We start from the raw sequence: 56790 nt of genomic DNA on the forward strand, positions 1-56790 counted from the left end.
GAATACCGCCACGCTCTCGCCGCCGTGGGGTCGGGCCGCCGGGTCGGTGAAGAAGGCCGCGAGGTCGCGCGGGTCGATCTCCTCGGGCGTCGATCCCGCCCAGGAACCGACGTCGAGTGTCCGGAGCGCGTCGTCGACTTCCGGCCGCCCGCCCAGGAGCCGGGCAGTCTCGCGGGTCGCGGCCTCGGGTCCGCAAAGCGTCACCGGTCCGGCGACCGATGCGGCGAGCGCTTCGATGTCGCGCCGCCCGCGCTCGTCCAGCGGCGCATCACCGCCGAAGCGCACCGATCTGTTGGGACCGGCGCGCCCGGCGGTGATGATCTGCATGAGAACGTCCGGGCCCGTTCAGTTCTCGGCGGCGTCGACCGTCCGGCGCGCGGTCGGGTTCTTCGACCGCGCCATCGCGCCGAGGATCAGCGCGAAGGTCACCGTCAGCACCGTCCACAGGATGACCTGGTTGGTGATCGTGTACACGCGGAAGTCGGCGACCACATCCGCCGGGAATCCCGGGAACACGATCCGACCGGATTCGTCGCGCACCGGATCGGGCACCTCGCTGAACGACGGCAGGAACGCGATCGTGATACCGACCGCTGTCAGATACGCCGCGCCGCCCACGACCGCCGACACCAACCCGCCGATCCGCGGACGCAGCCACAGCGCGAGTACGACGGCTGCGATCGCCAGCACCAGCGACACGACGGTGATGGTCAGGAAGGCGCCGGTCCGATCCCCGATCGTGTCGTCGTCCCCTACGGCCGGCGGATTGGCCGGGTAGGCGAAGAACGGCACGCCGAAGACGGCCACGAAACCGATCGCACCGATCACTCCGGCGACCGCGCGGGCATCGGTGGCGGGATACCGGTTGCCGAGGTAGCTCCACAGCACGGTGAAGGCGACCGCGAAGAACGCCCCCATGCACAGCGCGAACACCAGGTTGCCGACGCCGGCGCCCAGGTTCTCCTGCATGGCGCGGGTGAAGACCTCACCGCCGTCGCCGTGGTGGTGGCCACCCGCCTCGGCGGCATGGGCCAGTGTCTCCTCGGCCTCTGAGCGGGCGCCCTCGTAGTCGACGGCCTTCGACACCACGGGTTCGATGTAGAACCGTGCGAAGACGAACGACAGGATGCCGGCGATCAGGCCCGACAGCAGGCCTGCGCCGATGAATCTCTTCTCCATGTGAACTTGTCCCTACCGATCGGGTCAGAACGACTCAGTGGCAGGGAAAGCCGAGGAAGTGGCGGGCGTCGTGCACGAACTCGTGCACGTGCGTGTCCTCGCCGAAGACGGAGACGACACCCTGGTCGTAGCCGAGGAAGTAGTAGGCGAGCCCGGCCAGCAGCACGGTGAGGCTCAGCCAGAGCGCCGCGCCGGCGACCGACAGATTCGGTACCGCGAGAGCGCGCGGTGCGGGTGTGACTGCTTCGGACGTACGGGGAGCTGTCATCGGGATGTCCTTTCGCCGATCTCGCGTCGGTGAGTGTGGTGGATCAGTTACTCGCCGGCACGGCATCCTGACTCATGTCTTCCCCAGGCACCGTCGAAATCCTCGACCGCGTCCGGTTCGTCGTTCACAGTGGCGCGACCGTTCCGGATTCTCACCGGATTCCCCGTACAGGCGTGAGATGACTGTATACCCCGACCTGTCACACATGTGAGACATAGTGGAGAGATGCCCCGCCCTTCGGTACTCGACCGCTTCACCGCCCCCACCCGGCGATGGTTCACCGGGGCGTTCACCAAGCCGACCGCGGCGCAGAAGGGCGCCTGGACCTCGATCGCCGACGGCGCGAACACGCTGGTCATCGCACCGACCGGCTCCGGCAAGACCCTGGCGGCGTTCCTCTGGGCCCTCGACCGGCTCGCCGCCGACACCGCTGCACGCCGTCCGGGCACGAAGGTCGTCTACATCTCGCCGCTGAAGGCGCTCGCCGTCGACGTGGAGCGCAACCTGCGCGCGCCGCTCACCGGCATCACCCGCGCCGCGCAGGAACTGAACCTGCCCGAACCGAACATCACGGTCGGCGTCCGCTCCGGCGACACCTCGGCGGCCGACCGCCGCGCCCTGGTGAAGACCCCGCCCGACATCCTGATCACCACCCCGGAGTCGCTCTACCTCATGCTGACCTCGGCGGCGCGGGAGAGTCTCACGAACGTCGAGGCGATCATCGTCGACGAGGTGCACGCGGTCGCCGCGACCAAACGCGGCACGCACCTGGCGCTGACCCTCGAGCGCCTCGACGAACTGCTCGAGAAACCCGCTCAGCGGATCGGCCTGTCGGCGACCGTGCGGCCACCCCAGGTCGTCGCCGGGTTCCTGTCCGGGTCGGCCCCGTGCCAGGTGGTCAAACCGAAGGCCGACAAGACCTTCGACCTCCGCGTCGACGTCCCGGTCGAGGACATGGCCAACATCCCGCCGGCCCCCGGTCCCGACGGCGCCGACCCGGCCGAACTCGACGATGCCTTCTCTCCCACCGCCGGTTCGCTGTGGCCGTACGTCGAGGCGTCGATCGTCGACCAGATCGAGGCCAACCGGGCGACGATCGTGTTCGCGAACTCGCGACGCCTCGCCGAGAAGCTGACCGCGCGGCTCAACGAGATCCACGCCGGGCGACAAGGCACAACCACCGAACCCAGGGCCAATCCGACGGTCGCGGGCGGGGCCCCGGCGTTCGTGATGGGCAGCGGGGCGAGCTCCGGCGCCGAAGCCGTTCTCGCGCGTGCCCACCACGGTTCGGTGAGCAAGGAGCACCGCGCCCAGATCGAAGACGACCTCAAGGCCGGTCGTCTCGCGTGCGTGGTGGCGACCAGTTCGCTGGAACTCGGCATCGACATGGGTGCGGTGGATATGGTGATCCAGGTCGAGGCACCGCCGTCGGTCGCGAGCGGTCTGCAACGTATCGGCCGCGCGGGCCACCAGGTGGGCGAGATCAGCCAGGGCATCCTCTACCCCAAACACCGCACCGACCTGCTGCACTGCACGGTCACCGTCGAGCGCATGCTCGACGGTGCGATCGAGGAGATCAAGGTTCCCCAGAATCCCCTGGACATCCTTGCCCAGCAGACCATCGCGGCCGCCGCCGTCGACGATCTCGAGGTCGACCACTGGTACGAGGTGGTCCGCCGGGCCGCTCCCTACAAAGATCTCGGACGCGGGGTCTTCGACGCGACGCTCGATCTCATCGCCGGACGGTTCCCTTCCGACGAGTTCGCCGAACTGCGCCCCCGGGTCAACTGGGATCGCGACGCGGGCGTGATCACGGGTCGCCGTGGTGCCCAACGACTCGCGGTGACCTCCGGTGGGTCGATCCCGGATCGCGGGCTGTTCGGCGTCTTCATGGTCTCGGCGCCGGGAGCGCAGCGAGCGGGCCGCATCGATACCGGTGAGAAGTCCACGCGCGTCGGTGAACTCGACGAGGAGATGGTCTACGAGTCGCGGGTCGGCGATGTGTTCGCGCTGGGCGCGACGAGCTGGCGGATCGAGGACATCACCCACGACCGTGTCCTGGTGTCGCCGGCGTTCGGCCAACCCGGCCGGCTGCCGTTCTGGATCGGCGACGCGATCGGGCGTCCCGCCGAACTCGGCGCGGCGATCGGGGCGTTCACCGGGTCCATCGCCGACCCCGGGAAGCTCGACACCCACGCCGAGCGCCTCGGGCTGACCGAGAACGCCCGCACCAACCTCGCCACCCTCATCGCCGAACAACGCGAGGCGACCGGACATGTCCCCACCGACCGGACACTCGTCGTCGAACGGTTCCGCGACGAACTCGGCGACTGGCGCGTCATCCTGCACTCCCCGTACGGTCTGCGGGTCCACGCACCGTGGGCGAGCGCCATCTCCCAGCGACTCCTCGCGACGCTCGGCATAGAAGGCGCCACCACCGCGTCCGACGACGGGATCATCCTCCGCCTCCCCGACACCGACGACGCGCCCCCGGGCGCCGATGTCTTCCTCCTCGACCCCGACGAGGTCGAACAGCTCGTCACCGACGGCCTCGCCGACTCGTCGATGTTCGCCTCGAGATTCCGCGAATGTGCCGCGCGTGCACTGCTTCTGCCCCGCCGCGATCCGGGACGCCGCGCACCGCTCTGGCAGCAGCGCCAGCGCAGCGCCCAATTGCTCTCGGTGGCATCCAAGTTCCCCGACTTCCCGATAGTCCTCGAGGCGGTGCGGGAGTGTCTGCAGGACGTATACGACCTCCCCGCCCTGCTCGATCTGCTCAGCCGCATCCGTTCGCGCCGGATCCGCGTCGTGGAGACCGAGACGCCGAGTCCGTCGCCGTTCGCGGCGTCGCTGCTGTTCGGCTACGTCGGCGCCTTCATGTACGCCGACGACGCACCACTCGCCGAACGCCGTGCCGCCGCACTGTCACTCGACACCAGCCTGCTGGCGCAACTGCTGGGCCGCGTCGACCTGCGCGAGTTGCTCGATCCCGGTGTCATCGCCGAGGTCATCGCCCGCCTACAACGGCTGTCCCCGGATCGACAGGCGCGCGACGCCGAAGACATCGTCGACCTGCTCCGCTGGCTCGGACCGCTGACCACCGAGGAGGTCGAGGCCCGGTACCGCGGCGAGACGCCGGTGGCCGAAGTGCTCGCCGAGCTGCACCGCAGCGGTCAGATCATCTCCGTCAACCACAACCGGCGTGCGCTCTGGGCCTCGATCGACGACACCGCACGGTTGCGCGACGCACTCGGAGTCCCTGCACCACTGGGCATTCCGGCCGCCTTCCTCGAACCGGTACCTGATCCGATCGGCGACCTCATCGGACGTTACGCCCGCACCCACGGGCCGTTCACCATCGCCGACGCGGCGGCGGCCCTGGGGATCGCGACGGCCGTCGTGCGCGACACCCTGGCCCGCCTCGCGGGCGAACGACGCGTCGTCGAAGGTGATTTCCTCCCGGAGACCAGACCGGCCGATCCGGCTCAGGGGACGGCGCCGACAACCCAGTGGTGCCACACCGACGTCCTCGGGCAGATCCGTCGTGGGTCGCTCGCCGCGAGCCGGGCCGAGGTCGCACCGGTCGGTACCGAGGTCCTCACCAGATTTCTCGTCGAGTGGCAGCACGGGTCACCCGGGACGCAGTTGCGCGGCGTGGACGGAGTGGCGACGGTCGTGGACCAGCTCGCCGGATATCCGCTCCCGGCGTCGGCCTGGGAGTCGCTGATCCTGCCCGCACGCGTCACCGACTACGCACCGTCCATGCTCGACGAGCTGCTGAGCAGTGGCGAGGTCGTCTGGTCGGGACACGGCCGCATCGGCAACGCCGACGGCTGGGTGGCCCTGCATCCGGCCGACGTCGCCGCGTTCACCCTCCCCGAGTCCGACACCATCGACACCACCACCGTCCACGACGCCATCACCACCGCCCTCGAACCCGGTGGTGCACTGCGGTTCCCACAGATCGCCGGCGACATCAGCACGGGTACGACGACGCCCGCCGCCGATGTCGAGAGCGCCCTGTGGGACCTGGTCTGGGCCGGTCAGGTCAGCAACGACACCTTCGCTCCGGTGCGCGCGCTGCTCCATCCCCGGCGAAGTCCGTCGACTCCACGGTCGGCACCCGCCCACCGCGCACGAGGCCGCGCCCCACGACTCCGCGCCGGACGCCTCTCCGCGCGCTACCTGACCGAGCACGCGTCCGGGCCACCGGTCGCGCCGACCGCGAGCGGTCGGTGGTTCGCACTGGACCGGCCCGAGATCGACCCGACGATCGCCACGCAGGCGCTGTGCGATCAATTGCTCACCCGGTACGGCGTGATCACCCGGGGCAGCGTCACCGCCGAAGAGGTGACCGGCGGATTCGCCCGGGTGTACAAGGCGCTCACCGTCTTCGAGGACAACGGCCAGGTTCGTCGCGGCTACTACGTCGACGGACTCGGCGGCGCACAGTTCGCCTCCCCGGCCACGGTCGACGAGTTGCGGCGACATGCCCTACCCGACCGCAAGTCCCCGCGCGAGGCCACCATCCTCGCCGCCACCGACCCGGCGAACCCGTTCGGTGCGGCGCTGGAGTGGCCGAGGTCCCGGGATACCGACGCCGGTCACCGACCGGGTCGCAAGCCCGGCGCGCTGGTGGTGCTGATCGACGGCGAGCTCGTGTGCTTCGTCGAACGCGGCGGCAAGACGCTCCTGACCTTCACCGACTCGATCCCTGCCCTGGAATCCGCTGCCGGAGCACTGGTGGCCCTGGTCCGTGCGGGCCGCATCTCCCGGTTGACGATCGACCAGATCGACTCGGAACCGGTGCGCGGCACAGACTTCGGGAAGGTCCTCGTCGAGGCCGGTTTCGCCACGACCCCGCGCGGCATCCGACTCCGGTACGGAACCCATGCCTGAGGGCGACACGGTCTTCGCCGCGGCCGCCCGGCTTCGTCAGGGCCTGGAAGGACGCACACTCATCTCGACGCAGTTCCGCATCCCGTCGCTGGCCACCTCCGACCTGTCGGGACGGACCGTCGTCGGGGTCAGGTCGAAGGGAAAGCATCTGCTCATCGACGTCGACGAGAGCGAACCCGGTGCAGGCGACGCGGTCAGCATTCATTCCCATCTGAAGATGGAGGGTGTCTGGCATGTGCATCGCCGGGGCCAGAAGTGGCGTCGCCCCGCGTACCAGGCGCGGGTGGTGCTGCGCACCGACGATCACGAAGCCGTCGGCTTCGATCTCGGCACCCTCGAACTCCTCGCCGACCCCGACGCCGCCCTCGCATATCTGGGGCCGGATCTGCTGGCCGACGACTTCGACCGCGCGGAGGCGATCCGCCGCCTCGGCGCCGACCCCGAGCAGACCATCGGCGCGGCGCTGCTCGACCAACGCCTGATGGCCGGCGTCGGCAACGTCTTCCGCAGCGAGATCTGTTATCTGCGTGGCGTTCTCCCGACCCGTCCGGTCGGAGACGTGGACCTCGGTCCGATGGTCGACCTCAGCCGGCGGCTGCTGTGGGCCAACCGGATGCGCTCGGCCCGGACCACCACCGGCAACACTTCACCGAACGCGCGCATGTGGGTGTACGGCCGCAACGGACAGCTGTGCCGCCGCTGCGCGACGATCATCAAACGCGGCGAACTCGCCTCGACCGGTGGCGAGCGATCCGTCTACTGGTGCCCACGCTGCCAGAGTTGATCGCGGTGTCAGACGGGGTAGCGTTCGGGTTCGGGTCCGAACTCGAAACGACGCGCGGTGATCTCCTCGACCGCGATCTCCACGTAGTTGTACTTGACCGTCGCGATCCACGGACGCAGCGGCAACCGGTCGGCGGCCTCGATCTCACTCAGTGCGGACAGAATCCGCGCCGAGCCCTTGGCCACCACACTCCACCCACCGGTGTCGGTGTGGGCGTCGGACTCGAACGCCACCCGGTTGTTCACGACCACCTCGGCGAGTTTGGTCCCCTCACCCGTACGCAAGGTGATCTTCCCGTCCGCCGCATAGTAGTTGACCGGGAAGATGTCGGGAGTGTCGTTGACGCTCAACGCTATCCGTCCCAGCTCCCCGGAGCCGAGCAACTCCCAGGCTTCTTCCGGAGCGAGTATCTGAACCGGCATCTCCATCATGATCAGTCCCTTCTTCCCCAGTTCGATGATCCTCTACGAGAGACGGTGGCGACAGAGGACAAAGTCTCCGAGTTCGCCGGGTGGCCGGCGGTCTCACTCGGGGACGGGCACCGGCTCCAGGATCTCCGACCGCGCCTCGGGTGCGGCCGCCCGCAGGGCGTCGGCCGAGTCGTCGTCGGGTTGCTGCTGCGAGGCCACCTCGGCCTCGACCCGGGCGATGTAGGTCGCGACCTCGAAGTCGCGCTGTTCGGTGGTCCAGCCCAGGATCGGGGCGAGCAGGTCGGCGACCTCGTCGGCACAGTCGACGCCGCGATGGGAGTACTCGATCGCGATACGGGTACGCCGCGCCAGCACGTCCTCGAGATGCCGTGCGGCCTCGGCGACCGCCGCGTAGACCACTTCGACGCGGAGATACTGCGGCGCCGCGCCCAGCGGTGCGAGCAGTGACCTGTCCTCGGACGCGTAGTAGAGAACGTCGTCGATCAGCGAGCCGTAACGGTTGAGCAGTCGTCGAATCCGGTACGGGTGGAGGCCGTACCGCTGTCCGAGATGCTCGCACTGGTTGATGAGCGCGAAGTACCCGTCGGCGCCGAGGAGCGGCACCCGCTCGGTGATCGACGGCGCTACGCGGGTGGGGATGAAGTCGTTGCAGGCTTCGACGGCGTCGGCGGCCATCACCCGGTAGGTGGTGTACTTGCCGCCCGCGATCGCCACCAATCCCGGCGCAACGGTGGCGACGGCGTGCTCGCGCGAGAGTTTCGACGTCTCGTCGTCCTCACCGGCCAGCAGCGGCCGCAGACCGGCGTACACGCCTTCTATGTCGTCGTGGGTCAGCTTGGTGACCAGCACCTCGTTGACACGCTCCAGGATGTAGTCGATGTCCGCACGGGTGGCGGCCGGATGTGCGAGGTCGAGGTTCCAGTCGGTGTCGGTGGTGCCGATGATCCAGTGGGTCTCCCACGGGATCACGAACAGCACCGAATTGGCGGTGCGCAGGATGATCGCGGTCTCGCTGACGATCCGGTCGCGCGGCACCACGATGTGCACGCCCTTCGACGCGCGCACCTTGAAGTGACCGCGCTGCTTGGACAACGCCTGGACCTCGTCGGTCCACACCCCGGCGGCGTTGATGACGCAGTGGGCGCGCACCTCGGTGACGTCGCCGCTCTCGGTGTCCCGCACGCGCACTCCGAGTACGCGGTCGGATTCGCGGAGAAAGCCGATCACCTGCGTCGAAGTGCGGATGACCGCGCCATAGTTGGCCGCGGTGCGGGCCACGGTGAGGCTGTGCCGGGCGTCGTCGACGACCGTGTCGTAATACCGGATTCCGCCGATGAGCGAGTTGCGCTTGAGTGCCGGAGCCACGCGCAGCGCGCCCGATCGTGTCACATGGCGCTGGCCCGGCACCGATTTGGCGCCGCCCATGCGGTCGTAGAGGAAGATTCCCGCCGCCACATACGGCCGCTCCCAGACCCGCTGAGTGAGCGGGTAGAGGAACGGGAGGGGTTTCACCAGGTGCGGGGCCAGCAAGCGCAGCGAGAGCTCGCGCTCCCTGAGGGCCTCACGGACGAGACCGAACTCGAGTTGTTCCAGGTAACGGAGGCCGCCGTGGAACATCTTCGACGACCTGCTCGAGGTCCCCGAGGCGATGTCGCGCGCCTCGACCAGCGCCACCCGCAGACCGCGTGTGGCGGCGTCGAGCGCGGCGCCGACCCCGACCACCCCGCCACCGATCACCACGATGTCGAACTGTTCGTCACCGAACCGCCGCCACGCCTCGGCGTGGTAGTGCGACCCCATGTCCGCCGGCCGGTCCGGGTTGAACTCGGTGTTCATGTTCGCCGAGCCTAATTGATTCCGGCCCACACCACAGCGTGCGACACTGACGGCGTGGGCAGTTCAGGCAATTATGTGGCGGCGATCGACCAGGGCACCACCTCGACCCGGGCGATGATCTTCGACCGCAAGGGACGCGTCGTCGGGGTGGAACAACTCGAACACGAACAGATCTTCCCGCGGGCCGGCTGGGTCGAACACGACGCCGCCGAGATCTGGCGCAACACCCGCCGAGTCGGCGCCGCCGCACTGGCCTCGGCCGACCTGACCGCCAAGGACATCGTCGCCTGCGGCATCACCAATCAGCGCGAGACCACGGTGATCTGGGACCGCGAGACCGGACGGCCGGTCCACAACGCCATCGTGTGGCAGGACACCCGCACCGCCGAGGTGTGCACCGAACTCGCCGGCGACGCCGGCGTCGACCGTTACCGCGAACGCACCGGCCTGCCACTGTCGACCTACTTCGCCGGACCGAAGATCCGCTGGCTGCTCGACAACGTCGATGGGCTTCGCGAGCGCGCCGAATCCGGCGAGTTGTGCTTCGGGACAATGGATTCCTGGATCGCGTGGAACATGACCGGCGGAGTCGACGGCGGGCAGCACGTCACCGACGTCACCAATGCCTCGCGCACCATGCTCATGGATCTGCGGACGCTGAGCTGGGATGAGGAGATCTGCGACGAGATGGGCATCCCGATCTCGATGCTGCCCGAGATCCGCAGCTCGTCCGGCGACTTCGGCGCGCTGCGAGGCAACGGACCACTCCCCGGCGTCCCGCTGACCGGCATCCTCGGCGACCAGCAGGCCGCCACCTTCGGCCAGGCCTGCCTGTCACCCGGCGAGGCCAAGAACACCTACGGGACCGGTAACTTTCTGCTGCTCAACACCGGAACCGAGCCGGTCTTCAGCGAGCACGGCCTGCTGACGACGGTCTGTTACCGCATCGGCGACGAGCCGGCGCGCTATGCGCTCGAGGGGTCCATCGCGGTGACCGGCTCGCTCATCCAGTGGCTGCGGGACAATCTCGGCCTGTTCCCGGTGTCGTCGGATGTGGAGAAGCTGGCCGCGGAGGTCGACGACAACGGCGGCGCCTACTTCGTACCCGCGTTCTCCGGCCTCTTCGCGCCACGCTGGCGCTCGGACGCCCGCGGTTTGATCGTCGGTCTGACACGCTTCGTCAACAAGGGCCACCTGGCCCGGGCTGCGTTGGAGGCCAGCGCCTTCCAGACCCGCGAGGTCATCGAGGCGATGCAGGCCGACGCCGGCATCGAGCTGTCCACGCTCAAGGTCGACGGCGGGATGGTGGTCAACGAACTGCTCATGCAGTTCCAGGCCGACATCCTCGACGTCCCGGTCGTCCGGCCCGTGGTCAACGAGACCACGGCACTGGGTGCGGCATACGCGGCCGGTCTGGCGGCGGGGTTCTGGGAGAGCGAGGACGACATCCGCGCGAACTGGGCCGAACACAAACGCTGGGAACCCGCCATGGCCGAAGAAGAGCGGGAACGCCTGTACGGCGAATGGAATCGCGCCGTCGAGCGCAGCTTCGATCTGGCGTGAATCAGGCGACGTAGTCGGCGAGAACCCCGACGACACCCGCGGTGCCCCCGAGCGCGGCGGCGGCTTCGTACGCAGCCTCCCGCAGAGCGGTGCGCGGTGCCTCCGCGGCCGTCGACACCGACATCGCGGCGAGGACGCAGTCAACAGCTCGGGCACGGCGGAAGCTGTCGAGTTGACGATCGGTGTCACCGCGTCGCTGGTGGGCGAACGAATCGAAATCGTGTTGTGCGGCAACCACCCTCAACGACGCCACGCCCGCCGGCTCGGCACTCCCCTGCTGGCGCCACTGGCGGATCACGTCGCGGACCTCGGGTGTCGACGCTCCGGTCACGTCCATGACGGTGGCTACCAGCAGATGCAGACACCGGATGATGTCCTCGTCGGGCACGGCGGAGGCGAGCCGGGCGACACCGCCGGGCAGCCTGTCCACCCGGCTCAGCATGTCCGGCCACGTGTCGTCGACGACGGTTCCTCGCCTCCGCCGGTACCCGCGTCGGCGGTACCGGGGTGCCGAACCGCCGGAGCGATCTCTTCACCCGGCGTCGGCTGCGGGGGTGCGACCTCCGGTGCGGCCGGGACCATGTGCGGAATCCAGTCGCCGATCACCGGCGGCCCGACGAGCGGCAGGTCGCCGACGATCTCCGCGCCGTGCTCTCGGTTGTTCAGGTAGGGCGCCGCCTTGTGCTTGTCGTCGTCCTCGGCGCCGGGCCGGCGGGCCGTGGGCGGCGCACCGGCGGGGCCCACCGGTGGTGCGATCCCCGCACGTGGTCCCGCAGCACTCGCGGCCGGCGGCGTCGACGTCGTCGGCGTGGCGACTCCGGGCGGCGACGGCGTCAGCGGTAGCGGCCCGCCCACCGGGGTGATCGGAACTCCGGCCGCGATCCCGGAACCCGCTCTGTCAGAACCGTTTCCGCGCTCGGCCCCAGATCGTCCGGCACCGGCGACACCGTGCGCGCCGACGCCGCCCGGTGTGCCTTGACCGCCGCGGAGCAGTCCGTCGGGGTCGTCGACATCCCGGCGGCCGGACGATCCCGACGGCGAGGAGGACGACGAGACCGGCGTGACCGGTGTGGGCCCACCTCCCGTCGGTCCCGGGCCCGGCCCACCGGTCGCGACCGGGACCGTGGCGCCACCGGAACGGCCGAAGTCTCCGGCGTCGACGGTGTTCGCCGCCTGACCGCGCGGCGTCTCGGATCCGGACCCCGGGCCGGCCGCGGACGACATGCCGCCGATCCCGCGCACCAGGTCGTCGGGCCCGGTGGGCTCCGGAAGCGCGTGCTGGACACGCTGCATCGGTGACGAGTACGTGCCCGACATGGTGCGGTCCGCCTCGAACCGCACCACCGGAGCGTCCTCGGGGTTGTCGCGGAGGTGCTGCTGCAGTTCTCGCAACCGCCCCTCCTGACCCCGTGTCGCACCGACGATCCCGACGGCGGTGCTCAGGGCCTCGCCGACCACGGTGGCCGTCTCCAGACTCCGTTGCATGGCGTCGGACAACGCCTTTCCCGCATCGAGGGCGGCATCGGAGGCGAGGCCGAGCAGCTCGTCGCCGAACATCGCCGCCATGCGATCCGACGCGCGGCGCACCGCCTCGATCGCCTTGAGGATCGTCTCGACGTCACCGGAGGCCCGGCCGGGATCCATGGTGCGGAGGGTGTCGATGATCTCGTCGATGCCCATGCCGGCCCAGTCGGTGCGTCCCCCGCCGAACGACGGCGCGTTCGACACACCCCGGTTGTTCTGCGCAAACGGGTCGGCAACGGGCCCTGTCACGACATCTCCCCCTACGTCGCGGTGCGCCCGGTTCCGGGCGGATTCGTACGACCCTACCGTGATCGCGCCGCCCGACGAGGTGTCAGTCCAGATCGTCGTGCCGGACGAGCTGACGCGCGGCTTCGGTGATCGAACCGGACAGCGACGGGTACACCGAGAACGTCTGCGCGAGATCGCCGACGGTCAGTTTGTTCTGCACCGCGAGGGCCAGCGGGAGGATGAGCTCGGAGGCGTTGGGCGCCACCGCGACACCACCGATCACCACGCCGGTGGCCGGACGGCAGAAGATCTTCACGAATCCGCGACGCAGCCCGCTCATCTTGGCGCGCGGATTGGTCGCCAGCGGCAGCATCACCGTGCGCGCGGGGTACTCGCCGGCGTCGATGGCCTTCTGCGAGACCCCGACGGTGGCGATCTCCGGACGCGTGAAGATCGCCGACGCAACGGTTTTCAGCTTGATCGGGCTGACGCCCTCGCCCAGGGCGTGGTACACGGCGATGCGACCCTGCATGGCGGCCACCGAGGCCAGCGGCAGCAAGCCGGTGCAGTCGCCGGCCGCGTAGATTCCGGGCACCGAGGTCCGCGACACCCGGTCCACCCGGATGTAGCCACCCTTGTCGACCTCGACCCCGGCACGCTCGAGTTCGAGGTTCGCGGTGTTGGGAATGGAGCCGACGGTCATCAGCACGTGACTGCCGGTGACGGTGGACCCGTCGGCGAGATGCGCGGTGACGGTGTCGCCGTCGCGGACGACCTTGTCGGCACGCGCGTGCTTGACGAGTTCGACGCCGCGCTCGGCGAGCGCATCCTCGAGCACCAGGGCGGCGTCCTCGTCCTCGTGCGGGAGCACGCGGTCACGACTCGACACCAGCGTCACCTTCACACCGAGTTCGGTGTAGGCGTGGACGAACTCCGCGCCGGTGACACCGGAACCGATGACGACGAGATGCTCGGGCAGTTCTTCGAGGTCGTAGAGCTGACGCCAGGTGAGGATGCGTTCGCCGTCGGGCTGCGCGTCGGGCAGGATGCGCGGCGACGCGCCGGTCGCGATCAGCACGACGTCACCGTCGTAGCGCTCGGTGCTGCCGTCGGCGAGGGTCGCGACGACGCAGTGGGTCGAGACGCCGACCTGCGTCTCGTCGAGAACGGCGGTACCGGAGACCAGTTTGACGCCCTCACTGAGGAGTCGCGACTTGATGTCGGCGGACTGGGCGAAGGCGAGGTCGCGCACGCGCTGATGGATCTGCGGGAGGGTGACCAGGGTGTCGTCGGTCTTGATGTTGATGCCGAGGTCGACGGCGCGACGCACCTCGGTACGGATACCGGTGGAGGCGATGAAGGTCTTCGACGGGACGCAGTCCCACAACACACAGGCGCCACCGATCCCGTCCGAATCGATCACCGTGATGTCGGCGCCGTACGCGGCCGCGGCGAGCGCCGCCTCATAACCCGCTGGTCCACCGCCGATGATGACGATCCTGGTCACTGTGCACTCCTGTCCTTCACCGGTCTCGTCGCGGCGGCCTTCGTGGGGCACCGTGCGCCCGGCGTGGTGTTGTCGAATGGGCGAACTGGTTGGTGCCGGACCGGCGGGCGTCCGACTGGCTGGTGTCCGACTGCTGATCCGACTGGGTCGAGCCTCGCGGGGTGGTGCGTCGCTCTGATGTGGCGGACCGTCACGTGGTGTCGCGCCACCTAACAACCTAGTCCTGATCGTCCCGCGGCACTCCTCGGGTGGCCCCGCATGCGGCGTACGCCACTACTCGCCTCCTGCCTGTCGCCTTCCGGACTCGCCGCCGACCCACTAGGCTCCACCCGTGCCGATTTACGCAGCCTACGGATCCAACATGCATCCCGAGCAGATGGCGGAACGCGCGCCGCACTCGCCGATGTCGGGTACCGGATGGCTACGCGGGTGGCGCCTGACCTTCGGTGGCGGCGACATCGGTTGGGAGGGTTCCCTGGCGACGGTCACCGAGGACCGCGATGACCCCGACGCCCGTGTCTTCGTCGTCCTGTACGACGTGACGACCGAAGACGAGGAACTCCTCGACCGGTGGGAGGGTTCCGAGCTCGGCATCCACCGCAAGATCCGCGCACGCGTCGACACCGCCGACGGCCCCGTGCTGGCCTGGCTGTATGTGCTCGACGCCTACGAGGGCGGACTCCCCTCGGCCCGCTACCTCGGCGTCATGGCCGAGGCCGCGGAGATCGCCGGCGCTCCCGCCGACTACGTCCAGGACCTGCGGTTGCGCGAGTCGCGCAACGTCGGGCCCGGGCCTGGGCCCGTCGAACCCTGAGGTCCGGGGCCCGTCGAACCCTGAGGTCTTCTAGGGCGCGAACGGCGGCGTCAGTTCCGGCGGTTCGCCGGCAGCGCTGCGTGCGTTGAGTACGACCCCGGCGAGCGTGCGGACGCCGATGGCGAGGGCGCGTTCGTCCAGGTCGAAGTTGGGGGCGTGCAGGTCGACCTGCGGACCGAAACCGTCCCACACGCCGAGTCGGGCCATCGCGCCCGGAACCTGCTCGAGGTACCAGGAGAAGTCCTCGCCGCCGGGTGACTGCGGGGTGGCGGCGACGGTCTCGGGGCCGATCGCGGCGACCGCGCGTTCGAGCATGCCCACCGCGATCTCGTCGTTGACGACGGGCGGAACGCCTCTGAAGTAGGAGAGGTCGTAGCGCACGCCGAGCGGCGCGAGGAGTTCGCCGACGACGCTGCGGACCAACGGTTCCAGTGCCGCCCAGGTGTCGTGGTCACCGGTGCGGACCGTGCCGCGCATCCGGCCTTCCTGCGGGATGGCGTTGGCGGCGCTCCCGGCATTGGCCGCACCCCACACCATCACCGTGCCCGATCGGGGGTCGACGCGCCGCGAGAGCACGCCGGGCAGTCCGGTGATCACGGTGCCCATCGCGTAGATCAGGTCGCCGGTCAGGTGCGGGCGGGAGGTGTGTCCGCCTGCGGAGTGGAGTTGCAGGTCGATGTGGTCGGCCGCCGACGTCAGCGGACCCGATCGCAGGCCGACGGTGCCGACGGGCAGACGCGGATCGCAGTGCAGCGCGAAGATGCGCCCGAGCCCGCTGGTCACCCCGGCTTCGATGGCGTCGAGCGCGCCACCGGGCATGACCTCCTCGGCTGCCTGGAAGATCAGCCGGACACCCACGGGCAGCGGACCGGCCGAGGCCAGGAGTTTGGCCACGCCGATCAGGATCGCCGTGTGGGCGTCGTGTCCGCAGGAGTGAGACGCGCCCTCGACGGTCGAGGTGAACGGGAGGCCGGTGTGTTCGGTGACCGGCAGGGCGTCCATGTCGGCGCGCAGACCGATCCGCGGTTCACCGGAGGGACCGAGGTCGCAGACGACGCCGGTGCCCAGCGGGAGCCGGCGAGGGTCGAGACCGGCGGCCGACAGTTCGGCCATCACCAGCTCGGTGGTGCGCACCTCCTGCCGGGACAGCTCGGGATGTGCGTGGATGTCGCGCCGCCACGCGATGAGCTCGGGGCCGTGGGCGGCCAGCCACGCGTCGATGATGCGCGACGCGTCGGGGAGTCTGTCCGCCGTCACGCCGGTCACGACAGGACCCCTGCCGGAGTCGGAACGGCGAGGTCGTCGAGCAGTGGTCCGCGCAGGCCTCGTTTGATCAGGGCGAGGTTGGGGCCGGCCGTCGCCGCGCGCGAAGCGGCGACCTCGGCGGCGCGGGCGGTCAGCCGCTCCGCCTCGACCGCCTCGTCGACGATCCCCGCCGCGGCGGCCTCGGCGGCGCCGTACCGCCGGCTGGTGTACATCGCCTCGGTCGCGGCCCGATCGGTGAGCCGCGTGCGCAGGAGTGTCGACATGCCGCGGGTGAAGGGCATGTTCAACGCGGCCTCGGGCAGGGACCAGAAACCACGTTCGGTGCGCATCAGCACATGGTCGGTACAGAGGGCGAGCATGGCGCCGGCACCGAACGCGTGGCCGTTGATCGCGGCGACGGTCGGGACGGGGAGCGTGAGGATCGTGGCGTACAGCGAGTGCACGCGGTCGAGGTATGCGGGCAGTTGATCCGGCGCGGCGACGATGTGGTCGGTGTCGAGCCCGTTGGTGAAGAACTTGCCGGTCGCGGTCAGCACCAGTGGGCGGCTCGGGTCGGCGCTCACCTCACCGAGCAGTCGTTCCACCTCGTCGATCCATTCCAGACGGAAGCGGTTCTCGGGGTTCGACTCGTCGAGTTCGGCGCCTGTGGCCCCGAGCTGGAGTTCGACGACCTCCCCGACCTCGTTGAGATATGGCATGGCCTGACCCTATCGCCCCGTGACGAGTCCCCTCCGGGCACGGCCGTCGCACGATGCCGCGGTGCCGCACCGGCGTCGGGGTCACCGTTTAGGGTTGGCGCATGGATCCCACTGCCGACGCCGACGCCGCAGCCATCGTCGCGGCCGCCACCATCGCCGCCGAGACCGACGCCGCCGCACACGATGTGGCCGTGATCCTCGGCTCCGGGTGGGCGCCGGCGGCCGACGCGTTCGGCGCACCGATCCGTTCGTTGCCGATGTCCTCGATCCCCGGCGTCACCCCGCCCGCGGCCGCCGGTCACGGCGGAGTGATCCACTCGGTCCGCGTCGGCGACCGCCGAGTCCTCTTGATCCTCGGCCGGATTCACGCCTACGAGGGCCACGATCTCGCACGCGTCGTGCACCCGGTACGTACCGCGGCCGCGGCCGGCGTCCACACGGTCGTGCTCACCAACGCGGCCGGCGGGCTGCGCGAGGACATGTCGGTGGGTCAGCCGGTCCTGATCTCCGACCACCTCAATCTGACGGCTCGTTCTCCGCTGGTCGGCGCACAGTTCGTCGACCTCGTCGACGCCTACTCTCCGCGGTTGCGGGAGATCGCCCGTCGCGTGGACCCGTCGTTCGCGGAGGGTGTCTACGCCGGTCTGCCCGGACCGCACTACGAGACCCCGGCCGAGATCCGGATGCTCCGCACGCTCGGAGCCGACCTGGTCGGCATGTCGACCGTGCACGAGACGATCGCGGCCCGGGCGGCCGGACTCGAGGTTCTCGGGATCTCGCTGGTAACCAATCTGGCCGCCGGGATCACCGGCGAACCCCTCAGCCACACCGAGGTGCTCGACGTCGGGCGTGCGTCGGCGACACGCATGGGTGAGCTGCTCGCCCAGATCATCGGCGAGCTGTAGAACCGATCCCGACGCCGAATCCTCACCCGAGTAGTCCCGACAGATCTCGAGGAGCACCATGACCTATCCACCCGACGGTTCCGGCGGTTACCCGCCTGGCGGGTACCCGGGCGCCTATGGGGCGGGTGGCTATCCGCAGGGTCCGCCACCGCAACCGCCGCGCTCGCCCTGGACGTCGCCCGCGGTCCTGGTGGCGATCGGCGCCGGTGTCCTGCTGGTGGTGGCGGGGGTGCTCGCCGCATTTCTCCTGATCCCGTCGGACGAGGAGTCCGCCGACACGACCGCCGCGACCACCACCACCCCGGAGCCCGCGACGATCACGAGCACCGTCACCCGGTCCCCGACACCTCCCCGGACGACCGTCACGACGACCCAGTCACCGGTGCCGAACCGTCCGACCCCGACCGTGACGGGTGCCGACTGGCAGGGGTTCGTCACCGGTCCGCGCTGCAACGCGGCCGACGACCCGGCCGTCGCGATCGGTCAGACCTCACGGTCCCGCGTGGTCATTTGCCAGGTCGGGAACCAGACGGGTCGCTGGTACTACAAGGGCCAGGCACCCGAGGGCGGCATCGAGCTGCAGTTCCCGACCCGCGTCGGCAACACCTTCGAGGCGCGCAACGGAGCGGTCCGCTATCTGGTGTCCCCCGCGAGTCTCACCATCGTCGAGGGCGGTTCGGTGCTGACGAACGAACCGATGCTCGCCTACTGGTCGCTGCCCGGCTGAACCGCTCGCGACCGGCCGCCACCCTCGGCACGAACCCCGTCAGCGCGGCCCGAACTGACGATCGCCGGCGTCGCCGAGCCCCGGCACGATGTAGTTGACATCGTTGAGTCCCTCGTCGATCGCCGCCACGACCAGTCGGCACGGATGGCCCGACTCCTCCAGAAGGGCCACGCCCTGCGGCGCCGCGACGACGCAGACCGCGGTGATGTCGGTGGCGTTGCGCGCGACGAGCAGTTCGATCGTGTGCAGCATCGACCCTCCGGTCGCGAGCATCGGATCGAGCACGAAGACCGGAAGTCCGGAGAGGTCCTCGGGCAGCGACTCGAGATACGGCACCGGTTGTGCGGTCTCCTCGTCGCGGGCGATGCCCACGAAGCCGACCCGGGACTCGGGCACCATCGCATGCGCCTGCTCGACCATTCCCAGACCCGCTCGCAGGACCGGCACGAGCAGCGGCGGCGTCGCCAGACGCGATCCGGTGTACGGGACCAGCGGCGTCTTGATCTGTATGTCGACACGCGGCGCACCGGCCAGCGCCTCATAGATGAGCATCTGGGTGAGATCCGACAGCGCCGCACGGAATCCGGCGTTGTCGGTGGTCTCGTCTCGCATCGTCGTCAGACGCGCGGCGGCCAGGGGATGATCGACGATCAGGCGTTCCATGGCGACCAGAGTATTTCCTGGGTCCGTCCGCATGCGCAGTGCGTGCCGTGAGCCGCGTCGGGTGTCCGATGGAACCGAACAGGCGTCCGCCGCGTCAGAATCCCATGAGCCCGCGATCCACGACCTCATCCGCCGCCCTCACGCCTCCCGACCACACCCCGGGTACCACACTGCGGACGGATTCCGCGGCACTGCAAGACTTTTCGTCAGCCCACAGTGCCGGCGGCGCTCTGCTCGGTGATCGTGCCGGTGACGAAGCGGCACTGGTCGACCTCGCGATCACGCTCGGGATCATCGGCGCGGAGTTCCTCGCCGCGGTGGTCGAGTTCCTGCAGATCCACCGGCGCAGCATCGAGACGACCGCGGCACGTCAGGAACAACTGGCGTCGGCCACCCGGCGCGCCGACGAAGGCTACCTCGACTGCGACTGCGCGGCCGCCGACCGGGAGTTCACCCTGTGATGCCCGGTGTAGAGCTCTTCATCGAACCGTTGCGCCTGCTCGTCGGCGCACTCGGCACCGGCGTCCTGGCGCCGGGCAATCCGGCACAGACGATCCGGTCCGCCGCGTCGGCCGTCGACGCCGCGCGCCGTGGGTCGGTGGCGGCCACCGAAGCCGTCCGCCCGCATTGGGAGGGGTCCGGCGCGGACGCCGCCACCGACGCGGCCGTCGGACTGCAGCAGAGCATGGGCGCGCTGACGGGTGACGCCGACGAATTCGCCCGCCTCGTCGAGAGCGCCGGGAGCAAGGTCCGGTCGGCGTCGACCCAACTCGGCGCCCTGGTGGATTCGCTCGAACGTCGTGCCCGCGCGTTCGGGAGCGAATTGTTCACGCCGGCCGGACTGCTGACGATGCTGCCGGTGGCGGCCGAGCACCTCGGACGCGGCCTCGAGATCGTCTCCCGCACACGCGCCGACCTCCGCTCCGACACCGACGCGATGGCTTCCCTGGGCCGACGGATCGCGCCCGCCGCGGTCACGACCGCCGCACCGCCGGGCGAGCGGCATTCGGAATCCCCGGCATCCGGACGCGTGCCGATCACCCTCCCCGACGGTTCGGTGGCGTACGCGCCCGACGAGCGAGCGGCGAAAGCCGTCCGGGCGGCGTTGAGTCAGCGTGGTGTTCCCTATGTCTGGGGCGGGACGACGCCCGCCGGATTCGACTGCAGCGGTTTCACGCGCTGGGCGTATCGGCAGGCCGGCCTCGAACTCCCCCGCCTGGCCCAGGATCAGGACACCGCCGGATTCCGCGTGTCCCGGGCGCAATTACAGCCGGGCGATCTCGCCGTGTGGTCCGGCCACGTGGCGATGTACATCGGCAACGATCAGATGATCGAGGCCGGCGATCCGGTGGGTGTCTCACCGGTTCGGACCGCCAATCTGGACCAGACCTTCGAGGGATTCTTCCGGCCGCGGTGACGATGCGGCGCGAGTACCGTTCGGCGTCTGTGGGGGCACTACTGGATCCACGGCGATCAATCGCTAGGCTGTGTCCCCATGGCCGGAGACATCGTCCCGATTGAGCTCGGACTCACCGACGGAAACAGCTTCACCCTGTGGGCACCCCGCTGGCGGGAGGGTGACGACGAGTGGGAGGCGTTCCTCGGTCTCGACGAGGATCTCTACGTCTTGCCCGGCGTCGCCGAACTCGCGGCCTTCATCCGCACCAACGACGACAACGACCTCGTCGAGCATCCGGCGTGGCCGACCATCGTCGGCGTGCAGGCCGACGAGCTGGTGCCGGACGAGCGCCACACCTACGACCTGGTGGGCGTGCCGGAGCTGGCCGCCGAGGACCCGACCCCTGAGGTCATCGCCGAACTCGAGGACGCACTCGAGATCGTGCGCATCCTGGGTGAGGTCTGCGAGCTGACCGCGATCACGAAGTTCTTCAACGGCAACCCGATCCTGGGTGCGGTCACGACCGGCACGCGCAACTTCGAGGGCCGCGAGGGCCTCGACCTGTGGGTGCGCATCGGACGTCTCATCGCGAAGCACTGGGACGACGTCCTCGACGCGATCGACGAGGTCATCACCACGCCGAAGGTCGACGCCAAGGCCGTGGAGACCGCCGAAGCCGAACTCGAGGCCGCCGCCTCCGCGGAGGACGAGGACGAGCCGGAAGACGACGACGACATCGAGATCGTCGAGTCCGCGGACGACGAGGCCGAGGACGAAGACGACGAAGACGAAGAAGATGAGGACGACGATTACGACGACGACGATTTCTGGGCGTCGGTCGGCATCGACCCGATCAAGATCGTCACGCGCGGCAACGAGTACCTGACGCTGCGCTGCTACCTCGGCGACGACCCGGTCTTCCTCGGCGCCAAGGGCAAGATCTTCGTGTTCACCTCGGCGCGGGCACTCTCCCGCTTCCTCGCCGACGACAACAGCCATGACCTGTCCGACCTGTCGACGTTCGAGGACATCCGCACCGAGGCGACCAACGGCTCGCTCGAGTTCGACGTCATCGACGACAACGTGTACGTGCTGCCCGGTCTCGCCGAGGACATCGCCGACGGCCCGCGCCGCATGGACCGCGACCAGCTCGACCTGGCCGTCGAACTGTTCAGCGACGCAGCCGACTACGCCGGCGACGACACCGTCAACGAGGCACTGGGATCGTCCACCCCCCTCGGCTGGTTCGTCGACTACACCGTCAACCCCGACCCGAAGCGGATGGCCCCGAGCGGACCGTTCGACAACGAGGCCGAGGCGTGGCGCGCACTCGAGCACGACTTCGAGAACCGGCTCGTCAAGAAGGGCTGATCCGCCGCCGGCCGAGTAGGCCCGAGGGGGTACCCGAGGGCCGTCATCCCCGCCGGCCGAGTAGGCCCGAGGGGTTACCCGAGGGCCGTATCGAGGTCACCCCAGCAGCACCGCGTAGCCCGGCTTGATCACGTCGTCGATGAACGCCAGACGTTCGTCGAAGTGGATGAACGCCGACTTCATCGCGTTGACCGTGAATCGCTCGAAATCGGCCCAGCCGTAACCGAACTGATCGGCCAGCAGTCCGAACTCCTTGCTCATCGTGGTGTCACCCATGAGCCGGTTGTCGGTGTTCACCGTGACGCGGAACCGGAGTCGGGCCAGCACGTTGAACGGATGCTCGGCGAGTGACGCGACCGCGCCGGTCTGCACATTCGAACTCGGGCACAGCTCGAGCGGAATCCGCTTGTCGCGCACGACGTTCGCGATCAGGCCGAGCTTCGCGCCGGCGAAGGAATGGGCGGCGAGGTCAACGCCTTCGGGGAGTTCGATGTCGTCGAAGACCCGCACGCCGTGCCCGAGACGGTCGGTGCCGCAGAAGCCGATGGCCTCGTGGATCGACGGCAGGCCGAACGCCTCGCCCGCGTGGATGGTGAACGGCGCACTGTTCGCCCGCATGTACTCGAAAGCATCGAGATGACGGGTCGGCGGGTGGCCGGCCTCGGCGCCCGCGATGTCGAAGCCGACGACGCCGCGCTCGCGGTAGCGCACCGCGAGCTCGGCGATCTCCCGCGACCGTGCCGCGTGACGCATGGCGGTGACCAGACATCGCACGCTGATGCGCTTTCCACGGTCGGCGACGATCCGCTCGCCGTCGGCGAAGCCACGCAGAACCGCTTCGACGACCTCGTCGAGCGTGAGCCCGGCCTCGAGATGCTGTTCGGGTGCGTAGCGGACCTCGGCGTACACGACGTTGTCGTCGGCAAGGTCCTCCACACACTCACGCGCCACCCGTTCGAGAGCATCGGCGGTCTGCATGACGGCGACGGTGTGGGTGAAGGTCTCCAGATAGCGCTCGAGGGACCCGCTGTCGGCGGCCTCGCGGAACCAACGCGCGAGCCCGGCCGCGTCGTCGACCGGCAGCCCGTCGTAACCGACCTCGTGCGCGAGTTCCAGGACGGTCGCCGGCCGCAGCCCGCCGTCGAGATGATCGTGGAGAAGCACCTTGGGCGCGAGGGTGAGGTGCGCCGGATCCAGCGTCGTCATCTTCTGAACCTAACGGAATCGATGATCAGCGGCCGGTCGCCGGCGCCGCGCCTGTCGGTGTCCCCGTCCTCGATCCGCACCGCACCGTCGAGGCTCGAGCGCGCGCCGGCGATCCGTTCCTCATCCTGGGTGTGCAACGTGAACAGCGGTTGACCGGCGCGGATGGGATCGCCGGGTTTGGCGTGGATGATGACACCCGCCTCGGCCGAGACCGATTCCCCCGGTTTCGACCGTCCGCCGCCCAGCCGCCACGCGGCGTCCCCGACCGCGCGCGCGTCCATACCCGCCACGATGCCGTCGCGATCGGCGGTGACCACGTCCTGGTGCCGGGCGACCGGCAGCGGAACATCCGGGTCGCCACCCTGCGCGGCGATCATCGACCGCCAGGAGTCCATCGCCCGGCCGTTGGCGAGGTGCGATGCCGGGTCGGCGTCGGGCAGACCCGCGGCGTCGAGCATCTCCCGGGCCAGTGCCAGGGTCAGTTCGACGACGTCGGCCGGCCCACCGCCGCCGAGCACCTCGACCGACTCGGCGACCTCGACCGCATTGCCGACCGCCAGGCCCAGCGGAACGCTCATGTCGGTGATCAGCGCCCGGGTGTCGACCCCCGCGTCGTGTCCGAGTTCGACCATCGTCGACGCCAGTTCACGCGCATCGGATTCGTCGGGCAGGAAGGCGCCCGAGCCGGTTTTCACGTCGAGGACCAAGGCTCCGGTGCCCTCGGCGATCTTCTTGCTCATGATCGAGGTCGCCAGCAGCGGGATGGACTCGACCGTCCCGGTGACATCCCGGAGCGCGTAGAGCTTACGGTCGGCGGGTGCGAGATCCGCGCCCGCGGCACAGATGACCGCACCCACCCGCTCGAGCTGGGCGAACATCTCCTCGGTGCTCACCTCGGCCCGCCAGCCGGGGATGGATTCCAGCTTGTCCAGGGTGCCGCCGGTATGACCCAGGCCGCGGCCGGACAGCTGCGGAACCGCGACTCCGAAGGATGCGACCAGAGGCGTCAGGGGCAGCGTGATCTTGTCCCCGACGCCGCCCGTGGAGTGTTTGTCGACGGTGGTGAGGGGACGTCCGTCGCGGCGAAGGCCGGTCAGATCCATCCGGCGTCCGCTGTCGATCATCGCCCGGGTCCAGGTCGCGATCTCCCGCCGGTTCATGCCGCGCAGGTAGATGGCCATCAACAGCGACGACATCTGTTCCGGCGCGACCTCGCCGCGCGTGTAGCCGTCGACCACCCAGGCGATCTGCGCGTCGCTGAGCTCGAAGCCCCCACGCTTGGTGGCGATCACCGAGACGGCGTGGATGACCTCGTCGCTCGCAGCCTCGAGCGAGGAGGTCACGAGACGACCTCCGCGATGTCGTCGGGACCGAACGCGTCCGGCAGGAGGTCGGAGAGCGGACGCGGACCGGCGGGGTGGTCGACGAGGAGTTCGTGGCCTCCGTGCTCGAGGAGGACCTGCCGGCACCGCCCGCACGGCATCAGGATCTTCCCGGAGGCATCGGTGACCGTCACCGCACGCAGGGACCGGTCACCCTGTGAGATCAGCTGCGCGACCAGCGCGACCTCGGCACAGATACCCAGGCCGTATGAGACATTTTCCACATTGCAGCCGGCCACGACACGCCCCTCGGAGGTGACGCCCGCCGCCCCCACCGGGTAGTGCGAGTACGGCGCGTAGGCACGGGACAACATTTCAGTTGCACTGTGTCGCAGGACATTCCACGGTATTTCGGTATGCACGCCCACCTCCTGGCAAATGGTGTAACCAACCGGACATGCGCAATTCATCGCCGCCAAAGCTTGGGTAAGGCAAACCTAAGTCGTAATGTCTTGTGCCTCAGATCGGTTCGGGCAATTTATCACCGCAATGGGCATGGGTTTAGAGTCTCTTGTCATGGGTCCATGGTCGAGTCGGAGCATGCCGATTCGACGCGTCCATCGACGATGTTGGAGGCCACTTTTCCGATGAGCACCTCGACCGAAGTCGCACCTGACCCGGTGCGTCGACGTTCCCTGTACCGCGGCGACCCGGGCATGTGGTCCTGGGTCCTGCACCGCATCACAGGCGTCACCATCTTCTTCTTCTTGTTCGTACACGTGTTGGACACCGCGGTCATCCGCGTCGATCCCAACCAGTACGACGAGATCATCGAAACCTACAAGACCCCGATCATCGGTCTCATGGAGATCGCCCTGGTCGCGTGCGTCCTGTTCCACGCCTTCAACGGCGTGCGCCTGATCCTGGTGGACTTCTGGGCCAAGGGCCCCAAGTACCAGCGTCAGATGCTGTGGGTCGCCATGACCCTGTTCGTCGTCGTGTTCGCCGCCGGCGCCGTCCGCCTGCTGCAGATCATGTTCAGCCACCTGTAGGAGACACCAGAGATGACCACCTCGGAAGCCACCGGTGTCGCGAAGACCCTCGGCAAGGAACACGACCGTCCGGCCAGCCTGGACAACCCTCGTTCGCCCCGCAAGCCCAAGGGCGGGAACTTCGAGAAGAACGCATGGATGTTCATGCGCTTCTCCGGCCTGATCCTCGTCTTCCTGACGATCGGCCACATGTTCATCATGCTCGCCTGGGACGGCGGTGTGCACCGCATCGACGCCTCGTTCGTCGCCGCGCGGTGGAGCTCCCCCGGCTGGCAGATCTGGGACCTGACCATGCTGTGGTTGGCCCAGCTGCACGGCGGCAACGGTGTCCGCACCGTCATCGGCGACTACTCGCGCAAGGACTCGACCCGCTTCTGGCTCAACGTGCTGCTGGCCGTGTCGATGATCCTGACCCTCGTGCTGGGCACCTACGCGATCCTCACCTTCGACGTCAACAGCGTCGGCTAAAGGAGACCAACAACATGCAGGAACACCGCTACGACGTCGTCATCGTGGGCGCCGGCGGCGCCGGGATGCGCGCGGCGATCGAATCCGCACCGCGCGCCCGCACCGCGGTTCTGACCAAGCTCTACCCCACCCGCAGCCACACCGGCGCGGCTCAGGGCGGCATGTGCGCCGCGCTGGCCAACGTCGAGGAGGACAACTGGGAGTGGCACACCTTCGACACCGTCAAGGGTGGTGACTACCTCGCCGATCAGGACGCCGTCGAGATCATGGCCAAGGAGGCCATCGACGCGGTGCTCGATCTGGAGAAGATGGGTCTGCCGTTCAACCGGACCCCCGAGGGCAAGATCGACCAGCGTCGATTCGGCGGGCACACCCGCGACCACGGCAAGTCGCCCGTGCGTCGTGCCTGCTACGCCGCCGACCGCACCGGTCACATGATCCTGCAGACGCTGTACCAGAACTGCGTCAAACACGACGTCGAGTTCTTCAACGAGTTCTACGCCCTCGACATCTGCCTCACCGAGAACGAAGACGGCGAGCAGGTCGCCACCGGCGTCGTCGCCTACGAACTCGCCACCGGCGAGATCCACGTCTTCCACGCCAAGTCGATCGTCTTCGCGACCGGCGGCTCGGGCCGCATGTACAAGACGACGTCCAACGCCCACACCCTCACCGGTGACGGCATGGGCATCATCTTCCGCAAGGGCCTGCCCCTCGAGGACATGGAGTTCCACCAGTTCCATCCGACGGGCCTGGCCGGCCTCGGCATCCTCATCTCGGAGGCCGTGCGCGGTGAGGGCGGCATCCTGCGCAACGCCGACGGCGAGCGCTTCATGGAGCGTTACGCCCCCACCATCAAGGACCTCGCGCCCCGCGACATCGTCGCCCGCTCGATGGTTCTCGAGGTACTGGAGGGCCGCGGTGCCGGACCGAACAAGGACTACGTCTACATCGACGTGACCCACCTCGGCGAGGACGTCCTCAACGAGAAGCTCCCCGACATCACCGAGTTCGCGCGCACCTACCTCGGCGTCGACCCGGTCACCGAGTACGTGCCGGTGTTCCCGACCTGCCACTACGTCATGGGTGGCATCCCGACCAACGTCGACGGTCAGGTGCTGCGCAACAACGACGAGGTCGTGCACGGTCTGTACGCCGCCGGTGAATGTGCCTGCGTGTCGGTGCACGGAGCCAACCGCCTCGGCACCAACTCGCTGCTCGACATCAACGTCTTCGGTCGCCGCGCCGGTATCGCCGCCGCCGAGTACGCCAACAACGCGGAGTTCGCCGACCTCCCGGAGAAGCCGACCGAGATGGTCGACGGCTGGCTGGAACTGCTCCTGTCCGAGCACGGCCACGAGCGCGTCGCCGACATCCGGACCGAGCTGCAGGCGTCGATGGACGCGAACGCCTCGGTGTTCCGGACCGAGGAGACCCTCAAGCAGGCGCTGACCGACATCCACGCGCTCAAGGAGCGGTACGCCCAGATCAAGGTCCACGACAAGGGCAAGCGTTTCAACAGCGATCTCCTCGAGGCCATCGAGCTGGGCTTCCTGCTCGAGATGGCCGAGGTCACCGTGGTCGGCGCACTCAACCGCAAGGAATCGCGTGGCGGCCATGCACGCGAGGACTACCCCGATCGTGACGACGTGAACTACATGCGTCACACCATGGCCTACAAGAAGGGCACCGACCTTCTCTCGGACATCGAGCTGGACTACAAGCCCGTGGTGCAGACCCGTTACGAGCCGATGGAGCGTAAGTACTGATGACATCTGTTCTGGACAAGCCCGCACCCTCCTCCGACGAGCCGCCGCTGCCCCCGGTGCCCGACGAGGCCACCATGGTCACGCTCAAGATCTTCCGGTTCAACCCGGAGAATCCGGACGCCCAGGGCTTCGAGAGCTTCCGCGTCCCGGCGCTGCCGACCGACCGTCTGCTCAACCTGCTGCTGTACGTGAAGGGCTACCTCGACGGCACCCTGACGTTCCGCCGCAGCTGCGCACACGGCGTGTGTGGTTCCGACGCGATGCGCATCAACGGCGTCAACCGTCTGGCCTGCAAGCTCCTGATGAAGGACATGCTCCCCAAGGACAAGTCCAAGGAGATCACCATCACCGTGGAGCCCATCAAGGGTCTTCCGGTGGAGAAGGATCTCGTGGTCAACATGGAGCCGTTCTTCGACGCGTACCGCGCGATCAAGCCGTTCCTGATCACCTCGGGCAACGAGCCCACCCGTGAGCGCATCCAGAGCCAGAGCGACCGCGCCCGCTTCGACGACACCACCAAGTGCATCCTCTGTGCGTGCTGCACCACGAGCTGCCCGGTGTTCTGGACCGAGGGTTCCTACTTCGGCCCCGCCGCGATCGTCAACGCGCACCGCTTCATCTTCGACAGCCGTGACGAGGGCGCCGTCGAGCGTCTCGACATCCTCAACGACGTCGACGGTGTGTGGCGCTGCCGCACCACCTTCAACTGCACCGACGCATGCCCCCGTGGCATCCAGGTCACGCAGGCGATCTCGGAGGTCAAGCGCGCACTGATGTTCTCGCGCTAGAGGATTCAACGCTTTTCTCTGCAGCCCGGCAACGGCCCGCACCGATTTCGGTGCGGGCCGTTGCTCATCCGGGCGCCCTGCCGTGGAAGACGCCCGCGACGATCGAGTCCACCAGCTCCGCCTCCTCCTCGGGCGCGGCGGGCCACAGCAGCATCGTGAGCACCGACCGGATGGCGAACCGCGCGGCGACGGTGTCCTCGGGGTCGATGCCGATGAGTTCCGCGGCCACGGCCAGCACCGTCGGCGACGCGAGCACGGTCGGGGTCGACGCAATGAGGTTCGCCGGACGGAGGAACTGGCGGATCACCCGGTCCCCGCGCAGTGCGCGGAGCGCAGCGGTGATCGCGATCCGCGCACGCTCCACGCCTGCGGTGCCCGCCGCCTCGTGGCGGATCGACTCCAGGACCGGGGCGGCGGTCGACGACAACACCGCCTCGACGAGCGCCGTGCGGCCACCGGCATGGCGGTAGATCGTCGCGCGCGAGCAGTGCGCGCGACGAGCCAGTTCGTCGACGCTGAACGCCTCGAGTCCACGCGCGGCGATGAGCGCGGCGGCATGGGAGACGAGCCGCCTTCGTGCCGCCTCACCACGATCGTCGCCCACGAGCCAGTCCGACATCCCACTCCCTCCGTCGCCGATTCTCATCATGAGACAGATAACCCCTCCGTGAGGCCCTTTTCACCCAGGTCAGGCCCCATCTGTGAGACACGGCGACCCGCAACGGCAGACCCCGCGTATCGACTTCGTAGGAATCGTTGCCCCCTGCATGCCGGTCGGCGACGCTGAGAGAATGCTCGCACTCGACGATCCCGCCTTCCTGTCGCGCTTCCACAGCGGATTCCCGGTCCAGCGGATCGGCGACTCCCCGTTCTTCGCCGTCGGCTCCTGGGAACTCATCGCCGACGTGGTGCGCCGACCTCAGGAGTTCTCGTCGAACCTGACCGCCACCATGGTCTGCCACGAGGACGGGTCGGTCTCGGAGTTCCCGGTGGCCGGCCTCGGCGACGCGATGCACGTACTGGCGACCGCGGACGGTCCACGGCACCGGCTCCACCGGTCGCTGGTCATGCCGTCACTGACGCCGGCACGTATCCGTGCGATGGAGCCCTATGTCGCCGAGGTGGTGGACACCGCGTGGACCGAGGGACTGAACGGGAACACGATCGACTGGACAACCGCTGTCGCACAACGTGTCCCGATAACGGTGGTCACCGAACTGCTCGGTCTCTCACACGACGACGTCGGCGATCTCGCCCACTGGGCGGGCGCAACCAATGTGCTGATCGACGGCGTCATCACCCCCGGTCAGCTCACCACCGCGACCACCGCGGTCGCCGAGCTCACCGCCTACCTCGGCGAAGCGCTCGATCGGGCGCGCGACGACGACCGGGCAGGCACGCCGGGACGAGGCGTGCTTGCCGACATCGCGTCGGCCGTCTCCCGTGAGGACCTGGATCGCCCGTCTGCGGTGATGATCCTCCTGCAACTGGTCGCGGCGGGCTCCGACTCCACCGTCAGCCTCCTGACCAGCGCCGTCCGGATGCTCACGCAGTATGCCGACGTCGCCGCGCGACTCCGTCGCGATCCCGGGCTCATCCCGGCCTTCGTCGAGGAGACACTGCGCCTGGATTCCCCCTTCCGCGGCCACTTCCGGCATGTCGTGACAGACACCACCCTCGGCGACACCCACCTTGCGGCCGGCTCCCACGTCTATCTCATGTGGCGCGCGGCCAACCGTGATCCCGAGCATTTCGACGCCCCGCCGACCTTCGACCTCGACCGTACTACCGCCCGGTCGGGACACGGCTCGCACCTGGCATTCGGCAAAGGACTCCATCTGTGCGTCGGTGCCGCCCTGGCCCGCCTGCAGGGCCGCCTGGCGATCAACCGATTGCTCAGCGCCACAACGGATTTTCGGCAGACCGCGGCGATGGAGCTGACACTCGTTCGGTGAACCGTGGAACCGCCCGGCGTTCGGCTGCGTCCAACGAGAACCCAACCAGCCCGCCGAACGGAGCGCCGACGTGGTCCGAGTCCTGTACTTCCGCCTTCTACTCACCGTCCTGGTCAGCACAGCGCTGTGCCTGGCGGTCTTCTCACCCGCAACGGCGTCGCCTCCGGACGAGCCGGACACCCACCGGATCACGATCACCTTCACCTCCGACCGGCAACTCAACGGTGCCGCCGTGTGGTTCGACGCCGACGGCCGGCTGCGAACGCAAACCGACGTCCCGCTCGCACATCAGGACGGCCGGACGAAGCTGTGGTCGGCGACCCTGGTGTACACGAGACCTTCGCCGCGCGAACCACTCGATGCGCTATTCCAATCCAGCGGAACCTTTTCCAGATGTGAGATCCGGGTCGACGCCGTTCTCGTGGCCGACGACACGGTACGCGGACCGCACCCGACGAGCAGGTGCCGACCACGCAATTGAGCCGGGTTTCGAACTTACCGAGAGGAACCGGAACGGAGAATCGTACGCTGGCTCTCGTCATGGATACGTGAGCGGAGAACGGGCATGTCGGAGCGCATCGAGGCCGGATCGGTCGGAGCCGACGCGGGCACGTCCGGCATCATCGAGAACCCGGGAAGCAAGGGACTTCGGGCCGGATCGATCGGGCTGATGGGAAACGTCATCATCGGCTTGTCCGCTGTCGCACCGGCTTACAGCCTTGCCGCCACCCTCGGCTACGTGGTCGACAACGTTCGCGACAAGGCACCGGCGATGTTCGTCCTCGCGTTCATCCCGATGCTGCTCGTGGCCTTCGCCTATCGCGAGCTGTCCCGCGACACCCCCGACTGCGGCACCACCTTCACTTGGGGCACAAAGGCTTTCGGTCCATGGATCGGCTGGATCGGCGGCTGGGGTCTCGCGGTTTCGGCGATCATCGTGCTCGCCAATGTCTCCGAGATCGCCGCGCTGTACCTGTTCCGGTTCCTCGGCCTGGACGGTCTGGCCGACAGCTCGATCGCGAAGATCCTGCTCGGGAGTGTCTTCATCATCGGGATGACCTGGATCAGCATCCGCGGCATCGTGATCAGCGAACGCATGCAGGCGATCCTGATGTTCATCCAGTTCGCGGTGCTCATCGTCGCGAGCGTGATCGCCCTGGTCAAAGCGGGCACGGGCCGGGCCGGAGCGCAAGCGATCGACCCCGAGTTGTCGTGGTTGTGGCCGGACGGCCTCGATCAGTCGCAGATCGCGGCGGCGGTGATCCTGTGCATCTTCATCTACTGGGGATGGGATGCGTGCCTCGCCATCAGCGAGGAGACCAAGGACCCCGACAAGACCCCGGGACGCGCCGCCGTGCTCACCTGTCTGATCCTGGTCGCGACCTACGTGCTCGTCGCCTACGCCGTCCAGTCGTTCGCCGGCTTCGGCGACACCGGGATCGGACTGGGGAACGAGGCGAACGCCGAGGACGTGCTGACCATCCTCGGCGATCCGGTGGCGGGTGCGGTCATGTCCTCGGCACTGCTGTTGACCGTCTGCGTCTCCGCATTGTCCTCGACCCAGTCCACAATCCTGCCCACCGCACGGAGCAGCCTTTCGATGGCCGTCTACAAGGCGCTCCCCGACAGGTTCGCCTCCATCCATCCGCGCTACATGACGCCGGCCTTCGGTACCGCCGCGATGGGCGCCGCGGCGCTCACCTTCTACCTGGTCCTGTCATTGCTCAGCCAGGACACGCTCGCCGACTCCATCTCCTCCCTCGGACTGGCGGTGGCGTTCTACTACGGGATCACCGCCTTTGCCTGCGTCTGGTACTTCCGGTCGACCCTGTTCGGCTCCGCCCGGAACTTCTTCCTGCGCGGCCTTCTCCCACTCCTCGGCGGAGTCGCGATGGCGGCGGCCTTCATCCGTTCGGCGATCGACATGATCTCGCCGGACTACGGCGCCACCTCGGTCGGCGGTATCGGAGGTGTCTTCGTGCTCGGCGTGGGCATGCTGGTCCTCGGCATCCCCCTGATGCTGGCCTGCATCGCCCACAACAGTGACTTCTTCCGGGGCAGGACACTGACCGCGACCACCGAGGTGAAGGTTCCCGATGTCCACTGACGCGACCGTGCCCCGGCCCGAGTCGGAGACCCCCGACGAGGAGACCAGACCCCCGACCACTCCGCGGCTCACGGTCGGATACCTCGCGACGCCTTCCGGCGCCGACGGTGTCGTCCTGGCCGTGGCGCTCGCACGCGTCACCGGGGCGACGATCGACCTGGTGTGCGTGGTACGGCCGGTCCCCTACGACGGCCGGCCCGGTCTCGCCCAGTATCAGCAGCGCATCGAGGCGCAGGCCGCCGAATGGCTCCGCGAGGGGGCTGCACTCATCCCCGCGGGGTTCCCCCATCGCACCGTCGTCACGGTCGACGACTCCTTCGCCGGCGGGCTCGCATCGCACGCGCTCGCGACGCAGGCCAGCATGATCGTCGTCGGCGGCACCGGCGACGGTCTGCTGCGTCGCCACACCCTCGGCACCGTCAGCAACGAACTCGTCCACTCGTCGCCGGTTCCGGTCGCCCTGGCACCACGCGGATATGCCGACCGGGTCGATGCGGTCCTCGACACGGTGACCGTCGCTGTGCCGGTGAAGCCCGGCACCGACAATCCGCTCCCGTTCGCCGAGAAACTCGCCGAACGCGCCAAACTCGACCTCCGGCTGCTGTCCCTGGTCTCCCTCGAGTCCCCCTTCGACGACGACTCGTCGCGTGACGCGCGGACCGCGCAGATCGCCGTCGCGCGTGAACTTCTCGACAAGACCCGCGCCGAGGTGAACGCCGAACTCGCCGTCGATGTCCTCGTCGCCGACGGCGCCACTCTCGACGAAGCACTCGCCAACCTGCCGTGGGACGCCAACGACATCGTCGCCGTCGGTTCCGGACACCTGGGATCGTCCAACCGGGTCTTTCTCGGCAGCACCGCCTCACGCATCCTCCGGTGGACGACGGCACCGGTCATCGTGGTCCCCAAGAACAGCTGAGAACCAGACCTGCCGAGCAGGAACGGGTCAGCTGTCGAAACCCAAGCCGACCTTGTCCAGCAGCGTGAGCCACGCACCCCGACGGCCGTTCCGGCGTTCGCTGCGCGCGATCTGATGCCGGGTGACGGTGATGCCGGCCCACCGAACCGGCTCCGGTGGGAACGGTAACGGCTTGCGGCGCACCATCTCCAGGGCGGTCCGTTCGGTCTGCCGACCGTCGACGAGGTCGAGTGCGGTCGCGGCCGCGAAATGCGAGGCACCGACGCCGAGACCGGTGAAACCCACCGCCGTCACCACGTGCCCGTCGTGGGAGGTGTCCCAGAAGGCGCAGAACCTCGAGCAGGTGTCGATCACCCCGCCCCACGTGTGCGTCGCGGTGATCCCCTCGAGTTGCGGGAACATCTGCAGCAGGTGCTCGCCGAGCAGCGCCCACTCACCCGGGTGATGCGCGCGACGCGGATCGTCGTCGGAACCGAAGTGATACGGCGCATCCCAGCCGCCGAACAGCAGCCGGTTGTCCGCGGTGAGCCGGAAGTAGTGGAAGCGTGGACCGCTGTCGGCGAGTCCCTCGCGCCCGGACCAGCCGAGCGAGGCCAGCTGGTCGTCGGACAGCGGTTCGGTCATCAGCGCGTAATCCCACACGGGGACGGTGTAGAGACGCAGCCTGCGGACCAGCGACCTGCTCGCCGACGTCGCGACCACGACCCGGCTTGCGCGCGCCCGTCCGTATCCCGTTCGGGCGCAAACCTTGCCCGACGAACCATGGCCCGACGAACCGCTGGACAGTCCCAGTACCTCGGTCTCCTCGTGGATCCGTACCCCGAGCCGTTCCGCGGCGTCGGCGAGACCGAACGCGAGTTTTGCCGGATCGATGAGCATCACCTCGGGGTCGTAGAGGACGCCCCGGACCATGGGCGAGTCGACGCGTTCCCGCGCCGCGGACGCGTCGAGCAGCACGAGCTCCTCGCCGAGCGCTCGGCCCGCGGCCGCGGTCTCGGCCAGTGCGTCGTACTGCCATCCGGTGGTGGCGAGGTCGAGTTCTCCGGTGCGCTCGACGTCGGCGTCGATGCCCAGGCGGGCCAGCGTGCCCTCGATGGCGTCGAGTGTTTCGCGCCCCATGCGCAGCAGCGTCGGCATCTCGTCGCGGAAACGCTGCAGACCGTTGCCGAGCCCGTGCGTGAGGCTGGCGGCGCAGAAGCCGCCGTTGCGTCCGGACGCGTGTTCGGCGATCCGGTCGCGTTCGACGAGCACGATCGTCCGAGACGGATCCCGTTCGGCCGCTTGGACCGCGGTCCACAGCCCGGTGAGGCCACCGCCGATCACCAGCAGGTCGGCGGTGACCTCACCGACGAGTCGGGGCCGCGGTTCCGGACGGAGATCCCGATCGAGCCAGTAGGGACGGGCCGCGGCCTGCGCGACCATCTTGACGCCCCGGGAGGTCGGCTCGCGGGCCCACGTTCCGGTCGTCACACCGACCGACCTTCCGGGGCGAAGACCGTTCGGTGCCATTCCTTTTCGGCGACGCCGTGGATGTCGCTCATGACGTGCTTGATCAGCAGGTACTCGTCGAGGGAGTAGGTTGACATGTCCTTGCCGAAGCCGGAGGCGCCGTACCCGCCGTGCGGCATCTCGCTGATGATCGGGATGTGATCGTTGATCCAGACACAACCGGCGTGGATCTCGCGCGACGCCCGCTGTGCGCGATAGACGTCGCGCGTCCACGCCGACGCGGCGAGGCCGTACGGGGTGTCGTTGGCGCGACGGATCGCGTCGTCGTCGCCGGCGAAGTGGCTGACCGTGAGCACCGGTCCGAACACCTCCTCGCGGTAGATCTCCGAGTCCTCCGTGACATCGGCGACGAGCGTGGGCGGGTAGAAGGCGCCCCGGCCGTCGGGCACCGTGCCGCCGGTGACCACCCGGGCCCCGGCTGCCCGGGCACGCTCCACCATCCCGGCCACCTTCTCGCGGTGCCGTCGCGAGATGAGGGAGCCCAGATCGGTGGCGGGGTCGGTCGGATCGCCGATGACGACGCGCGACATGAGGTCCGCGACGCCGTCGACGAATTCGTCGTAGAGCGTGGGGGCGACGATCGCCCGGGTCGCCGCGGTGCAGTCCTGTCCGCCGTTGATGATCGAGGCCGCGACCGCACCGTGGATCGCTGCCTGCAGGTCGGCGTCGTCGAAGACGACGAACGGCGCCTTGCCGCCGAGTTCGAGCTGGACCCGTGCCCCGGTGGTGGCGGCCTGCGCCATCACCTGCCGGCCGACCGCGCTCGAACCGGTGAAGGTCACCATGTCGACGCCGGGATGTCCGGCCAGGTGGGCGCCGGCATCCGGACCGGTGCCGACGACGATGTTGAGAACGCCGTCGGGCAATCCGGCCTCGGTGGCGACGCGGGCCATCGTCAGCGTCGTCAGCGGCGTGATCTCGGCCGGCTTCAGGACCACCGCGCAACCGGCGGCGAGTGCCGGGATGACCTTCCACACCGCCATCTGCAGCGGGTAGTTCCAGGGCGTGATGGTGCCGACGACGCCGGCGGGTTCACGGCGGATCGACGAAGTGTGGTCGCCCGAGTACTCCGCACTCGCCTTGCCCTCGAGATTGCGTGCGACACCGGCGAAGAACTCGATGTTGTCGATCGATCCGGGGACGTCGAACTCGGTCGCGAGCCGGATCGGCTTGCCGGTGTGCGCGACCTCTTCGGCGACCAACACCTCGGACTGCGCCGCCAGCGCTCTGGCCAACGCGAGCAGGACACCCGCCCGTTCGGCCGGGGTGGCACGTCCCCAGGCCGGCTGCGCGGCGCGGGCACTCGCGATCGCGGCATCAACATCGCCGCGACCTGCGAGTTTCACAGTCGCAACCGGCCGATCCGTGGCAGGATTGACCACGATGTGATCGGCACCGGCCGAGTGATGTGGCTTACCGTTGATCCAGCCGGACGGGATGCTGGTTGGTGAGGACATACCCCCAGATCCTACCGGTGCCGTTGCGGATTCACGCGCCGAAACCGGACTTCAGTACGGTTTCCGTCGTCGATGTTGCGATCCACCACTAAATCCGTCACGATCGTGGGGTGGCTGACCCTGTATCCACACAGCTGGACGCAACCGCGAAGAAGATCATCGAGCTCCTCCAGGCCGATGGTCGGAGCAGTTACGCCTCCATCGGCAAGGCGGTCGGACTCTCCGAAGCCGCCGTGCGCAACCGTGTGCAGAAGCTCAGCGACAGCGGTCTCATGCAGATCGTCGCCGTCACCGACCCTCTCAAACTCGGATTCGCACGCCAGGCGATGATCGGCATCCGTTGCGTCGGCGACACCCAGGCGCTCGCCGAACGGCTCGCGGAACACCCCGAGATCGACTACGTGCTGCTGACCGCGGGGTCCTTCGACATCCTGATCGAGGTCGTCTCCGAGGACGACGACCATCTGCTCGAGATCCTCAACAAGAAGGTACGGGTGCACCCGGAGGTCGTCGGTACCGAGACCCTCGTCTACCTGAAACTCGTGAAACAGCAATACAACTGGGGAACCCGATGACAGTGACCGCCCCCTCTACGCCCCCGAACTCCGCTCAGTCGCTCGGCGCCCGCAGTGCAGCTCATCTCTGGGGACACTTCGCCCGGCACGGCGACGCCATCACCCCTCCGGTGATCACCCGCGGGGAGGGCGTCCGCATCTTCGACGATCGGGGCCGCAGCTACCTCGACGGCCTGGCGGGACTCTTCGTCGTGCAGGTGGGTCACGGACGCGTCGAACTCGCCGAGGCCGCAGCCCGGCAGGCCAAGGAGCTCGCCTTCTTCCCGCTGTGGTCGTACGCGACACCGCCGGCCATCGAGCTCGCCGAGCGGCTCGCCGCCTACGCCCCGGGCGATCTCAATCGCGTCTTCTTCACCACCGGTGGCGGCGAGGCCGTCGAGAGTGCCTGGAAACTGGCGAAGCAATACTTCAAGCTGGTCGGCAAACCCGGTAAGCACAAGGTGATCTCGCGTGCGGTCGCCTACCACGGCACCCCGCAGGGCGCACTCGCGATCACCGGCGTGCCGGCGCTCAAGGAGGCCTTCGAGCCGTTGACGCCCGGTGCGTTCCGGGTGCCGAACACCAACATCTACCGGGCGGACGACCACCTGTCCGATGACGCGAGGAAATTCGGCCGCTGGGCCGCCGACCGCATCGCCGAGGCGATCGAATTCGAGGGTCCCGACACGGTGGCGGCCGTCTTCCTCGAACCGGTCCAGAACGCCGGCGGATGCTTCCCACCGCCACCGGGCTACTTCGAGCGGGTGCGCGAGATCTGCGACGAATACGACGTCCTGCTCGTCTCTGACGAGGTGATCTGCGCATTCGGTCGCATCGGTTCGATGTTCGCCTGCGAGGACTTCGGCTACGTCCCCGACATCATCACCTGCGCCAAGGGCATGACGTCGGGCTACTCCCCCATCGGCGCGATGATCGCCAGCGACCGGCTCTTCGAACCGTTCCGCGACGGCACCACGACCTTCGCGCACGGCTACACCTTCGGCGGGCACCCGGTGTCGGCGGCGGTCGCACTGGCCAACCTCGACATCTTCGAGCGTGAAGCCCTCAACGACCACGTCAAGACCCAGGCCCCGGCGTTCCGCGCGACCCTCGAGAAGCTGTACGACCTGCCGATCGTCGGCGACGTGCGCGGCGAGGGCTTCTTCTACGGGATCGAACTCGTGAAGGACAAGGCCACCAAGGAGACCTTCACAGCGGCCGAATCCGAACGCATCCTCCGGGGCTTCCTCTCCACGGCACTGTTCGACGCCGGGCTCTACTGCCGCGCCGACGATCGCGGCGATCCCGTCGTGCAGCTCGCGCCACCGCTGATCGCGGGACAGGCCGAGTTCGACGAGATCGAGCAGATCCTGCGGTCGGTCCTCGGCGAGGCGTATTCGCTGCTGTAGTCCGCATGGCCGAACGTCGGACACGACGCGTTCGCACGTCCGGAGACCGCGTGGTTCCGCTGGTAACGTGCGATCGGTGACCTCGGGGTGGACTCGCCGGACCGCATCGGCACTCGTCGCCGCTGTTCTCGGGATGCTTCTGTGCATGTCCGCCGGGCCGGTCGGCGTCGGACCGGCCGGGGCCGTCCCGCTCCCCACCGGCACCCCGCCCGCCTTCAGCACTCCGGTCACCGATCACTGTCCGCACAAGATCGGCACGCCGCCGCCCGTCGACGAATCCGAGGCGGTCGCACCGGGTTCGACGACCCCGTCCTCGCTGCCCGTCCCGACACCCGCGATCGGGGGTGAGGATCTCTCGTACTGCGGCGTCGTCGCCGACCCGGCGGCTGGTCCCGTTCCGCCACGGCTGACCTCGGCCGGGTGGCTGATCGCCGACCTCGACTCCGGCCGCGTCATCGCGGCCAAGGACCCCCACGGGCGGTACCGGCCCGCGTCGACGATCAAGGTGCTGCTCGCACTCATCGCCCTCGACGAACTCGACCTCGACGCGACGGTCATCCCGACCGCGGAGGACTGGAGCACCGAGGGCGACTCGTGCGGGATGGGACCGGGCGGTCACTACACCGTCCGCGACCTGCTCACCGGCCTGCTCATGGTGTCGGGCAACGACTGCGCCAACGCCCTCGCCCGCGAACTCGGTGGCGTGGAGACCACGCTCGAGAAGATGAACGAACGCGCCCGCGAGCTGGGCGCCGCCGACACGCGCGCGGCGAGCCCATCGGGTCTCGATGCCGCCGGGATGTCCTCCTCGCCTTACGATCTCGCACTGATCTTCCGAGCAGCCATGGCGCAGGAGACCTTTCGGGAGCTCATCGCGAAGCCCACCTTCCGATTCCCCGGCTATCCGCGCCGACCAGACGTACCCGGCGACAAGGACCATCCGGCCTACGACATGTACAGCAGCAATCGGCTTCTCGTGGACGGCTATCCGGGCATGCTCGGCGGGAAGACCGGCTACACCGACGACGCGCGCAAGACCTTCGTCGGCGTGGCCGAACGCGACGGCCACCGCATCCTCCTCGTGCAGATGTACGGATTGTCGGTCGAGGGCGACATGTACTGGGATCAAGCGCGGGCGATGTTCGAATACGGCTTCCGTGCAGGTCCCGAGATCACCGTCGGACGTCTCGTCGACTCCACTCGTGAAGCGGCGGAATCCACTGCGCCGCGCGCCGCCTCGTCCCCGGATTCCCACCTCGCGAGTTCGGGTTCCGACACCGCCTCCCCGATGTCGGTGCGCGTCCTCATCGGTCTCGTCGCGGCGCTCGCCGCCGTGGTCTTGCTGCTGATCGGGCTGCGGTTGTTCGGCAGGCGGTGAGCTAGTCGCGGGGATGCCACTACTCCGCCGAGACGATGTGCGCGCGCAGGACTTTGCCGTCGGGATCGGTCCATCCCTTCGACGTCGCGAACGCGACCATCCCGCCGAATGACGTCCTCCACGCCTCGTCGTGTTCCCGCCCGGAGACACGAATCAATTCTTCGATGGAGATCCACGCGTGCTGCGTGCTTTCGGCGCGACCGAGTTGTCCCAGCGCTCGAGTGATCCCTTCCTGGGTCCACTCTCCATGTACCTCGACGTGGAACCTCCGCATATCGTCGGGCTCGGAAACCATCATGCGAGTCTCGGCCGGGAACACGACGATCCTCATGATTTACCTTTCTTCCATATCGATCGAGTGCCAACCGCTCAGCTGTCCGCAGTCATCGCAATGTCGACAACGGCCACGAGAGGCAGTCCGACAGTCGGACCGCATTCAGCCCGTACCGTCGGGCGAAGCGCTCGGACTCCGCCGCATCAGCTACCTCCGTCGGGTGTTCGACGCTCTCGAGTACTGCGTAGGCGCCGACGGGACTGCAGCCGGCGAGCTCGGCGATTGCGATCGACGCCTCGGCGAAATCAGCACCGTCAACACCCTCATCGGGGCCGCGGAGAGGTATGCCAACCGGAACCACGTGCCCTGGTCGGGTGAAGTCTGTGGTGGTCGATCCTGGATCCGCCAGCGCACGCAGTGTGCGTGCTCGGGCGGCGGCCGAGATGCCGGTGCCATTGTCCTTCGCATCGACTGTCACCCTCTGCCTACGACACCGTGTCGCGCTCGAGGGAGCTGTCTGAGGCAATCCGAGTCGTTCGCAGTCGGTCTCACCGAGTGCCACGCACACGAATCCGCCGGTGTGTCGGATCACGAAGGCGATCAGCTTCGTGGTCGCGTGTTCAGCGGCCAGGACAAGCGCGCTGTGTTCTACCGGAGTGGTGTCGTCGATGACGACCACCGCGCAGCCCTCGCGGATCGCCGCCGCTGCTTTCGACACCGACGTACGGTCAGGCATCACCGCCGTCATGACATGACCCCGTCCGATGCGGGCGCCAATCGATGGAAGCCACTGCGGTGGAGAACCAGCGGCGCGCTGGCCGGATCCGCGTCGAGGGTATGCACCCGTAACAGCACGAGCAGGTGATCGCCCGCGTCCACCTCGGCGTACACGGACGTCGTCAGCCAGCCGCTTGCGTCCCGCAGGACGATGCTTCCGTCGTCAAGGGAGTCCCAGTCGACGCCGGTGAAGCGGTCACCCTGTTTCATCGAGAGCGTCCGACAGACTGCACCGTGTTGTTCGGCGAGAATCGTGACCCCGAGTCGCGCTGACTCACGCAGGCTCGGCCACGTCTGCGACGACCGTTGGACGCACACCGACACCAGAGGCGGGTCGAGCGACACCGATGTGAACGTACTCGCCGCCATCCCCACCGGCCGCCCGTTTCGCATGGCGCACAACGCGACGACACCGGAGGGAAAGGCCCCGAACACTTCTCGGAGGCGGCTCGGACCGAGACCAGTCGGTTCTGTCATGGCTTCTCTCATCTCGAGCTCCTCACAGGTCGAGTACCAGGCGCGCCGTGCAGGCCCGGGATACGCAGGTCAATATCACGTCGCCGGCTTCGCGTTCGTCGTCGGTGAGCACGGAATCCCGGTGGTCAGGTACCCCGTCGAGTACGGGGGCTTCGCAGGTCCCGCAGGTTCCCTCACGACACGACGAGGAGACGATCACCCCGCCGGTCCGCTCGACGGCGTCGAGGATCGTCTCGTCGTGCCCGACGGTTACTGTCACTCCGGACATGCGGCATACGACCTCGAACGGAGTGTCACCAACGCGCGGCCCCAATGACTCGGCCGGGCTGAAACGCTCGGTGTGCAGGGACCCGCGCGGCCAGCAGGCCATCGCGGATTCGATCGCCGCCAGAAGCCCCTCGGGCCCGCAGCAGTACACGCCGACACCATCTCGCGGTTCACCGAGGATCCGCGGCAGGTCTATCAAACCGACCTCGTCCTGGGGGTACAGATGCACTTCGCCGCCGTGGCCAGCGAGCTCGTCGGCAAATGCCATCGATTCCCGTGTGCGCCCGCCATAGTGGAGGGACCACGGAATACCCCGCTCTTCGGCGTGGCGGAGCATCGGCAGGATCGGCGTCACCCCGATTCCCCCTGCCACGAACAGGTACTCTTCGGCGGCCTCGAGCCGAAATTGGTTGCGCGGTCCGCGAACCCGGGCGCGGTCGCCGCGAGATAGATTATGGGCGCGTTCGGACCCGCCGCGGCTCTCGCGTTCGCGCAGCACTGCAACTCGCCATGACGGCTCACCACGCAGTCCGCATAGCGAGTACTGCCGGATCACGTCGTCCCCGAGGTCGAGATCAATGTGCGCGCCGGGCGAGAAGTCCGGCAGCGCGGACCCGTCATCGGCGTGGAACCACAGACTCACCACGTCGACGCCCTCGAGGCGGACGTCGCCGACGACCACCGGGATCCACTGCGGGTCATCCGCTGTGCCTGCTGCCGACCCCGTCATCGCGTGAGCCTGGGTCATTCGTCATCACCAGGCCGGATCGAAAGGGGTCCCCGGGCCCCCGAGGAGTGGCAAGCTCGGAGACCGTCCACGGTCACCGGCGTACACCTCGTGCGTCGATGACACGGCGTGCCTTGAATGTGGTCGGCTCCAGAGTGCCCGGCGTGAGCACCTCGAACGGAATCCGGATTCCCAACCGTTGCTTGAGCACTGCCTCGGTGCGCCCGACGAGCTCAGCTCGGGCATCGGCACGTCGGCGGTCGTCCAGAGCGTGCCACGCCTCGTGTGTGGTGGCCGAGATCTCGGCGTGAACCGCGATCTCGTCCAGCGCCCCTTCGGTACAGACATGAATCCGGAATTCGGGGCCGAGTTCGGCGATCTGACGCAATGCCGTCTCGACCGCGCTGGGGTAGATGTTTGCCCCCCTGATGACGAGCATGTCGTCGAGGCGTCCGAGTACACCCTCGGGCATTCGCGGGTAGGTCCGGCCGCAGACGCACGGAGTGTCGTCGAGATAGGTCTCGTCTCCGGGCGCGAAACGGATCATCGGTTGGGATTCCCGCCACAGGTGCGTGTAGACCACGGCCCCGCGGTCACCGACCGGGATCGCCATGTTGTGGTCGTCTCGATCGACGACCTCGGTGTAGACCTCATCGGTGAACAGGTGGGTGCCGGTACCGGCCTCGCATCCGACGCTGGTCTGGAACGGGTACATCTCAGAGGTCGAGCCGGCGTCGGCTACCGTTGCGCCCCAACCCTCCTCGATGATGCGCCGTGTTCCAGGCAGACTGCCACCGGGCTCCCCGCCCACCAGCACGTGCCGCACCGAACTGGCGCGGAGATCAACACCCATGCGCTCTGCCACGGACAGCAAGTGGATGCAATACGACGGGGTCGCGCTGAACACCGTCGATCCAAGTGTGCCGATCATTTCTATGTGCTTCTCGGAATCGGTCACTCCCAGTGGAAAGACCGTGGCACCAATGCGTTCCACGCCCTGCAAGACTCCCCATCCGCCGAAGAACAAACCGAACGGGAATCCGATCTGCACGATGTCGCCGGGGCGCACGCCGGCACACCACTGCGCCATGGCGTGCACGTCGGCGGCCCGGTCCCAGTCACCGCGGGACACTGCATACATGGTCGGCGTTCCCGACGTTCCCGACGACCCGTGGATCCGCGCAATGCCATCGACGCCGAAATCCCTCGTGTACGAACCGAACGGCGGATGCTCTCGCTGATCGGCGACGAGCATCTTCTTGGTGATGATCGGCACTTTCGCCGTGAAGTCCGCGAGCGAGGTCACGTGTTCGGGCCGAAACCCGTGCTCGTCGTAGAGGCGCCGGTAGAACGGCAGCTGATCGTAGACGTAGCGGAGCTGGAGCTGTATCTGTTCGAGAATCCGCCGATCCCGTTCCTCGGGGTCACGGGTTTCGCGTGCCTCGTCCCAGTACCGTCGTGTTGCCGGTGAGGAAGTGGACTCACCGTCGGCGGCAGTGGCGGCAAGCGCTTGTGAAGGGGTCATCGATGTCTGTCCTTGACTGACGGAGGTGAATTCAGGCGGGTCGGCTGACCAGACCCTGTGTCTCGGCCACATCCCAGTACGAATGCAGACCGCGTACGTGCTGGCCGCCGTCGACGGGGATGAAGTGACCGGTGATGCGCGCGGCGCGCGCCGACATGAGGAACATGGCAACATCGGCGATGTCCGTGGCGTGCTGGTGACGGGCCGGGGCGATCAAGGTTCGATCGAGGAACTCCTGCCCGATCTGGCCGACGGTGAAACCCGCGCCGAGCGGGGTGTCGACCGTGCCTGGGCCGATCGAGTTCACGCGTATGCCGTACCGTCCCAGTTCACCGGCACTCACCTTGGTGAACTGCATGACTCCGGCCTTCGCGGCGCAGTAATGGCCGAGGCCGTCGGTGGCGGCCACAGCGTTCAGCGACGAGATGTTGACAATCGACCCCTTCTCGCCGGCATCGATGGCCTGCTGCGCGAAAGCCTGAGTACACAGGAACGTGCCCTTGAGAAGGGTATCGACGATGAGGTCCCAGTCCTCTTCAGTGCAGTCCCGGATGAGCGACAGGGATGCCGTCCCAGCATTGTTGACGAGGTGATGGACCGTCCCGAAGGTGTTCTGCGCCAGCTGGAATGCCTCACGAACATCTGACTTCACCGCCACCGAGCCCACGTGCCAGGCCACCCGGTCGGAGTTGCCGAGATCGGCAGCGGTCTCCTCGGCGTTCTCCTTGCTCTTCTCCAACACCACCACGTTGGCCCCTGCGTCGAGCAAGGCCGCGGTGATGGCCTTACCGATTCCGCTACCGCCCCCGGTGACGAGGGCGGTCCGGCCGGCGAAGTCGTCGTCGTGTTCGCGGGACACCGACTCAGACCCCCAGTGCGACGCGCGCGAGCTTGTTGCGGCGAGCCATGTTCTCGCGGGGGGTGAACTGCGGTGTGACGTACCGCGCAAAGAGCTCGAGCGAGCGATTCCACTTGTCGGTGGTGACCCAGTCGCGGCTGTTGATCAGGAATGTCCCGAACCCACCGGTGACCTCTTCAAGCTCGCGGATCTGGCGTGTGCAGTCCTCGGGACTGCCGATGATCCACGGGATCTCCTCGACCATCCACTCGAAGGTGAGCTCAGCGTCGTCCATCCCCTCGCCCTTCTTCATCAGCGCACCGAGACCCAGGCCCAGCAGGTACTCATAGGACCGATGCACCCCGGCACGAATCTCCTTCATCGCTTGATCCTTGCTGTCGGACACGTAGACCTCGCGGGTGATTCGCCAATTCTGGCGCGCGACGTCGGGGTCGAGGCCGTTTTCCTCCGCCGCCGAGGTCAGCGCCGCCGCGTGCGCCGCGAGGTCGGGGGCATTCGGATATCCGTTGTTGTCACTCGGCGCGAAGTACACGCTGAGAGCCTTCCAGCCTTTGGCACCGCACCGGGCGTAGTTGTGCGTTCCGGTCAGGCCGGCTATGGCGAACGGCGGGACCTCCTGATACGGACCGACCTGCAGCTGACGATTCTCGTACTTCCAGTACACGCCTTCGTAGCTGACCGGTTCGTCGGAGGTGAGAAGCTGCCAGATGATCTCGAGAGCCTCGGAGGTACGGGGAGCTGCTTCGGAACGTTCGAGCTGGAACAGAGCCTGGTCGGTGGGCAACCCGCCGCCGCCGAACCCGTACTCCAACCGACCATGGGTCAGGTGATCGAGGAATGCCAGACGTTCGGCGACCTGGAACGGATCCTGGTAAGGGAGGTTCACCACGCCAGTACCGAGTCGGATTCTGCTGGTGAGAGCCGAGGCCTTCGCCAGCAACAGTTCGGGCATCGGAACGTTCTCATAGCCGCCGGTATGGTGCTCGCCGATCCAGAACTCGCTGAAGCCCAGCTTCTCCGCGAGAACGATCTCATCGATGTCCCGGTCGTAGGACAACGACCAGTTCTCGATGGGCGGATGTTCTGGCATCGCGAACAGACCAAACCTCATGTGTGACCTCCCTGTATGGCTGAGCCCGATCGTTGACCAGACACATATTGGTTTATTGCCGAGCCAATAGTGATCTGACTCACTACCGCCTGTCAAGTGTTGCGCGGATAACTCTTGCCTATCAGCACATTTCAGCAGAGTCGTAAGAGTTCGCACGGTTGATAACCAACCTAGAGTCTGTTTATCTTGTGACTGTGAACACAACCGATCAACCCCGCCCGGGCGTCGATCCACGCCCTGCCGTGGAGCGCGACGCCGCCGGCACCTTCACCGTCGTCGGTTCACGGTGCACGCGCTGCAAGCGAGCGATCGCCTACCAGTGGCCACGTTGCCCTGGCTGTGCGGGCGAGGTGCACCCGGAAACCTTCTGCGGCACAGGGGTGGTGTGGAGTCAGACCACCATCAACATCGCGATCGGCGATCACGTGCCGCCGTACACGGTTGCCTATGTCGACCTCGACAACGGTCCACGAGTGCTGGCCCATGTCGCCGGGAGCGCCGTGAACATCGGCACGCGGGTGCGCCTCGTCGATCTCTCCGCCGACGGCGACCCACGGATCGAGGCGATGCGCTCATGAACCGGGTCGCTGTACACGGCGTCGGCATGTCCCTGTTCGGAAGACAACCCGAACGTGATCTGCTGTCCCTGGCGGGCGAGGCAGTGGCGGACGCATTCGCTGAAGCCGACTCCGACTCCGTCGACGCGGTGTGGGTCGGGACAGTATTTGGGGCACCCGGTGTCGCCCAGCGGGTCCTCCGTGGCCTGGGCATCACCGAGGTCCCGATCATCACCGTCGAGAACGCCTGTGCGAGTGGAACAACGGCGTTCATCGAAGCGCACGAGGCAATCCGGACCGGCCGATTCGGGCGCGTCCTCGCCTTGGGTGTTGAGCAGATGAGTACCGCATTCTCCGGTCCGATCGTGCCCGAACTCACCGATCCCGAAGGCCTCAGCGGGCTGGCCCTGCCGGCGCTCTACGCGATGAGCGCGGCCCGCTACCTCCACGAGGGAGCCGTGACGAGAGAGCAACTGGCGGCGGTCTCGGTCAAGAATCGCAAGCACGCGCAAGGCAATCCGCGAGCGCCGTTCCGCGATCGACTCACCGTCGAAGAGGTTCTCGCGTCCCGGATGATCGCCGATCCGCTCACCCTCCTGCAGTGCTGCCCGACCAGCGACGGTGCCGCCGCGGCGATCCTCGCACCGGCCACCGGCGCTGCCGGCGAGGTCACCGTCCGCGCGACGGCGCTGCGAAGCGGACGCGTATGGGACCAGACTTCGCCGAACGTCTGGGGGCACGACATCGTTCGCGACGCCACCGCGGACGTGCTCGACTCCGCCGCTGTCGAATCCATCTTCGACATCGACGTCTTCGAGGTCCATGACGCATTCACCATCGGTGAGATCGTGACGACCGAGGCCTTGGGGATCGCCGCCCCCGGCGAAGGTGGCGCCGCGGTTGTGGCGGGGAGGACAGCGCTCGGCGGCGACATGCCGGTCAATCCCTCAGGCGGGTTGTTGTCCCGCGGACATCCGCTGGGTGCGACCGGCTTGGCGCAGATCGCGGAGATCACGTGGCAACTCCGCGGGCAGGCCGGCAGCAGACAGGTCGAATCGGCGCGACTGGGCCTGATCGAAACGATGGGTGGAGGTGTGTCCGTACTGGACGGAAACGCCTGTGCCATGACAATTTTGGAGGCTTTATGAGCACGTCGGGAACCGAGGTGGCGAACGTCGACCTGCTCGATCCAACCGCGCTGGCCGATCCGTACCCGATCTTCGCATCGCTGCGTGCGCACGACCCGGTCCACTGGAACACCCGGTACAGGTCGTGGTTCATCACGGCGTTCGCCGACGTCACCGATGCGCTCAAGGATCCGCGGTTCACCTCGAACCGCATTACTCCCTATCGCGAGAACGTTTTGAGCCGGCCCGGGACCGACCCGTTGTTGCGCGAGGCATTTGGAGTCCTAGACGACTGGATGGTGTTCAAGGATCCGCCCGACCACACCCGGCTGCGCCGGCTCTTGAGCCGCGCGTTCACACCGCGGTCGGTATCGAGGATGCGGCCGGCGATCGAGACCATCGCCACTGAGCTACTCGATCGGGCGGTCGCTCACGGCGACAGCCGGATCGATCTCATCAGCGACTACGCCTATCCGCTCACCGCCTCGGTGATCGCCGAGATGCTGGGCGTGCCCCGCCAGGATCGTGGCCGTTTCAAGGACTGGTCCGACCAGATCAGTGGACTCGTCTTCGGCAGCCTCGGCGACGAGGACCGCCACCGGCGGGGCGCACAGGGAATGAAAGAACTCACCACATATCTTGGGGAACTGGTCGCCGACCACGAGAAGTCTCCGTCCGACGATCTGATCTCGATGCTGATCGCGGCCAGGGAGAATGACGACTCGCTCAGCCACGACGAGGTCATCGCCACGGGTGTGCTGTTGTTGTTCGCCGGCCACGAGACCACTACGAACCTCATCGGTAACGGGATTCTGGCCCTGCTGAAGCATCCCGAACAGCTTGGTGCGGTCGATCCCTCCGACCCGGCACGAGTCAATGGACTCGTCGACGAACTGCTCAGATATGACGGACCGGCCAAGAGCGTGGTGCGACTTGTCACCGAGGACATGGTGTGGCGCGACAAGCAGATGCGTGCCGGCGAACGGGTCTTCCTGTTCTTGTCCAGCGCCAACCGCGACCCGGTGGCGTTCGAGAACCCGGACACCTTCGACGTCTCGCGCCGTCCGGGACGCCAACTCGGTTTCAGCGCGGGACTGCACTATTGTCTCGGTGCACCGCTGGCCAGGCTGGAAACCTCCATCGCAGTGCCGGCCGCCATCAACCGGCTCATCGACTTGGCGCTCGATCCCGACGACCCTGTCTCCTGGGCGCCGACTCTCCTGACACGCGGGATGACGCGGTGCCCCGCGCGCTACGCCCTAACATCAGGTTCAACCCAGTAGTCCCGCTAGCCGTACGATCACCGGACAGCGAAGCGGCACCGCCCGATTCGGAACAGGAGGAACGATGGCCCGTCCGAGTCGGTGGACAGACGTCGTCGAAGCGGCCGGCGAAGAGTTCCGAAGCCGCGGCTACGACAGCGCAACCCTGGAGGACATCGCCGCACGTGTGGGAATCCTCAAGGGCAGCATCTACAACTACGTCCAGAGCAAAGAGGAGCTGTTACTCGCGGTTGTGGAACGTCCGGCCGAGGTCCTGCTCGCCGACCTCGAACAGCTGCGCAACGATGACCAGCAGTCAGCAACCGTCCGGCTGCAGGCGCTCTTCCGAATTCAGGTACGCGTGTTCAGCGACCACTACCCCGCAGCGTTCGTATACCTCCGAAACATCGGACGCACCGACCTCTCCGACAAGTTCGGGAAGTTCACCGAGATGGATGCGAGATACATGAGCATCCTCGAGGATCTGATCGCCGACGGAGTCGCGCGCGGCGAGTTCAATCCCCCGGTCGGTCCGAGAATCGCGGCCCTGTCATTGGTCGGCATCCTGAACTGGATGCAGCACTGGTTCACGCCCCAGGGCGACGATGCCAACCGTCGCCTCGCTGACGATCTGTTCGCCATGGCGCTCGGCGGCCTCACCTCCGGAGGAAGTCTCGCCCGAATCCTGGCCGGCACTCACGACGCGAAACCCTCGCCATCGGTCAGCGGGCGCGACCAGACAACCACCCGATCAGCACGCTGATACCCGCGCCGACCCCCGCCGCGGCCGCCAGCGCCGCCGGACGCGGCGTCGGACTCACCTCGACCGTCGGCGAGATGACCACCGGCCGATGCAGTTCCGCGTCGGGGTCCTCCTCGACCTGGAACTCCTCGTTCGCCGGGTCGGTCGCACACCAGGCGGCGGCGTAGAGCACGATGCGCGACGCGAGGTACGCGAACACCATGACACCGAGGATCGGGCCGAATGCCACACCCGCGGGGCTGCTCAGCACCGACTGGAGGTAGAGCCCGCCGACCGTCTTGACGATCTCGAACGCGACCGCGGTGATCAGTCCGGCTTTCAGGGTGTTGCGGAATGGCAACTGCACCAGGGGAAGCCGTGCCATGATGAACGTGAACAAGGCCCAGGTGGCGAGGATCGAGACCACGGTCGACACCACCCGCACGAGGATCGGCGCCCACGACGCGTCGTCGAGGCCCACCCACCCCAGCACGGTCTTGGTGAGACCCGAATTGCCCAGGGCGGTCACGGCCATCGTCACCGCGAAGGCGACACCCAGTCCGGCGAAGGTCACCAGATCCCACACCTTCGACATGACCGCGTTGCGTTGCACTCGGCCACCCCACATCTCGGTCATTCCGGTACGGACCCCGGAGATCCAGCCGATGCCGGTGAACGCCGCGCCGAGCAGGCCGACCACACCCACCGTGGTACGGGAGTCGATGGCCGAGGTGATGATGTCGGAGACCTGATCGCCGAGTTGCCCCGGCATCTTCTCCACGACCGCGTCCTGGATCTCCTGCAGCACCTCCGGCTGTTGGGCCAGCACGAAGCCGGCGACCGCGAACGCCACCATGATGATCGGGACGAGCGCGAGGATGCCGTTGAAGCTGATGCTCGCCGCGTAGAGATTTCCGCGGCGGTCGTTGTAGCGGTCCACCGTCCGCACGAGGTGGTCGAGCCAGGTCCAGCGCTCACGCCGGTCCTCGTAGATCGACTTCGCACGGGTGACGAGCGACTTCCCCGAATCGACCACCGAACTCACCGCACGCCTCCTCGTCGAATCGCCGAGGAGGTCGAACTCAGGACTGTGTCAGCGCCTCGGCGACAGGAATCCCACCTTGTCATAGACCGACTCGAGGGTCGCCGAGGCCACCGACCGAGCGCGTTCGGCGCCACGAGCGAGAATCGCGTCGAGCTGTGCGGGATCGTCCATGTACTCGGAGACGCGGCCACGCAGCGGCGTGACGAACTCGGTGAGGACGTCGGCGGTCTCGACCTTGAGGTCGCCGTACCCCTTGCCCTGGTACTTGTCGACGAGGACGTCCACCGGAGTGCCACTCAACGCCGACTGGATGGTGAGCAGGTTGCTCACACCCGGCTTGTTCTCGGGGTCGAACCGGATCTCGGTCTCCGTGTCGGTCACCGCCGAACGGATCTTCTTCGCAGACTTCTTCGGCTCGTCGAGCAGATTGATGAGGCCCTTGTCGGACTCCGCCGACTTGCTCATCTTGGCGGTCGGGTTCTGGAGGTCGTAGATCTTCGCGAACTCCTTGACGATGTACGCCTGCGGAACCTTGAGGACCTTGCCGAACCGCGAGTTGAAACGCTGCGCCAGATCGCGCGTGAGCTCGAGGTGCTGACGCTGGTCCTCGCCCACCGGCACCTGATCCACCTGGAAGGCGAGGATGTCCGCCGCCATCAGGATCGGATAGGTGAACAGCCCGACACCCGCCGCGTCCACGCCCTGCTTGGCCGATTTGTCCTTGAACTGTGTCATCCGGCTCGCCTCACCGAAACCGGTGATGCACGACAGCACCCAGGTCAGCTCGGCGATCTCCGGGATGTGCGACTGGACGTAGATCGTGGAGCGCTCGGGATCCACGCCGACGGCCAGCAACTGAGCGACCGACAGACGCGTGCGATCGGCGAGGGTCTTCGGATCGAACGACGCCGTGATCGCATGCATGTCCGGAATGAAGTAGTACGCCTCGAAGTCGTCCTGCAGGGCCACCCACTGGCGGACCGCACCCAGGTAGTTGCCGAGGTGGAAGGAATCGCTGGTCGGCTGGATTCCCGACAGCACGCGCGGTCGGGCGGCACCGGATGCGGAGGCGTCAGAACTCATTGCTCCATTTTCGCAGACCCACAAAGCCCTTTGACGCGGGTGCCCGCCTCACTCGTAGACGACGGTGACCGGTGCATGATCCGACCACCGCAGGTCGTACGCGGCCGCCCGGTCGACGGTGGTCTTGACCGCCCGCTCGGCGAGGGAGCGGTTGGCCAGCTGATAGTCGATCCGCCAGCCGGAGTCATTGTCGAAGGCCTTGCCACGCCACGACCACCACGAGTACGGGCCGCTCTCACCGGGATGGAGCTCACGGGAGACGTCACGCCAGCCGGCCTCGAGGAGCCCGCCCACCCACGCGCGTTCATGCGGCAGGAAGCCAGGGCTCTTGAGATTGCCCTTCCAGTTCTTGATGTCGGCCTCGGCATGGGCGATGTTCCAGTCGCCACCGACGACGACGTGCCGGCGACGACGGACGAGCCGACCGAGATGGTCGCCGAACTCGTCGAGAAACCGCGCCTTCTCCTCGAATTTGGCGATGTCCTTCTCTGCGTCGGTGAGCGCCGCACCCTTGGGCAGGTACAGACTGGCCGCGGTCACCGGTCCGAGATCGGTGTCGAGGTCGACCTCGAGATAGCGACCGAGTTCGTCGAACTCGGCGCTCCCGAAACCGATCCGGACGGCGTCCGGCGCCCGACGGGTGAGAACGCCGACACCGGCATGCCCCTTGACCGCCGACTCACTCATCGTGAGATGCCAGCCCGCCTGAAGCGCGGGAGCCAGGGCGTCCCGGGCGAGGTCCTCGCTCGCGCGTACCTCCTGCAACAGCACGACGTCGAGCGACGAGTCCTCCAACCAGGGCAGGAAGCCGCGGTTGGTCTCGGAACGATGTTTGACCGCCGCGCGGATTCCGTTGACGTTGACCGTGGAAATGGAGAGTGGCACGAGGCCACATAGTACGGATTCGGTCCGACAGGCCCGAGCCGCGCCGCACACCTCCCGAGACGGGTCTCCGGGTCTCCGGGTCTCCGGGTCTCCGATTGAGACGAAATAGAGGTAAGGCAACCCTTGTGCTCACGGGGGAGAATATGTAAGCATTACCTAATCCAGGCACTACGTTAGGTCCGAAGATGTTCGTTTGCATATGCCGCGCCGTCACCGTCGACGAAGTACATGAGCACTGCGATGCCGGTGCCTACACCGTCGACGACATCAGTGATCGGTGTGGCGCGGGCGAGGGCTGCGGAACCTGCCTGGAGAAGCTCGACAGCATCCTGAGCGAAAGGCTGGCAACGGCGACGAACGCCGCATGATCTGACATTCGACAACTCCTAAACAACCTCGCGCGACAACGCGCGCGGGGCGTTTTGTCGTGTTAACTTCGTCACGAGACGATCGGCTAACGGGAGGCTGTCAACATGCGTGGCGACGACGAGGTCATTGCACTACTCAACGAACAGCTCACAAGTGAGTTGACCGCGATCAACCAGTACTTCCTCCACTCGAAGATGCAGGCGAGCTGGGGTCTGACCGAGGTCGCTGCGAAGACCCGCGCGGAGTCCATCGAGGAGATGACCCATGCGGAGCTCCTCACCGATCGCATCCTCTTCCTCGACGCACTGCCCAACTACCAGCGACTGCTGCCGCTCCGAATCGGGCAGTCCATCCGGGAACAGTTCGAGTCGGACATGGCCGTCGAGGTCGAGGTCGTCGAGCGACTCCGCCCGGGCATCGCCATGTGCCGCGAGAAGGGCGACATCACGAGCGCGAACCTCCTCGAGAAGATCCTCGCCGACGAGGAGGAGCACATCGACTACCTCGAGACGCAACTCGAGCTGATCAACAAGCTCGGCGAACCGCTCTACCTGTCGAAGACCATCGCGACGCCCCCGACCAACGGCTGACCGGGCGCCGACCACTCAGACCGCGGCGGGTCGCCGTCGAACTGTCGTGATCGCGACGACCGCGACGGCGATTCCGCCGACGGCGAGCACCGCGCCGATCGCCGACGGCGACAGGAACCCCCACCCGGCCGAGACCACCACGCCGCCGAGGAACGCACCCGCGGCGTTGGCGACGTTGAGCGCCGAATGATTGAGGGCGGCGGCCAGCGTCTGCGCGTCGGCAGCGACGTCCATCAGCCGCGTCTGGAGAGCCGGCAGCATCGTCGATCCGGTCAGCGCCACGAAGTAGGTGAGAATCAGTGCCGCCCAGGCATTCTCGGCGAGCACCGCGAAGGCGGCGAGAGTCACCGCGCTGGTGAACAGGCCGGCCAGGATGGCGACGGACACACTCCGATCGGCCGCGTAGCCGCCGACGAAGTTCCCGGTCACCATGCCCAGTCCGTACAGCATCAGGGCAAAGGGCACGACGGAGACCGACAGTCCCGTCACCGACGTCAGGGCCGAGTTGAGATAGGTGTAGAACGCGAACATCCCGCCGAACCCGACGACGCCGATCACCAGGGTGAACCACACCTGCGTTCGTCTGAGTGCCCCGAGTTCGGTCAGCGGGTCGGTGATCGTCATGCCGGACAGGGTCGGCAACACACGGACCAGCGCCACGACGGTCGCGATGCCGATGACGACGACGATCGCGAATGCGGTGCGCCACCCGAACGTCTCCCCCAGCCAGGCCGCCGCGGGCACGCCCACGACGTTCGCCACCGAGAGACCGAGCATCACCTGCCCGACCGCCTTGGCCCGATTCCGCGGACCGGCGAGGTGAGCGGCGACCAGCGCCGCGACGCCGAAGTACGCACCATGCGGAAGACCGGCGACGAACCGCGCCACGAGTAGAAGTCCGTACGACGGCGCGAGCACGGTCGCGAGGTTGCCGATCGTGAACGCCACCATCAACGCGATCAGGAGCACCCGCCGCGACATGCGCGCCGTGAGCGCCGCGATCAGCGGAGCACCCACGACGACGCCGAGCGCGTAGGCGGAGATGACGTGGCCGGCGGTCGGCTCGGAGACGCCGAGGGAACCGGCGATGTTCGGGAGCAGACCCATCGCGACGAACTCTGTGGTCCCGATACCGAAACCGCCCAGCGCGAGCGCCAGGATCGTCAACCGGCGGGCACGACTCGAGATCGTCGACGAGGGACGCTCCCGCACCTTCGACGATGCGTCGTCGAGCACGTTCGGAACGAGGTCGTCCGGCGCACCGGTGGTCGTCGTGGGAGCGTCAGGCACGCCTCATGCCAACCGGCCCATGGAGACCACAATTCCCCCGGACCCGGTGAGTTGCTTCACAGGGGCCGACGACCCCGGCCCGTCTGCCCGATCGCTGGGTGATCGTTTTCGCGGAGGCTGCCGGGACTACTCGGAGCCCGAGTCCCCGCTCGACGAACTGTCCGATCCGCCATCGCTGTTGCCGGCACCGCTGCTCGAATCCGACCCGCCGCTGCCGGAACTGCCCGAGTCCGAGCCGTCCGGGTTCGAGGTCCCGGAGTCGGCGCTGCCGGAGCCGCCGTCGGGATCGGAGCCCGGGGTCCCGGCGTCCGACGACGGAGCGTCGGAGGAATCGGTCTCCGACCGCGTCACGCCCGGATCACCGCCACTGGTGGACGGGTCGGTGCCGTCGCCACCGCCGGCCGGGCTGTTGTCGGGTTCGGCGGCCGACGCAGGCGCCGAGGTGTCCGTATCCGCCGAAGAGTCGACTCCGGACGGACTACTCGCCACCTCGGTGGCGGCCGGGATGCCGGAACCGCCGTCGGTCGCCGGGACCTCCGGTCCGCTGATCTCGGGATCGTCGTCGACGGCGGCGAAGGTTCGGGCGAGAGTCACCGGCACCTCGGAGTCGTCGTCGGCGCGCACGGTGAAGGTGTTCGGCTGCGACGTGACGGTCGGTCCGACGATCGCGCCCGCCCAGTACCGCACGGCGTTCACCGGCAGCAGCACGATGCTGCGAACGCTGGCGGCCAGCGCGGTCACACCGCGCATGAGTCGCGCCGGGGACAGGCTGACGATGCCCTGCAGGATGTCCTCGAAGACGAAGAGGTCGGGAAGGTAGGCGCCGTAACCGAGCTGCGGCAGCGGCGGGAGGACACCCTGAACCAGGCGGACGACGGGCTGCAGGTTCGCCAGGGTGATCCCGAGCGGGAGGCCGACCGTCGGACGGCCGGACAGGAAGTCGCCGATCTCGCCGGTGTAACCGAGGTCGGATGCCCAGCCCTGGACCAGCTCGGCGAATGCGGACTTGGCCCCGACCATGCAGACCGTCCCCGCGTCGTTGCATGAGACCGGTCGCGTCGCCCACTGGGACGCGGGGTCCCGGTACATCGCGTACGGGTAGAGGAAGTGCTTGACCTGGTAACCGAGGAGCCCGTCGATCGCACCGATCGGGTCGTAGATGGGATCGGGCAGGTCACAGATGGGGTCGCCCTCGATACAGACCGACACCACCCGACCCTCGAGCTCACCGAAACCGGCGTCGGTCCCGGTCGTCCCGCGCGGACCGGACATCGTCAGACCCGGGATCACGCCGATCAGGGACAGTTCGATGCCGCGTCCGGTCTTGTCGCCGGCCTGCCGCGGGTCGGAGTACAACTCGCCGCTGATCCCGTCCGGGTCGATGACGACGGTGATCGGATTGCCGTCCTCGTCGAGGAGTGGGTCGCCGTTCTCGTCGGTCGCCACGACCTCGACCGGACCCGAGCCGATGTCGGCCAGGACATCACCCGCGACCCGGGCGCCCTGCGAGTACCCGGCGACGACGACCGGCTTACCCGAACACCGGGTCTGGTAGCCGGCGATCGCCGATCTGGTCGCCGCGTTTCCCTGCGCCACGCTCGAGTCGTACCCCGTGGCGCCCAGCGGCCAGAGCGTCGTCGGATAGTCGGCGTAGATGATCGTGTATCCGTTGTCGCCCGCATACTCGGAGTCCGGGTCCGGATTCCCGTCCGGCCCGAGCCCTCGGTACCGCTGCGTGACCCCGACCAGGTGTTGCCCCTCCGGGTCGTTGGTGCCGGCGGCGATCACGACCGCGCCCGCTCCGCAGGAATCGGATGCCTCCGCGAGGGCGTCACCGGGAAGACACAGGGCGACGGCCACCGCGAGAC

At 67.8% G+C, this 56790-nt stretch carries 55 protein-coding genes and 1 riboswitch (2 of these 56 running past the window's edge); of the genes, 26 read left to right on the forward strand and 29 right to left on the reverse strand.

Annotation, left to right across the window (positions count from 1 at the left end; genetic code table 11):
* The 3 genes in view from NWF34_RS13855 to NWF34_RS13865 are tightly spaced (at most 34 nt apart) and all read right to left on the reverse strand, a layout consistent with a single transcriptional unit that may run on beyond the window.
* Positions 1 to 327, reverse strand: partial view of a histidine phosphatase family protein gene (locus NWF34_RS13855; protein WP_024497234.1) — the 5' portion only. Its footprint begins 159 nt before the window's first position; 327 of the gene's 486 nt are visible here — the first part of the coding sequence; the start codon lies at positions 325 to 327; its stop codon lies beyond the left edge, outside the window.
* An 18-nt stretch (positions 328 to 345) separates the two neighbouring features.
* Positions 346 to 1179 (reverse strand): CbtA family protein, encoded by an 834-nt coding sequence (locus NWF34_RS13860; RefSeq protein WP_024497233.1) that lies wholly within the window; start codon positions 1177 to 1179, stop codon positions 346 to 348.
* Positions 1180 to 1213: 34 nt separating this feature from the next.
* Positions 1214 to 1447 (reverse strand): CbtB-domain containing protein, encoded by a 234-nt coding sequence (locus tag NWF34_RS13865; RefSeq protein ID WP_024497232.1) that lies wholly within the window; start codon positions 1445 to 1447, stop codon positions 1214 to 1216.
* A 38-nt stretch (positions 1448 to 1485) separates the two neighbouring features.
* A riboswitch (cobalamin riboswitch) is annotated at positions 1486 to 1662 on the reverse strand.
* Between the two features lie 10 nt (positions 1663 to 1672).
* Between NWF34_RS13865 and NWF34_RS13870 the strand changes: the two genes are divergently transcribed.
* Both NWF34_RS13870 and NWF34_RS13875 read left to right on the forward strand, forming a co-directional pair.
* Positions 1673 to 6346: an ATP-dependent helicase gene (locus NWF34_RS13870; protein ID WP_258325315.1), complete on the forward strand. Its 4674-nt coding sequence runs from the start codon at positions 1673 to 1675 to the stop codon at positions 6344 to 6346.
* Positions 6339 to 7130 carry a DNA-formamidopyrimidine glycosylase family protein gene (locus NWF34_RS13875; RefSeq protein WP_024497230.1) on the forward strand — a complete coding sequence of 264 codons (792 nt, stop codon included), beginning with the start codon at positions 6339 to 6341 and terminating at the stop codon, positions 7128 to 7130. The genes NWF34_RS13870 and NWF34_RS13875 overlap by 8 nt, the downstream gene beginning before the upstream one ends.
* 8 nt (positions 7131 to 7138) lie before the next feature.
* Here NWF34_RS13875 and NWF34_RS13880 read toward each other — a convergent pair whose 3' ends face one another.
* Together NWF34_RS13880 and glpD are read right to left on the reverse strand one after the other, a co-directional pair.
* On the reverse strand, positions 7139 to 7561 hold the full coding sequence (locus NWF34_RS13880) for a pyridoxamine 5'-phosphate oxidase family protein (RefSeq protein WP_024497229.1): 423 nt from the start codon (positions 7559 to 7561) through the stop codon (positions 7139 to 7141).
* A gap of 93 nt (positions 7562 to 7654) precedes the next feature.
* Entirely contained in the window at positions 7655 to 9397 is a 1743-nt protein-coding gene (gene glpD, locus NWF34_RS13885; RefSeq protein ID WP_024497228.1) for a glycerol-3-phosphate dehydrogenase, read from the reverse strand.
* Positions 9398 to 9472: 75 nt separating this feature from the next.
* On the opposite strand from glpD, the gene glpK reads away from it, so the two are divergent.
* On the forward strand, positions 9473 to 10960 hold the full coding sequence (glpK, locus tag NWF34_RS13890; RefSeq protein ID WP_024497227.1) for a glycerol kinase GlpK: 1488 nt from the start codon (positions 9473 to 9475) through the stop codon (positions 10958 to 10960).
* 1 nt (position 10961) lies between these two features.
* On the opposite strand, the gene NWF34_RS13895 is transcribed toward glpK, so the two are convergent.
* The 3 genes from NWF34_RS13895 to NWF34_RS13905 form a co-directional block, all read right to left on the reverse strand.
* On the reverse strand, positions 10962 to 11402 hold the full coding sequence (locus NWF34_RS13895) for a hypothetical protein (protein ID WP_006434532.1): 441 nt from the start codon (positions 11400 to 11402) through the stop codon (positions 10962 to 10964).
* Positions 11396 to 12733 (reverse strand): hypothetical protein, encoded by a 1338-nt coding sequence (locus NWF34_RS13900; protein WP_258325316.1) that lies wholly within the window; start codon positions 12731 to 12733, stop codon positions 11396 to 11398. The genes NWF34_RS13895 and NWF34_RS13900 overlap by 7 nt, the downstream gene beginning before the upstream one ends.
* 82 nt (positions 12734 to 12815) lie before the next feature.
* Positions 12816 to 14219, reverse strand: coding sequence for an NAD(P)H-quinone dehydrogenase (locus NWF34_RS13905; RefSeq protein WP_006434530.1), 1404 nt, complete (start codon positions 14217 to 14219; stop codon positions 12816 to 12818).
* A gap of 331 nt (positions 14220 to 14550) precedes the next feature.
* Between NWF34_RS13905 and NWF34_RS13910 the strand changes: the two genes are divergently transcribed.
* Positions 14551 to 15033 carry a gamma-glutamylcyclotransferase gene (locus tag NWF34_RS13910; RefSeq protein WP_006434525.1) on the forward strand — a complete coding sequence of 161 codons (483 nt, stop codon included), beginning with the start codon at positions 14551 to 14553 and terminating at the stop codon, positions 15031 to 15033.
* Positions 15034 to 15063: 30 nt separating this feature from the next.
* Here NWF34_RS13910 and NWF34_RS13915 read toward each other — a convergent pair whose 3' ends face one another.
* Both NWF34_RS13915 and NWF34_RS13920 read right to left on the reverse strand, forming a co-directional pair.
* Positions 15064 to 16299 carry an amidohydrolase gene (locus tag NWF34_RS13915; RefSeq protein WP_024497225.1) on the reverse strand — a complete coding sequence of 412 codons (1236 nt, stop codon included), beginning with the start codon at positions 16297 to 16299 and terminating at the stop codon, positions 15064 to 15066.
* Entirely contained in the window at positions 16296 to 16997 is a 702-nt protein-coding gene (locus NWF34_RS13920) for an enoyl-CoA hydratase/isomerase family protein (RefSeq protein WP_024497224.1), read from the reverse strand. Before NWF34_RS13920 ends, NWF34_RS13915 begins: the two co-directional genes overlap by 4 nt.
* A gap of 101 nt (positions 16998 to 17098) precedes the next feature.
* Here NWF34_RS13920 and NWF34_RS13925 point away from each other — a divergent pair, with 101 nt between their 5' ends.
* Together NWF34_RS13925 and NWF34_RS13930 are read left to right on the forward strand one after the other, a co-directional pair.
* Entirely contained in the window at positions 17099 to 17902 is an 804-nt protein-coding gene (locus NWF34_RS13925) for a purine-nucleoside phosphorylase (RefSeq protein WP_024497223.1), read from the forward strand.
* A 58-nt stretch (positions 17903 to 17960) separates the two neighbouring features.
* Positions 17961 to 18629, forward strand: coding sequence for a hypothetical protein (locus NWF34_RS13930; RefSeq protein ID WP_024497222.1), 669 nt, complete (start codon positions 17961 to 17963; stop codon positions 18627 to 18629).
* Between the two features lie 39 nt (positions 18630 to 18668).
* Here NWF34_RS13930 and upp read toward each other — a convergent pair whose 3' ends face one another.
* A complete protein-coding gene (gene upp / locus NWF34_RS13935) occupies positions 18669 to 19292 on the reverse strand; it encodes a uracil phosphoribosyltransferase (RefSeq protein WP_035760054.1) in 624 nt (207 codons plus the stop codon).
* Between the two features lie 104 nt (positions 19293 to 19396).
* On the opposite strand from upp, the gene NWF34_RS13940 reads away from it, so the two are divergent.
* The 3 genes from NWF34_RS13940 to NWF34_RS13950 all read left to right on the forward strand — a co-directional run bounded on the left by NWF34_RS13940 (position 19397) and on the right by NWF34_RS13950 (position 22062).
* Positions 19397 to 19753: an ESX-1 secretion-associated protein gene (locus NWF34_RS13940; protein WP_258325317.1), complete on the forward strand. Its 357-nt coding sequence runs from the start codon at positions 19397 to 19399 to the stop codon at positions 19751 to 19753.
* On the forward strand, positions 19753 to 20709 hold the full coding sequence (locus NWF34_RS13945; RefSeq protein ID WP_024497219.1) for a C40 family peptidase: 957 nt from the start codon (positions 19753 to 19755) through the stop codon (positions 20707 to 20709). Before NWF34_RS13940 ends, NWF34_RS13945 begins: the two co-directional genes overlap by 1 nt.
* 78 nt (positions 20710 to 20787) lie before the next feature.
* On the forward strand, positions 20788 to 22062 hold the full coding sequence (locus tag NWF34_RS13950) for a hypothetical protein (protein ID WP_024497218.1): 1275 nt from the start codon (positions 20788 to 20790) through the stop codon (positions 22060 to 22062).
* 96 nt (positions 22063 to 22158) lie between these two features.
* On the opposite strand, the gene NWF34_RS13955 is transcribed toward NWF34_RS13950, so the two are convergent.
* From NWF34_RS13955 to NWF34_RS13965, 3 genes are read right to left on the reverse strand one after another with little or no spacing between them, the layout of a single operon-like run.
* The gene (locus NWF34_RS13955) at positions 22159 to 23268 is read right to left on the reverse strand and encodes an adenosine deaminase (protein WP_024497217.1); all 1110 of its coding nucleotides are present in this window, start codon (positions 23266 to 23268) and stop codon (positions 22159 to 22161) included.
* Positions 23265 to 24611, reverse strand: coding sequence for a thymidine phosphorylase (locus NWF34_RS13960; RefSeq protein ID WP_024497216.1), 1347 nt, complete (start codon positions 24609 to 24611; stop codon positions 23265 to 23267). The genes NWF34_RS13955 and NWF34_RS13960 overlap by 4 nt, the downstream gene beginning before the upstream one ends.
* Positions 24608 to 25012 carry a cytidine deaminase gene (locus tag NWF34_RS13965; RefSeq protein WP_024497215.1) on the reverse strand — a complete coding sequence of 135 codons (405 nt, stop codon included), beginning with the start codon at positions 25010 to 25012 and terminating at the stop codon, positions 24608 to 24610. Before NWF34_RS13965 ends, NWF34_RS13960 begins: the two co-directional genes overlap by 4 nt.
* 225 nt (positions 25013 to 25237) lie before the next feature.
* Here NWF34_RS13965 and sdhC point away from each other — a divergent pair, with 225 nt between their 5' ends.
* The 4 genes from sdhC to NWF34_RS13985 are packed head-to-tail and all read left to right on the forward strand — an operon-like array spanning position 25238 to position 28667.
* The gene (sdhC, locus tag NWF34_RS13970; protein ID WP_051349539.1) at positions 25238 to 25642 is read left to right on the forward strand and encodes a succinate dehydrogenase, cytochrome b556 subunit; all 405 of its coding nucleotides are present in this window, start codon (positions 25238 to 25240) and stop codon (positions 25640 to 25642) included.
* 12 nt (positions 25643 to 25654) lie between these two features.
* Positions 25655 to 26110: a succinate dehydrogenase hydrophobic membrane anchor subunit gene (locus NWF34_RS13975; RefSeq protein WP_024497213.1), complete on the forward strand. Its 456-nt coding sequence runs from the start codon at positions 25655 to 25657 to the stop codon at positions 26108 to 26110.
* A 14-nt stretch (positions 26111 to 26124) separates the two neighbouring features.
* Positions 26125 to 27879, forward strand: coding sequence for a succinate dehydrogenase flavoprotein subunit (sdhA, locus tag NWF34_RS13980; RefSeq protein ID WP_024497212.1), 1755 nt, complete (start codon positions 26125 to 26127; stop codon positions 27877 to 27879).
* Positions 27879 to 28667 carry a succinate dehydrogenase iron-sulfur subunit gene (locus tag NWF34_RS13985; protein WP_024497211.1) on the forward strand — a complete coding sequence of 263 codons (789 nt, stop codon included), beginning with the start codon at positions 27879 to 27881 and terminating at the stop codon, positions 28665 to 28667. Before sdhA ends, NWF34_RS13985 begins: the two co-directional genes overlap by 1 nt.
* A gap of 64 nt (positions 28668 to 28731) precedes the next feature.
* Here NWF34_RS13985 and NWF34_RS13990 read toward each other — a convergent pair whose 3' ends face one another.
* Positions 28732 to 29286: a TetR/AcrR family transcriptional regulator gene (locus NWF34_RS13990; protein WP_024497210.1), complete on the reverse strand. Its 555-nt coding sequence runs from the start codon at positions 29284 to 29286 to the stop codon at positions 28732 to 28734.
* A 172-nt stretch (positions 29287 to 29458) separates the two neighbouring features.
* Between NWF34_RS13990 and NWF34_RS13995 the strand changes: the two genes are divergently transcribed.
* The 4 genes from NWF34_RS13995 (at position 29459) to NWF34_RS14010 (ending at position 33648) form a co-directional block, all read left to right on the forward strand.
* Positions 29459 to 30622 carry a cytochrome P450 gene (locus NWF34_RS13995; protein ID WP_024497209.1) on the forward strand — a complete coding sequence of 388 codons (1164 nt, stop codon included), beginning with the start codon at positions 29459 to 29461 and terminating at the stop codon, positions 30620 to 30622.
* 70 nt (positions 30623 to 30692) lie between these two features.
* Positions 30693 to 31103 (forward strand): hypothetical protein, encoded by a 411-nt coding sequence (locus tag NWF34_RS14000; RefSeq protein ID WP_024497208.1) that lies wholly within the window; start codon positions 30693 to 30695, stop codon positions 31101 to 31103.
* Between the two features lie 84 nt (positions 31104 to 31187).
* Complete coding sequence (locus NWF34_RS14005; RefSeq protein ID WP_024497207.1) at positions 31188 to 32729, forward strand: APC family permease; 1542 nt, start codon at positions 31188 to 31190, stop codon at positions 32727 to 32729.
* Positions 32719 to 33648 carry a universal stress protein gene (locus NWF34_RS14010; RefSeq protein WP_258325318.1) on the forward strand — a complete coding sequence of 310 codons (930 nt, stop codon included), beginning with the start codon at positions 32719 to 32721 and terminating at the stop codon, positions 33646 to 33648. Before NWF34_RS14005 ends, NWF34_RS14010 begins: the two co-directional genes overlap by 11 nt.
* A gap of 27 nt (positions 33649 to 33675) precedes the next feature.
* On the opposite strand, the gene NWF34_RS14015 is transcribed toward NWF34_RS14010, so the two are convergent.
* Together NWF34_RS14015 and NWF34_RS14020 are read right to left on the reverse strand one after the other, a co-directional pair.
* The gene (locus tag NWF34_RS14015; protein ID WP_258325319.1) at positions 33676 to 35118 is read right to left on the reverse strand and encodes an FAD-binding oxidoreductase; all 1443 of its coding nucleotides are present in this window, start codon (positions 35116 to 35118) and stop codon (positions 33676 to 33678) included.
* Entirely contained in the window at positions 35115 to 36614 is a 1500-nt protein-coding gene (locus NWF34_RS14020) for a gamma-aminobutyraldehyde dehydrogenase (protein ID WP_258325320.1), read from the reverse strand. The genes NWF34_RS14015 and NWF34_RS14020 overlap by 4 nt, the downstream gene beginning before the upstream one ends.
* A 110-nt stretch (positions 36615 to 36724) precedes the next feature.
* On the opposite strand from NWF34_RS14020, the gene NWF34_RS14025 reads away from it, so the two are divergent.
* From NWF34_RS14025 to NWF34_RS14035, 3 genes are all read left to right on the forward strand, one after another.
* Positions 36725 to 37189: an Lrp/AsnC family transcriptional regulator gene (locus tag NWF34_RS14025; RefSeq protein WP_024497203.1), complete on the forward strand. Its 465-nt coding sequence runs from the start codon at positions 36725 to 36727 to the stop codon at positions 37187 to 37189.
* Positions 37186 to 38577 (forward strand): aspartate aminotransferase family protein, encoded by a 1392-nt coding sequence (locus NWF34_RS14030; RefSeq protein ID WP_258325321.1) that lies wholly within the window; start codon positions 37186 to 37188, stop codon positions 38575 to 38577. The genes NWF34_RS14025 and NWF34_RS14030 overlap by 4 nt, the downstream gene beginning before the upstream one ends.
* A 76-nt stretch (positions 38578 to 38653) precedes the next feature.
* Positions 38654 to 39955, forward strand: a complete 1302-nt coding sequence (locus NWF34_RS14035; protein ID WP_258325322.1) for a D-alanyl-D-alanine carboxypeptidase family protein — start codon at positions 38654 to 38656, stop codon at positions 39953 to 39955.
* A gap of 19 nt (positions 39956 to 39974) precedes the next feature.
* Here NWF34_RS14035 and NWF34_RS14040 read toward each other — a convergent pair whose 3' ends face one another.
* The 7 genes from NWF34_RS14040 to NWF34_RS14070 form a co-directional block, all read right to left on the reverse strand.
* Positions 39975 to 40286, reverse strand: coding sequence for a hypothetical protein (locus tag NWF34_RS14040; protein WP_258325323.1), 312 nt, complete (start codon positions 40284 to 40286; stop codon positions 39975 to 39977).
* Between the two features lie 52 nt (positions 40287 to 40338).
* Positions 40339 to 40947 carry a 3,4-dihydroxy-2-butanone-4-phosphate synthase gene (locus tag NWF34_RS14045; protein WP_258325324.1) on the reverse strand — a complete coding sequence of 203 codons (609 nt, stop codon included), beginning with the start codon at positions 40945 to 40947 and terminating at the stop codon, positions 40339 to 40341.
* Positions 40948 to 40973: 26 nt separating this feature from the next.
* Positions 40974 to 41483, reverse strand: coding sequence for a flavin reductase family protein (locus NWF34_RS14050; RefSeq protein WP_258325325.1), 510 nt, complete (start codon positions 41481 to 41483; stop codon positions 40974 to 40976).
* 22 nt (positions 41484 to 41505) lie between these two features.
* Positions 41506 to 42498: a PDR/VanB family oxidoreductase gene (locus tag NWF34_RS14055; protein WP_258325326.1), complete on the reverse strand. Its 993-nt coding sequence runs from the start codon at positions 42496 to 42498 to the stop codon at positions 41506 to 41508.
* 73 nt (positions 42499 to 42571) lie between these two features.
* Positions 42572 to 44002, reverse strand: a complete 1431-nt coding sequence (locus NWF34_RS14060) for a phenylacetate--CoA ligase family protein (RefSeq protein WP_258325327.1) — start codon at positions 44000 to 44002, stop codon at positions 42572 to 42574.
* A gap of 31 nt (positions 44003 to 44033) precedes the next feature.
* Entirely contained in the window at positions 44034 to 44861 is an 828-nt protein-coding gene (locus NWF34_RS14065; protein WP_258325328.1) for an SDR family NAD(P)-dependent oxidoreductase, read from the reverse strand.
* Between the two features lie 4 nt (positions 44862 to 44865).
* A complete protein-coding gene (locus NWF34_RS14070; protein WP_258325329.1) occupies positions 44866 to 45972 on the reverse strand; it encodes an LLM class flavin-dependent oxidoreductase in 1107 nt (368 codons plus the stop codon).
* 242 nt (positions 45973 to 46214) lie between these two features.
* Here NWF34_RS14070 and NWF34_RS14075 point away from each other — a divergent pair, with 242 nt between their 5' ends.
* The 4 genes from NWF34_RS14075 (at position 46215) to NWF34_RS14090 (ending at position 49681) form a co-directional block, all read left to right on the forward strand.
* Entirely contained in the window at positions 46215 to 46550 is a 336-nt protein-coding gene (locus NWF34_RS14075; protein ID WP_258325330.1) for a Zn-ribbon domain-containing OB-fold protein, read from the forward strand.
* Positions 46547 to 47677 (forward strand): thiolase family protein, encoded by a 1131-nt coding sequence (locus NWF34_RS14080; protein WP_258325331.1) that lies wholly within the window; start codon positions 46547 to 46549, stop codon positions 47675 to 47677. Before NWF34_RS14075 ends, NWF34_RS14080 begins: the two co-directional genes overlap by 4 nt.
* A complete protein-coding gene (locus tag NWF34_RS14085) occupies positions 47674 to 48939 on the forward strand; it encodes a cytochrome P450 (RefSeq protein WP_258325332.1) in 1266 nt (421 codons plus the stop codon). Before NWF34_RS14080 ends, NWF34_RS14085 begins: the two co-directional genes overlap by 4 nt.
* Before the next feature lie 64 nt (positions 48940 to 49003).
* The gene (locus NWF34_RS14090; RefSeq protein ID WP_258325333.1) at positions 49004 to 49681 is read left to right on the forward strand and encodes a TetR/AcrR family transcriptional regulator; all 678 of its coding nucleotides are present in this window, start codon (positions 49004 to 49006) and stop codon (positions 49679 to 49681) included.
* On the opposite strand, the gene NWF34_RS14095 is transcribed toward NWF34_RS14090, so the two are convergent.
* From NWF34_RS14095 to NWF34_RS14105, 3 genes are read right to left on the reverse strand one after another with little or no spacing between them, the layout of a single operon-like run.
* Positions 49641 to 50705: a YhjD/YihY/BrkB family envelope integrity protein gene (locus NWF34_RS14095; RefSeq protein WP_258325334.1), complete on the reverse strand. Its 1065-nt coding sequence runs from the start codon at positions 50703 to 50705 to the stop codon at positions 49641 to 49643. The genes NWF34_RS14090 and NWF34_RS14095 overlap by 41 nt on opposite strands.
* Before the next feature lie 48 nt (positions 50706 to 50753).
* Positions 50754 to 51788, reverse strand: a complete 1035-nt coding sequence (gene trpS, locus NWF34_RS14100; RefSeq protein ID WP_024497199.1) for a tryptophan--tRNA ligase — start codon at positions 51786 to 51788, stop codon at positions 50754 to 50756.
* Between the two features lie 48 nt (positions 51789 to 51836).
* On the reverse strand, positions 51837 to 52673 hold the full coding sequence (locus tag NWF34_RS14105) for an exodeoxyribonuclease III (RefSeq protein WP_258325335.1): 837 nt from the start codon (positions 52671 to 52673) through the stop codon (positions 51837 to 51839).
* Between the two features lie 185 nt (positions 52674 to 52858).
* Between NWF34_RS14105 and NWF34_RS14110 the strand changes: the two genes are divergently transcribed.
* Both NWF34_RS14110 and bfr read left to right on the forward strand, forming a co-directional pair.
* Complete coding sequence (locus NWF34_RS14110) at positions 52859 to 53041, forward strand: bacterioferritin-associated ferredoxin (protein ID WP_024497197.1); 183 nt, start codon at positions 52859 to 52861, stop codon at positions 53039 to 53041.
* Between the two features lie 105 nt (positions 53042 to 53146).
* Complete coding sequence (bfr, locus tag NWF34_RS14115) at positions 53147 to 53632, forward strand: bacterioferritin (RefSeq protein ID WP_258325336.1); 486 nt, start codon at positions 53147 to 53149, stop codon at positions 53630 to 53632.
* Positions 53633 to 53647: 15 nt separating this feature from the next.
* Here bfr and NWF34_RS14120 read toward each other — a convergent pair whose 3' ends face one another.
* Positions 53648 to 54922 (reverse strand): MFS transporter, encoded by a 1275-nt coding sequence (locus NWF34_RS14120; protein WP_258325337.1) that lies wholly within the window; start codon positions 54920 to 54922, stop codon positions 53648 to 53650.
* A 126-nt stretch (positions 54923 to 55048) separates the two neighbouring features.
* Positions 55049 to 56790 carry the 3' portion of a PE-PPE domain-containing protein gene (locus NWF34_RS14125; RefSeq protein ID WP_258325338.1) on the reverse strand. Its footprint extends 61 nt past the window's final position, so only the last 1742 of its 1803 coding nucleotides appear in the window; its start codon lies beyond the right edge, outside the window — the gene reads right to left on this strand; its stop codon occupies positions 55049 to 55051.

The organism is Gordonia sp. GONU (assembly GCF_024733855.1).
Taxonomy (GTDB): Bacteria; Actinomycetota; Actinomycetes; order Mycobacteriales; family Mycobacteriaceae; genus Gordonia; species Gordonia amicalis.

Excerpts from the sequence above, each read along its gene's own strand:
- NWF34_RS13860 (WP_024497233.1), bottom strand. The coding sequence starts at position 1,179 with ATGGAGAAGAGATTCATCGGCGCAGGCCTGCTGTCGGGCCTGATCGCC.
- NWF34_RS13865 (WP_024497232.1), bottom strand. The coding sequence starts at position 1,447 with ATGACAGCTCCCCGTACGTCCGAAGCAGTCACACCCGCACCGCGCGCT.
- NWF34_RS13870 (WP_258325315.1), top strand. The coding sequence starts at position 1,673 with ATGCCCCGCCCTTCGGTACTCGACCGCTTCACCGCCCCCACCCGGCGA.
- NWF34_RS13875 (WP_024497230.1), top strand. The coding sequence starts at position 6,339 with ATGCCTGAGGGCGACACGGTCTTCGCCGCGGCCGCCCGGCTTCGTCAG.
- NWF34_RS13880 (WP_024497229.1), bottom strand. The coding sequence starts at position 7,561 with ATGATGGAGATGCCGGTTCAGATACTCGCTCCGGAAGAAGCCTGGGAG.
- glpD (WP_024497228.1), bottom strand. The coding sequence starts at position 9,397 with ATGAACACCGAGTTCAACCCGGACCGGCCGGCGGACATGGGGTCGCAC.
- NWF34_RS13895 (WP_006434532.1), bottom strand. The coding sequence starts at position 11,402 with ATGCTGAGCCGGGTGGACAGGCTGCCCGGCGGTGTCGCCCGGCTCGCC.
- NWF34_RS13920 (WP_024497224.1), bottom strand. The coding sequence starts at position 16,997 with ATGCCATATCTCAACGAGGTCGGGGAGGTCGTCGAACTCCAGCTCGGG.
- NWF34_RS13925 (WP_024497223.1), top strand. The coding sequence starts at position 17,099 with ATGGATCCCACTGCCGACGCCGACGCCGCAGCCATCGTCGCGGCCGCC.
- NWF34_RS13930 (WP_024497222.1), top strand. The coding sequence starts at position 17,961 with ATGACCTATCCACCCGACGGTTCCGGCGGTTACCCGCCTGGCGGGTAC.
- upp (WP_035760054.1), bottom strand. The coding sequence starts at position 19,292 with ATGGAACGCCTGATCGTCGATCATCCCCTGGCCGCCGCGCGTCTGACG.
- NWF34_RS13940 (WP_258325317.1), top strand. The coding sequence starts at position 19,397 with ATGAGCCCGCGATCCACGACCTCATCCGCCGCCCTCACGCCTCCCGAC.
- NWF34_RS13945 (WP_024497219.1), top strand. The coding sequence starts at position 19,753 with ATGCCCGGTGTAGAGCTCTTCATCGAACCGTTGCGCCTGCTCGTCGGC.
- NWF34_RS13950 (WP_024497218.1), top strand. The coding sequence starts at position 20,788 with ATGGCCGGAGACATCGTCCCGATTGAGCTCGGACTCACCGACGGAAAC.
- NWF34_RS13955 (WP_024497217.1), bottom strand. The coding sequence starts at position 23,268 with ATGACGACGCTGGATCCGGCGCACCTCACCCTCGCGCCCAAGGTGCTT.
- sdhC (WP_051349539.1), top strand. The coding sequence starts at position 25,238 with ATGAGCACCTCGACCGAAGTCGCACCTGACCCGGTGCGTCGACGTTCC.
- NWF34_RS13975 (WP_024497213.1), top strand. The coding sequence starts at position 25,655 with ATGACCACCTCGGAAGCCACCGGTGTCGCGAAGACCCTCGGCAAGGAA.
- sdhA (WP_024497212.1), top strand. The coding sequence starts at position 26,125 with ATGCAGGAACACCGCTACGACGTCGTCATCGTGGGCGCCGGCGGCGCC.
- NWF34_RS13985 (WP_024497211.1), top strand. The coding sequence starts at position 27,879 with ATGACATCTGTTCTGGACAAGCCCGCACCCTCCTCCGACGAGCCGCCG.
- NWF34_RS13990 (WP_024497210.1), bottom strand. The coding sequence starts at position 29,286 with ATGTCGGACTGGCTCGTGGGCGACGATCGTGGTGAGGCGGCACGAAGG.
- NWF34_RS13995 (WP_024497209.1), top strand. The coding sequence starts at position 29,459 with ATGCTCGCACTCGACGATCCCGCCTTCCTGTCGCGCTTCCACAGCGGA.
- NWF34_RS14005 (WP_024497207.1), top strand. The coding sequence starts at position 31,188 with ATGTCGGAGCGCATCGAGGCCGGATCGGTCGGAGCCGACGCGGGCACG.
- NWF34_RS14010 (WP_258325318.1), top strand. The coding sequence starts at position 32,719 with ATGTCCACTGACGCGACCGTGCCCCGGCCCGAGTCGGAGACCCCCGAC.
- NWF34_RS14020 (WP_258325320.1), bottom strand. The coding sequence starts at position 36,614 with ATGTCCTCACCAACCAGCATCCCGTCCGGCTGGATCAACGGTAAGCCA.
- NWF34_RS14030 (WP_258325321.1), top strand. The coding sequence starts at position 37,186 with ATGACAGTGACCGCCCCCTCTACGCCCCCGAACTCCGCTCAGTCGCTC.
- NWF34_RS14040 (WP_258325323.1), bottom strand. The coding sequence starts at position 40,286 with ATGAGGATCGTCGTGTTCCCGGCCGAGACTCGCATGATGGTTTCCGAG.
- NWF34_RS14050 (WP_258325325.1), bottom strand. The coding sequence starts at position 41,483 with ATGACAGAACCGACTGGTCTCGGTCCGAGCCGCCTCCGAGAAGTGTTC.
- NWF34_RS14055 (WP_258325326.1), bottom strand. The coding sequence starts at position 42,498 with ATGACCCAGGCTCACGCGATGACGGGGTCGGCAGCAGGCACAGCGGAT.
- NWF34_RS14060 (WP_258325327.1), bottom strand. The coding sequence starts at position 44,002 with ATGACCCCTTCACAAGCGCTTGCCGCCACTGCCGCCGACGGTGAGTCC.
- NWF34_RS14070 (WP_258325329.1), bottom strand. The coding sequence starts at position 45,972 with ATGAGGTTTGGTCTGTTCGCGATGCCAGAACATCCGCCCATCGAGAAC.
- NWF34_RS14080 (WP_258325331.1), top strand. The coding sequence starts at position 46,547 with ATGAACCGGGTCGCTGTACACGGCGTCGGCATGTCCCTGTTCGGAAGA.
- NWF34_RS14085 (WP_258325332.1), top strand. The coding sequence starts at position 47,674 with ATGAGCACGTCGGGAACCGAGGTGGCGAACGTCGACCTGCTCGATCCA.
- NWF34_RS14090 (WP_258325333.1), top strand. The coding sequence starts at position 49,004 with ATGGCCCGTCCGAGTCGGTGGACAGACGTCGTCGAAGCGGCCGGCGAA.
- trpS (WP_024497199.1), bottom strand. The coding sequence starts at position 51,788 with ATGAGTTCTGACGCCTCCGCATCCGGTGCCGCCCGACCGCGCGTGCTG.
- NWF34_RS14110 (WP_024497197.1), top strand. The coding sequence starts at position 52,859 with ATGTTCGTTTGCATATGCCGCGCCGTCACCGTCGACGAAGTACATGAG.
- bfr (WP_258325336.1), top strand. The coding sequence starts at position 53,147 with ATGCGTGGCGACGACGAGGTCATTGCACTACTCAACGAACAGCTCACA.